At 63.6% G+C, this 52,959-nt stretch carries 63 protein-coding genes and 3 pseudogenes (1 of these 66 only partly in view); 36 read left to right on the top strand and 30 right to left on the bottom strand.

Translation table 11 applies throughout. From position 1 onward, the window contains the following. Positions 1 to 952 carry the 3' portion of a FecCD family ABC transporter permease gene (locus tag ACIGGF_RS06235; protein ID WP_397520520.1) on the top strand. 74 nt of this gene lie to the left of the window's left edge, so the window shows 952 of its 1,026 coding nt (coding positions 75–1,026); its start codon lies off the left edge, out of view; its stop codon occupies positions 950 to 952. Beyond that, on the top strand, positions 949 to 1,737 hold the full coding sequence (locus ACIGGF_RS06230) for an ABC transporter ATP-binding protein (RefSeq protein ID WP_397520519.1): 789 nt from the start codon (positions 949 to 951) through the stop codon (positions 1,735 to 1,737). Before ACIGGF_RS06235 ends, ACIGGF_RS06230 begins: the two co-directional genes overlap by 4 nt. Before the next feature lie 79 nt (positions 1,738 to 1,816). Here ACIGGF_RS06230 and ACIGGF_RS06225 read toward each other — a convergent pair whose 3' ends face one another. Beyond that, positions 1,817 to 2,287, bottom strand: a complete 471-nt coding sequence (locus ACIGGF_RS06225) for a nuclear transport factor 2 family protein (RefSeq protein ID WP_397520518.1) — start codon at positions 2,285 to 2,287, stop codon at positions 1,817 to 1,819. Positions 2,288 to 2,347: 60 nt separating this feature from the next. Here ACIGGF_RS06225 and ACIGGF_RS06220 point away from each other — a divergent pair, with 60 nt between their 5' ends. The 3 genes from ACIGGF_RS06220 to ACIGGF_RS06210 all read left to right on the top strand — a co-directional run bounded on the left by ACIGGF_RS06220 (position 2,348) and on the right by ACIGGF_RS06210 (position 3,910). Then, entirely contained in the window at positions 2,348 to 2,716 is a 369-nt protein-coding gene (locus tag ACIGGF_RS06220; protein WP_397520517.1) for a glyoxalase, read from the top strand. A 286-nt stretch (positions 2,717 to 3,002) separates the two neighbouring features. Continuing rightward, complete coding sequence (locus tag ACIGGF_RS06215; RefSeq protein ID WP_397520516.1) at positions 3,003 to 3,482, top strand: tetratricopeptide repeat protein; 480 nt, start codon at positions 3,003 to 3,005, stop codon at positions 3,480 to 3,482. Beyond that, positions 3,479 to 3,910 carry a PPOX class F420-dependent oxidoreductase gene (locus tag ACIGGF_RS06210; protein WP_397520515.1) on the top strand — a complete coding sequence of 144 codons (432 nt, stop codon included), beginning with the start codon at positions 3,479 to 3,481 and terminating at the stop codon, positions 3,908 to 3,910. Before ACIGGF_RS06215 ends, ACIGGF_RS06210 begins: the two co-directional genes overlap by 4 nt. A gap of 79 nt (positions 3,911 to 3,989) precedes the next feature. On the opposite strand, the gene ACIGGF_RS06205 is transcribed toward ACIGGF_RS06210, so the two are convergent. Beyond that, positions 3,990 to 4,445 carry a DUF3237 domain-containing protein gene (locus ACIGGF_RS06205; protein ID WP_397520514.1) on the bottom strand — a complete coding sequence of 152 codons (456 nt, stop codon included), beginning with the start codon at positions 4,443 to 4,445 and terminating at the stop codon, positions 3,990 to 3,992. A 1-nt stretch (position 4,446) separates the two neighbouring features. Continuing rightward, positions 4,447 to 4,974, bottom strand: a complete 528-nt coding sequence (locus ACIGGF_RS06200) for a phenolic acid decarboxylase (RefSeq protein ID WP_397520513.1) — start codon at positions 4,972 to 4,974, stop codon at positions 4,447 to 4,449. 59 nt (positions 4,975 to 5,033) lie between these two features. On the opposite strand from ACIGGF_RS06200, the gene ACIGGF_RS06195 reads away from it, so the two are divergent. After that, positions 5,034 to 5,477 carry a MarR family winged helix-turn-helix transcriptional regulator gene (locus ACIGGF_RS06195; RefSeq protein ID WP_397520512.1) on the top strand — a complete coding sequence of 148 codons (444 nt, stop codon included), beginning with the start codon at positions 5,034 to 5,036 and terminating at the stop codon, positions 5,475 to 5,477. 103 nt (positions 5,478 to 5,580) lie between these two features. On the opposite strand, the gene ACIGGF_RS06190 is transcribed toward ACIGGF_RS06195, so the two are convergent. The 3 genes from ACIGGF_RS06190 to ACIGGF_RS06180 form a co-directional block, all read right to left on the bottom strand. Then, complete coding sequence (locus ACIGGF_RS06190; RefSeq protein WP_397520511.1) at positions 5,581 to 6,075, bottom strand: hypothetical protein; 495 nt, start codon at positions 6,073 to 6,075, stop codon at positions 5,581 to 5,583. 159 nt (positions 6,076 to 6,234) lie between these two features. After that, positions 6,235 to 7,104 (bottom strand): helix-turn-helix domain-containing protein, encoded by an 870-nt coding sequence (locus tag ACIGGF_RS06185; RefSeq protein WP_397520510.1) that lies wholly within the window; start codon positions 7,102 to 7,104, stop codon positions 6,235 to 6,237. A gap of 204 nt (positions 7,105 to 7,308) precedes the next feature. Continuing rightward, positions 7,309 to 7,770 (bottom strand): GNAT family N-acetyltransferase, encoded by a 462-nt coding sequence (locus ACIGGF_RS06180; RefSeq protein WP_397520509.1) that lies wholly within the window; start codon positions 7,768 to 7,770, stop codon positions 7,309 to 7,311. A gap of 174 nt (positions 7,771 to 7,944) precedes the next feature. On the opposite strand from ACIGGF_RS06180, the gene ACIGGF_RS06175 reads away from it, so the two are divergent. Further along, complete coding sequence (locus ACIGGF_RS06175) at positions 7,945 to 8,670, top strand: haloacid dehalogenase type II (protein WP_397520508.1); 726 nt, start codon at positions 7,945 to 7,947, stop codon at positions 8,668 to 8,670. Further along, entirely contained in the window at positions 8,663 to 8,905 is a 243-nt protein-coding gene (locus ACIGGF_RS06170) for a hypothetical protein (RefSeq protein WP_397520507.1), read from the top strand. Before ACIGGF_RS06175 ends, ACIGGF_RS06170 begins: the two co-directional genes overlap by 8 nt. A gap of 8 nt (positions 8,906 to 8,913) precedes the next feature. Here ACIGGF_RS06170 and ACIGGF_RS06165 read toward each other — a convergent pair whose 3' ends face one another. From ACIGGF_RS06165 to ACIGGF_RS06145, 5 genes and pseudogenes are all read right to left on the bottom strand, one after another. Then, positions 8,914 to 9,363: a MarR family winged helix-turn-helix transcriptional regulator gene (locus ACIGGF_RS06165; protein ID WP_397520506.1), complete on the bottom strand. Its 450-nt coding sequence runs from the start codon at positions 9,361 to 9,363 to the stop codon at positions 8,914 to 8,916. Positions 9,364 to 9,406: 43 nt separating this feature from the next. Then, positions 9,407 to 9,619, bottom strand: a complete 213-nt coding sequence (locus ACIGGF_RS06160) for an oxidoreductase (RefSeq protein WP_397520505.1) — start codon at positions 9,617 to 9,619, stop codon at positions 9,407 to 9,409. 16 nt (positions 9,620 to 9,635) lie between these two features. Next, on the bottom strand, positions 9,636 to 10,706 hold the full coding sequence (gene mraY / locus ACIGGF_RS06155; protein WP_397520504.1) for a phospho-N-acetylmuramoyl-pentapeptide-transferase: 1,071 nt from the start codon (positions 10,704 to 10,706) through the stop codon (positions 9,636 to 9,638). A gap of 115 nt (positions 10,707 to 10,821) precedes the next feature. Then, a pseudogene (locus ACIGGF_RS06150) lies at positions 10,822 to 10,992 on the bottom strand (helix-turn-helix domain-containing protein); the annotation flags it as partial. Between the two features lie 15 nt (positions 10,993 to 11,007). Further along, complete coding sequence (locus ACIGGF_RS06145) at positions 11,008 to 11,646, bottom strand: DUF6597 domain-containing transcriptional factor (protein WP_397520503.1); 639 nt, start codon at positions 11,644 to 11,646, stop codon at positions 11,008 to 11,010. 51 nt (positions 11,647 to 11,697) lie between these two features. Here ACIGGF_RS06145 and ACIGGF_RS06140 point away from each other — a divergent pair, with 51 nt between their 5' ends. Further along, positions 11,698 to 12,075, top strand: coding sequence for a VOC family protein (locus tag ACIGGF_RS06140; protein ID WP_397520502.1), 378 nt, complete (start codon positions 11,698 to 11,700; stop codon positions 12,073 to 12,075). Between the two features lie 7 nt (positions 12,076 to 12,082). On the opposite strand, the gene ACIGGF_RS06135 is transcribed toward ACIGGF_RS06140, so the two are convergent. The 3 genes and pseudogenes from ACIGGF_RS06135 to ACIGGF_RS06125 all read right to left on the bottom strand — a co-directional run bounded on the left by ACIGGF_RS06135 (position 12,083) and on the right by ACIGGF_RS06125 (position 13,562). Next, positions 12,083 to 12,475, bottom strand: coding sequence for a VOC family protein (locus ACIGGF_RS06135; protein ID WP_397520501.1), 393 nt, complete (start codon positions 12,473 to 12,475; stop codon positions 12,083 to 12,085). A gap of 133 nt (positions 12,476 to 12,608) precedes the next feature. Further along, positions 12,609 to 12,800 (bottom strand): annotated as a pseudogene (locus tag ACIGGF_RS06130) (Mini-circle protein); the annotation flags it as partial. Positions 12,801 to 12,944: 144 nt separating this feature from the next. Continuing rightward, entirely contained in the window at positions 12,945 to 13,562 is a 618-nt protein-coding gene (locus ACIGGF_RS06125) for a LysE/ArgO family amino acid transporter (RefSeq protein WP_397520500.1), read from the bottom strand. 72 nt (positions 13,563 to 13,634) lie between these two features. On the opposite strand from ACIGGF_RS06125, the gene ACIGGF_RS06120 reads away from it, so the two are divergent. After that, positions 13,635 to 14,492 (top strand): LysR family transcriptional regulator ArgP, encoded by an 858-nt coding sequence (locus ACIGGF_RS06120; RefSeq protein ID WP_397520499.1) that lies wholly within the window; start codon positions 13,635 to 13,637, stop codon positions 14,490 to 14,492. Between the two features lies 1 nt (position 14,493). Here ACIGGF_RS06120 and ACIGGF_RS06115 read toward each other — a convergent pair whose 3' ends face one another. Beyond that, positions 14,494 to 14,898 carry a hypothetical protein gene (locus tag ACIGGF_RS06115; RefSeq protein ID WP_397520498.1) on the bottom strand — a complete coding sequence of 135 codons (405 nt, stop codon included), beginning with the start codon at positions 14,896 to 14,898 and terminating at the stop codon, positions 14,494 to 14,496. A gap of 67 nt (positions 14,899 to 14,965) precedes the next feature. Further along, complete coding sequence (gene lat / locus ACIGGF_RS06110; RefSeq protein ID WP_397520497.1) at positions 14,966 to 16,294, bottom strand: L-lysine 6-transaminase; 1,329 nt, start codon at positions 16,292 to 16,294, stop codon at positions 14,966 to 14,968. A gap of 123 nt (positions 16,295 to 16,417) precedes the next feature. On the opposite strand from lat, the gene ACIGGF_RS06105 reads away from it, so the two are divergent. Continuing rightward, positions 16,418 to 17,953 carry an aldehyde dehydrogenase family protein gene (locus tag ACIGGF_RS06105; protein WP_397520496.1) on the top strand — a complete coding sequence of 512 codons (1,536 nt, stop codon included), beginning with the start codon at positions 16,418 to 16,420 and terminating at the stop codon, positions 17,951 to 17,953. A 16-nt stretch (positions 17,954 to 17,969) separates the two neighbouring features. Next, positions 17,970 to 19,178, top strand: a complete 1,209-nt coding sequence (locus ACIGGF_RS06100) for a hypothetical protein (RefSeq protein WP_397520495.1) — start codon at positions 17,970 to 17,972, stop codon at positions 19,176 to 19,178. Between the two features lie 78 nt (positions 19,179 to 19,256). On the opposite strand, the gene ACIGGF_RS06095 is transcribed toward ACIGGF_RS06100, so the two are convergent. Continuing rightward, positions 19,257 to 20,969, bottom strand: coding sequence for a cutinase family protein (locus ACIGGF_RS06095; RefSeq protein ID WP_397520705.1), 1,713 nt, complete (start codon positions 20,967 to 20,969; stop codon positions 19,257 to 19,259). 224 nt (positions 20,970 to 21,193) lie between these two features. On the opposite strand from ACIGGF_RS06095, the gene ACIGGF_RS06090 reads away from it, so the two are divergent. Genes ACIGGF_RS06090 through ACIGGF_RS06065 form a run of 6 tightly spaced genes read left to right on the top strand, consistent with a single transcriptional unit; the run spans position 21,194 to position 27,271 of the window. After that, positions 21,194 to 22,096 carry a hypothetical protein gene (locus ACIGGF_RS06090; protein WP_397520494.1) on the top strand — a complete coding sequence of 301 codons (903 nt, stop codon included), beginning with the start codon at positions 21,194 to 21,196 and terminating at the stop codon, positions 22,094 to 22,096. Further along, positions 22,093 to 24,282, top strand: a complete 2,190-nt coding sequence (locus ACIGGF_RS06085; RefSeq protein WP_397520493.1) for a heavy metal translocating P-type ATPase — start codon at positions 22,093 to 22,095, stop codon at positions 24,280 to 24,282. Before ACIGGF_RS06090 ends, ACIGGF_RS06085 begins: the two co-directional genes overlap by 4 nt. Before the next feature lie 43 nt (positions 24,283 to 24,325). Beyond that, a complete protein-coding gene (locus ACIGGF_RS06080; protein ID WP_032397061.1) occupies positions 24,326 to 24,559 on the top strand; it encodes an RNA-binding S4 domain-containing protein in 234 nt (77 codons plus the stop codon). Further along, positions 24,556 to 25,293 (top strand): class I SAM-dependent methyltransferase, encoded by a 738-nt coding sequence (locus ACIGGF_RS06075; RefSeq protein WP_222091365.1) that lies wholly within the window; start codon positions 24,556 to 24,558, stop codon positions 25,291 to 25,293. The genes ACIGGF_RS06080 and ACIGGF_RS06075 overlap by 4 nt, the downstream gene beginning before the upstream one ends. Further along, positions 25,290 to 26,807, top strand: a complete 1,518-nt coding sequence (locus ACIGGF_RS06070) for an FAD-dependent oxidoreductase (RefSeq protein ID WP_397520492.1) — start codon at positions 25,290 to 25,292, stop codon at positions 26,805 to 26,807. Before ACIGGF_RS06075 ends, ACIGGF_RS06070 begins: the two co-directional genes overlap by 4 nt. Before the next feature lie 8 nt (positions 26,808 to 26,815). Beyond that, on the top strand, positions 26,816 to 27,271 hold the full coding sequence (locus tag ACIGGF_RS06065) for a GNAT family N-acetyltransferase (protein WP_397520491.1): 456 nt from the start codon (positions 26,816 to 26,818) through the stop codon (positions 27,269 to 27,271). Positions 27,272 to 27,334: 63 nt separating this feature from the next. Here the strand turns inward: ACIGGF_RS06065 and ACIGGF_RS06060 are convergent, their stop codons facing one another. Beyond that, entirely contained in the window at positions 27,335 to 27,517 is a 183-nt protein-coding gene (locus ACIGGF_RS06060) for a hypothetical protein (protein ID WP_397520490.1), read from the bottom strand. Between the two features lie 34 nt (positions 27,518 to 27,551). Then, the gene (locus ACIGGF_RS06055) at positions 27,552 to 28,001 is read right to left on the bottom strand and encodes an Hsp20/alpha crystallin family protein (protein ID WP_397520489.1); all 450 of its coding nucleotides are present in this window, start codon (positions 27,999 to 28,001) and stop codon (positions 27,552 to 27,554) included. Positions 28,002 to 28,228: 227 nt separating this feature from the next. Between ACIGGF_RS06055 and ACIGGF_RS06050 the strand changes: the two genes are divergently transcribed. Both ACIGGF_RS06050 and ACIGGF_RS06045 read left to right on the top strand, forming a co-directional pair. Beyond that, positions 28,229 to 28,567: an ArsR/SmtB family transcription factor gene (locus ACIGGF_RS06050; protein ID WP_397520488.1), complete on the top strand. Its 339-nt coding sequence runs from the start codon at positions 28,229 to 28,231 to the stop codon at positions 28,565 to 28,567. Then, complete coding sequence (locus ACIGGF_RS06045; protein ID WP_397520487.1) at positions 28,564 to 29,058, top strand: SRPBCC family protein; 495 nt, start codon at positions 28,564 to 28,566, stop codon at positions 29,056 to 29,058. The genes ACIGGF_RS06050 and ACIGGF_RS06045 overlap by 4 nt, the downstream gene beginning before the upstream one ends. Here the strand turns inward: ACIGGF_RS06045 and ACIGGF_RS06040 are convergent. From ACIGGF_RS06040 to ACIGGF_RS06030, 3 genes are all read right to left on the bottom strand, one after another. Beyond that, the gene (locus tag ACIGGF_RS06040; protein WP_397520486.1) at positions 29,028 to 30,047 is read right to left on the bottom strand and encodes a DUF5914 domain-containing protein; all 1,020 of its coding nucleotides are present in this window, start codon (positions 30,045 to 30,047) and stop codon (positions 29,028 to 29,030) included. The genes ACIGGF_RS06045 and ACIGGF_RS06040 overlap by 31 nt on opposite strands. A gap of 441 nt (positions 30,048 to 30,488) precedes the next feature. Beyond that, the gene (locus ACIGGF_RS06035) at positions 30,489 to 30,800 is read right to left on the bottom strand and encodes an AzlD domain-containing protein (RefSeq protein ID WP_397520485.1); all 312 of its coding nucleotides are present in this window, start codon (positions 30,798 to 30,800) and stop codon (positions 30,489 to 30,491) included. After that, entirely contained in the window at positions 30,797 to 31,495 is a 699-nt protein-coding gene (locus ACIGGF_RS06030) for an AzlC family ABC transporter permease (protein ID WP_397520484.1), read from the bottom strand. The genes ACIGGF_RS06035 and ACIGGF_RS06030 overlap by 4 nt, the downstream gene beginning before the upstream one ends. Before the next feature lie 66 nt (positions 31,496 to 31,561). Between ACIGGF_RS06030 and ACIGGF_RS06025 the strand changes: the two genes are divergently transcribed. Continuing rightward, positions 31,562 to 32,119 carry a helix-turn-helix domain-containing protein gene (locus ACIGGF_RS06025; protein WP_397520483.1) on the top strand — a complete coding sequence of 186 codons (558 nt, stop codon included), beginning with the start codon at positions 31,562 to 31,564 and terminating at the stop codon, positions 32,117 to 32,119. Positions 32,120 to 32,310: 191 nt separating this feature from the next. Then, the gene (locus ACIGGF_RS06020; RefSeq protein WP_397520482.1) at positions 32,311 to 33,138 is read left to right on the top strand and encodes an SDR family oxidoreductase; all 828 of its coding nucleotides are present in this window, start codon (positions 32,311 to 32,313) and stop codon (positions 33,136 to 33,138) included. Between the two features lie 232 nt (positions 33,139 to 33,370). Here the strand turns inward: ACIGGF_RS06020 and ACIGGF_RS06015 are convergent, their stop codons facing one another. Continuing rightward, positions 33,371 to 33,757, bottom strand: coding sequence for a hypothetical protein (locus ACIGGF_RS06015; protein ID WP_397520481.1), 387 nt, complete (start codon positions 33,755 to 33,757; stop codon positions 33,371 to 33,373). A 29-nt stretch (positions 33,758 to 33,786) separates the two neighbouring features. Then, positions 33,787 to 34,350, bottom strand: coding sequence for a DUF3558 family protein (locus ACIGGF_RS06010; protein ID WP_397520480.1), 564 nt, complete (start codon positions 34,348 to 34,350; stop codon positions 33,787 to 33,789). Between the two features lie 106 nt (positions 34,351 to 34,456). Here ACIGGF_RS06010 and ACIGGF_RS06005 point away from each other — a divergent pair, with 106 nt between their 5' ends. The 6 genes from ACIGGF_RS06005 to galK all read left to right on the top strand — a co-directional run bounded on the left by ACIGGF_RS06005 (position 34,457) and on the right by galK (position 40,150). Continuing rightward, the gene (locus tag ACIGGF_RS06005; protein ID WP_397520479.1) at positions 34,457 to 35,035 is read left to right on the top strand and encodes a hypothetical protein; all 579 of its coding nucleotides are present in this window, start codon (positions 34,457 to 34,459) and stop codon (positions 35,033 to 35,035) included. 264 nt (positions 35,036 to 35,299) lie between these two features. After that, the gene (locus tag ACIGGF_RS06000) at positions 35,300 to 36,562 is read left to right on the top strand and encodes a reverse transcriptase family protein (protein ID WP_397520478.1); all 1,263 of its coding nucleotides are present in this window, start codon (positions 35,300 to 35,302) and stop codon (positions 36,560 to 36,562) included. 49 nt (positions 36,563 to 36,611) lie between these two features. Then, on the top strand, positions 36,612 to 36,884 hold the full coding sequence (locus ACIGGF_RS05995) for a YrhK family protein (protein ID WP_397520477.1): 273 nt from the start codon (positions 36,612 to 36,614) through the stop codon (positions 36,882 to 36,884). Between the two features lie 152 nt (positions 36,885 to 37,036). Beyond that, entirely contained in the window at positions 37,037 to 37,855 is an 819-nt protein-coding gene (locus ACIGGF_RS05990; protein ID WP_397520476.1) for a DeoR/GlpR family DNA-binding transcription regulator, read from the top strand. Between the two features lie 16 nt (positions 37,856 to 37,871). After that, the gene (gene galT, locus ACIGGF_RS05985) at positions 37,872 to 38,987 is read left to right on the top strand and encodes a galactose-1-phosphate uridylyltransferase (protein ID WP_397520704.1); all 1,116 of its coding nucleotides are present in this window, start codon (positions 37,872 to 37,874) and stop codon (positions 38,985 to 38,987) included. Then, a complete protein-coding gene (gene galK / locus ACIGGF_RS05980) occupies positions 38,984 to 40,150 on the top strand; it encodes a galactokinase (protein ID WP_397520475.1) in 1,167 nt (388 codons plus the stop codon). Before galT ends, galK begins: the two co-directional genes overlap by 4 nt. Before the next feature lie 173 nt (positions 40,151 to 40,323). Here galK and ACIGGF_RS05975 read toward each other — a convergent pair whose 3' ends face one another. After that, a complete protein-coding gene (locus ACIGGF_RS05975) occupies positions 40,324 to 40,974 on the bottom strand; it encodes a cutinase family protein (protein WP_397520474.1) in 651 nt (216 codons plus the stop codon). A gap of 213 nt (positions 40,975 to 41,187) precedes the next feature. Here ACIGGF_RS05975 and ACIGGF_RS05970 point away from each other — a divergent pair, with 213 nt between their 5' ends. From ACIGGF_RS05970 to ACIGGF_RS05960, 3 genes are all read left to right on the top strand, one after another. Further along, positions 41,188 to 42,312 carry a hypothetical protein gene (locus ACIGGF_RS05970; RefSeq protein WP_397520473.1) on the top strand — a complete coding sequence of 375 codons (1,125 nt, stop codon included), beginning with the start codon at positions 41,188 to 41,190 and terminating at the stop codon, positions 42,310 to 42,312. Further along, entirely contained in the window at positions 42,309 to 43,394 is a 1,086-nt protein-coding gene (locus ACIGGF_RS05965; protein WP_397520472.1) for an SMP-30/gluconolactonase/LRE family protein, read from the top strand. Before ACIGGF_RS05970 ends, ACIGGF_RS05965 begins: the two co-directional genes overlap by 4 nt. Positions 43,395 to 43,513: 119 nt before the next feature. Further along, on the top strand, positions 43,514 to 44,344 hold the full coding sequence (locus ACIGGF_RS05960; RefSeq protein ID WP_397520471.1) for a MerR family transcriptional regulator: 831 nt from the start codon (positions 43,514 to 43,516) through the stop codon (positions 44,342 to 44,344). Here ACIGGF_RS05960 and ACIGGF_RS05955 read toward each other — a convergent pair. Both ACIGGF_RS05955 and ACIGGF_RS05950 read right to left on the bottom strand, forming a co-directional pair. Then, a complete protein-coding gene (locus ACIGGF_RS05955; RefSeq protein ID WP_230592311.1) occupies positions 44,332 to 44,514 on the bottom strand; it encodes a hypothetical protein in 183 nt (60 codons plus the stop codon). The two genes, ACIGGF_RS05960 and ACIGGF_RS05955, sit on opposite strands and share 13 nt — an antisense overlap. Positions 44,515 to 44,552: 38 nt before the next feature. Next, a complete protein-coding gene (locus tag ACIGGF_RS05950; RefSeq protein WP_397520470.1) occupies positions 44,553 to 45,185 on the bottom strand; it encodes a DedA family protein in 633 nt (210 codons plus the stop codon). 135 nt (positions 45,186 to 45,320) lie between these two features. Between ACIGGF_RS05950 and ACIGGF_RS05945 the strand changes: the two genes are divergently transcribed. The 3 genes from ACIGGF_RS05945 to ACIGGF_RS05935 are packed head-to-tail and all read left to right on the top strand — an operon-like array spanning position 45,321 to position 48,012. Further along, the gene (locus ACIGGF_RS05945; RefSeq protein WP_397520469.1) at positions 45,321 to 46,595 is read left to right on the top strand and encodes a histidine kinase; all 1,275 of its coding nucleotides are present in this window, start codon (positions 45,321 to 45,323) and stop codon (positions 46,593 to 46,595) included. After that, positions 46,586 to 47,242: a response regulator gene (locus tag ACIGGF_RS05940; protein WP_397520468.1), complete on the top strand. Its 657-nt coding sequence runs from the start codon at positions 46,586 to 46,588 to the stop codon at positions 47,240 to 47,242. The genes ACIGGF_RS05945 and ACIGGF_RS05940 overlap by 10 nt, the downstream gene beginning before the upstream one ends. Further along, complete coding sequence (locus ACIGGF_RS05935; RefSeq protein ID WP_397520467.1) at positions 47,239 to 48,012, top strand: DUF4097 family beta strand repeat-containing protein; 774 nt, start codon at positions 47,239 to 47,241, stop codon at positions 48,010 to 48,012. Before ACIGGF_RS05940 ends, ACIGGF_RS05935 begins: the two co-directional genes overlap by 4 nt. A 20-nt stretch (positions 48,013 to 48,032) precedes the next feature. Here the strand turns inward: ACIGGF_RS05935 and ACIGGF_RS05930 are convergent, their stop codons facing one another. Both ACIGGF_RS05930 and ACIGGF_RS05925 read right to left on the bottom strand, forming a co-directional pair. Further along, positions 48,033 to 49,253: an FAD-binding domain-containing protein gene (locus tag ACIGGF_RS05930; protein ID WP_397520466.1), complete on the bottom strand. Its 1,221-nt coding sequence runs from the start codon at positions 49,251 to 49,253 to the stop codon at positions 48,033 to 48,035. 43 nt (positions 49,254 to 49,296) lie between these two features. Next, positions 49,297 to 49,584: an FmdB family zinc ribbon protein gene (locus ACIGGF_RS05925; RefSeq protein ID WP_397520465.1), complete on the bottom strand. Its 288-nt coding sequence runs from the start codon at positions 49,582 to 49,584 to the stop codon at positions 49,297 to 49,299. Positions 49,585 to 49,725: 141 nt separating this feature from the next. On the opposite strand from ACIGGF_RS05925, the pseudogene fmdA reads away from it, so the two are divergent. Together fmdA and ACIGGF_RS05915 are read left to right on the top strand one after the other, a co-directional pair. Continuing rightward, positions 49,726 to 50,979 (top strand): annotated as a pseudogene (fmdA, locus tag ACIGGF_RS05920) (formamidase). Between the two features lie 42 nt (positions 50,980 to 51,021). Continuing rightward, on the top strand, positions 51,022 to 51,492 hold the full coding sequence (locus tag ACIGGF_RS05915; protein ID WP_397520464.1) for a hypothetical protein: 471 nt from the start codon (positions 51,022 to 51,024) through the stop codon (positions 51,490 to 51,492). A 570-nt stretch (positions 51,493 to 52,062) separates the two neighbouring features. On the opposite strand, the gene ACIGGF_RS05910 is transcribed toward ACIGGF_RS05915, so the two are convergent. Beyond that, a complete protein-coding gene (locus ACIGGF_RS05910) occupies positions 52,063 to 52,647 on the bottom strand; it encodes a hypothetical protein (protein WP_397520463.1) in 585 nt (194 codons plus the stop codon). Between the last annotated feature and the right edge of the window lie 312 nt (positions 52,648 to 52,959).

Raw genomic sequence — 52,959 nt, 5'->3', positions numbered from 1 at the left:
CGTGGCCGTGACGATCGGTCCGGCCAGTGTGTCGGTAGCCGACGTGTATCGAGTCATTCTGGGGCACATCGGAATCGGATCGGCAGGTGTGAGCCGCATCGACGACGGCATCGTCTGGCAGTTGCGGTTGCCCCGAACGCTGCTCGCTGCCGTCTGCGGTGCAGGCCTCGCACTGTGCGGAGCCATCATGCAGTCGCTGTTGCGTAACCCCCTCGCCGACCCGTTCGTATTGGGAATCTCGTCGGGCGCATCCACGGGCGCGGTCGTCGTTGCAGTACTCGGCGTCGGCGGCGGCGCACTGTCGCTGTCGACCGGAGCATTCGCAGGAGCGCTGCTGTCGTTCGTCCTGGTGATGCTGCTCGCCGCTGGAGCGGGTGGTGGAAACGACCGAGTCGTACTGGCGGGAGTGGCTGGTACTCAATTGTTCTCGGCTCTGACGTCGTTCATCGTCATCTCGTCCGCCGATGCCGAACAAACGCGGGGCGTGTTGTTCTGGCTGCTCGGCTCCTTGAGCGGTGCCGACTGGATGGACGTCGCGCTGTGCGGTGCGGTCACGCTGTTGGGAGTGACAGTGTGTCTGTTCAACACCTCCGCCCTCGATGCATTCACCTTCGGGCACGACGCGGCCGCATCCCTCGGCATTGCGGTGAAATGGGTGCGAATCCTCCTGCTGATCATCACCGCATTGATCACTGCCGCGCTCGTCAGCGCCGCAGGGGCGATCGGATTCGTGGGGCTGGTTCTCCCACATGCTGCTCGCTTTCTCGTCGGGGCGCGGCACCGCCGACTGCTACCGACGACGGTGGTCATCGGAGCCATCTTCATGGTGTGGGTCGACACCATTGCGCGAACAGTGTTCGCACCTCAGGAAATACCCGTGGGAGTGGTCACGGCACTGATCGGAGTCCCGGCCTTCGCGCTCATTCTCTTCCGGCTCAGGAGATCCAGATGACACTGCACGCCAGAGACATTCGCTGGACACGCGGCGGTCACCCCATTCTCGACGGCATCAGCTTCGAGCCGGAGCCCGGGGAGACCATCGGCTTGATCGGCCCCAACGGATCGGGCAAGTCTTCCCTGCTGCGAATCCTTGCCGGCATCGTCGCGCCCGACAGTGGCGACGTGCTGCTCGACGGAGACAGCCTCCGCACGGTGCGTCGACGGCGGGTCGCCCGGCGCGTGGCCTTGGTCGACCAACACTCCCACACCGACGTCGACATCAGCGTCCGCGACGTCGTCCGACTCGGGCGAATACCGCACCACGGAATACTCGGCGGAGAAGCAGCGGAAGACGACATCGCAATAGCCCGGGCCCTCGACGACACCGCCATGGCGTCCAAAGCCAGCCGGCGTTGGCACACTCTCTCCGGCGGCGAGCGCCAACGCGTCCAAATCGCGCGCGCTCTGGCTCAACAGCCCACGGAACTACTGCTCGACGAGCCGACCAACCACCTCGACATCCAGCATCAACTCGACATCCTCACCCTCGTCGCTGGCTTACCCCTCAGCAGCTACATCGCCCTGCACGACCTCAACCTCGCTGCGATGTTCTGCGACCGCATCATCGTGCTGAACAACGGCACCATCGTGGCATCGGGAACTCCGACACACGTGATCACCGAGCACCTGGTTCGCACGGTCTACAACGTGCAGGCCAGCGTGACGAATGCCGACAACTATCCACAGGTGACCTATCGCCGTCCCACACCTACCCACCCCGGAGTCCACTCGATGTGACATCGACCCCCGAAAAGGCCACCAGATGTCACATCGAGTGCCGGCAGAAGTGGCGCAGCGGAGGACCGGGCCTGCGATTTCAGAGTTGGCGCAGCTTCTTCTCGAATGCATCGATGCGTGTGGTGTCCTCGAAGAAGTCTTCCTGCGAGACGATTTTTCCCCAGCTGGTACGCACCAGCAGCACCGTGCGATTGCTGTAGTACTCGGTGCCGTCGGCCGAGTGTGCGTGATCGTCGAAGCGCACGAGCAGCGTCATTCGCCAGGGTGCGCCGCCGCTGAAGATTTCGGTGATCTGACCTTTGATGCCGGCGGCGACGAAGTCCTGGAAGAACTTCTCGATGGCAGGGCGGCCACGATGGGTGCCCGACCAGCGGCTGTCACCGTCGGCGAATTTGAGTACGGCGTCTCGGTGGAACGACGCCAGCAGGGGACGGTAATCGCCGTTGTTCAGAGCCTCGATATTTCGTTGCAACTGGACTGTCAGAGCTCGCATCACCAAGAGCTTGATTGCGAAGGCCGTCGAGACGCCGGCCAGAAATCTCAGTTGCATACCCATACGTTTGCCTACCGTTCACCGGCGTGTCAATCGAGATGGCGGTACGTTCGTTCGATGATTCACCACGTGCAGGTCGCATGTCCGGCGGGCGGCGAAGACCGAGAGCGTGAGTTCTACGCGGGTGCGCTGGGCTGGCAGGAGATCGCGAAGCCGCCGATGTTGGCTGTGCGTGGGGGTTGTTGGTTTCGGGTGCCGGGTGTGGGTGGTCCTGATGGTGAGGTCCACATCGGCATCGAGGACGACTTCCGACCGGCACGGAAGGCTCACCCGGCCTTCGTCGTCGATGTCGATGCGACCGCTGCAGCGTTGACGTCTGCCGGCTACCCGGTTGCGTGGGCGGACTCGAATGAAATTCCTGGGCGACGACGGTTCCACACGCGCGACGGAGTGGGTAATCGAATCGAATTTGTTGCAGCACAATAGTTTAAAGGACTACGGAGATGGGTCCGGTCGATATTGGGAAGACCACGTACATCAGTGACGCAAACAGTACTCACAGGAAAGCAAAACGCTGAGAGTCGCCCCGTGACGCGCGGACCAAGCCGAAGAGAACCTACAGCGGTGCCGACGCCGACAGCTCGAACAGGGACGGCTCCACACCCTTCTGTCGAGATCAAGCCGTGTCTGCGACGATGGAGCGCGTGACGATGTCACCCGAGCGAGTAACGTCATCGAGCTCGACGATCGGGCTACGGCAGGCGGAGGCGTCGTGGATACGGTAGCGGCATTCTGGCGCGACGCGGATGACTCCGACCCCGCTCGAATGCGAGTCGAGTTGGAACAGTTGCTCTCTGCTGCATCGCTTCCGGTTGCCCATGCACTGTTCGAGCGTGCGTCGCTCGAGGACTTTCTGGACAATCCAGCGGCTGCTGTGCCGTTGTACGAAGCGTCCCTGTCCGGCGGGCTCGACGATGACCGAGAGAATCGGGCCCGAATTCAGTTGGCGAGTTCATTGCCGAACCTCGGGCGACCGACAGAAGCGCTGCACGTGCTCAAGGATTTCGAATGCGCGAACGAATACATACCCGCACGAGACGCATTCGTGGCGCTGATCCTCTGGGATATCGGGGATGCGGAGCAGGCTCTGCGGCGTGCCCTCGGAGCAGCCGGCCCGGCGCTCGGAAGATACAGGCGGGCGGTCGGTGCTTACGCAGCCGAGTTGTCGACACGACCTGAGGAGAATCCATGACCGGCAGTGCATTCGATCCACACGTCCTTCTCGAGCAGAGTCGAATCGGCGTGTTGGCCACCATCAAGTCCAGCGGCCTTCCGCAGCTGTCTCCGGTGACGCCGTTCTACGATCGCGCCGCCGGGACAATCCAAATATCGGTCACGGAGGGACGGGCGAAAACGGCCAACTTGCGCAGAGATCCGCGCGCCGCTCTCGAAGTGACCAGCGGCGACGGCACGGCATGGGCAACGGCGGAGGGAACCGTCACCCTCACCGGCCCGGGTACGTCCCCGAACAGCCCCGAAACCGAGGCGTTGGTCGACTACTACCGCGCCGCGGCCGGTGAGCACCCTGATTGGGGCGAATACCGAGCAGCCATGGTCGCCGACCGACGAGTGTTGGTGACCATCGCTGTGACCCATGTCTACGGTCAGTCCCTCACCTGACGCCCCTCGTGTCCACCAAATGTGACATCGACTATCGAAAGGGCCACCGAATGTGACATCGAGTGCACGCACCGGTGCCTCAGGTGAGCTGATACACGTCCAGCTCTACGGAGCTCGGCAATCGATGGCCGGATCCGACGAACAGTCTTTCGTTCATCCAGGCCAGGCGACCGGCGGCGGAGGACAGGCGTGGTTGGCTTCGGAAATAGATGCGATCGGGGGGCACCTGTTCACCACGGAGGAGTGCGGCGATGTCATCGTCGGCGCCACTTCGTATGCCCATGTTGTGTACGGCGATTCGCTCGCCTTCGTCGGTCTCGAGCGCGTATCTGGCGTCCAACTCGGTGAGTGTGGCCGTGCGGAGAATCTGGTGATCCGCTCCACCGGGTAGGACTCGGCCACGCAATAGTGGACCCTCGACGGTCCCTCCGAGGATCGGGATCAGGCGACGGTGCCCATCGACCACCTCGCCCAGGTCGATCGGTTCGCCCACGGTCACCGACAGATGTGCGATGAAGATCAGCTCGGGGCCCATGTCAGTTCGTCCGGTCGGCGAAACCGTCGGGCAGATCGGTGGGTGCAACCGACACGACCGACTCGTCGTCGATACCGACGTGCTCGAACAGAGTGATTCGGGCGAATTCGGGAACCACGTAAATGGGGTAGGTAGGCCCGGCATCACGGTAGGCGCGCATCTCGTCGAGATGGTCATTTTGGTACAGAACGGTTTTCGTACCGTCCAGCTCGATCCACTGAGGGAAGAAGATTGTGCCGTGCAGACGTCGCTTGCCGGGTATTACGTTGACGACGACGGATGTTCCGGTGGGCTCGTTCCAGGAGATCTTGTAGACATCGTCGTCGAGTTGGACGAGGTCGACTTCTTGATTCTTGACCCATCGGCCGCCGACCATGCCGGTGTGGATGCGGTAGTCGATGGTGGTCGCGTTCTTGACGTACATCTCGTACTGCCAGCCGTTGGCGTAGGTGTAGATGAAGCGGTAACCGACGATGCCGCTGAGGTCTTGAGTCGGAACAGGATTCTGGACGGTCGTGTCTGCGCTCATGAATCCATGTTGTCACCAAACTATGTTTGCCGCAAAACTAATTGTGAGACCATCGAACCATGCACTCCACCGCGATCGAACTCGGTCGGCTACTGGGACCGCTGCGACGGTCGCTGCTTCGTGCGACGCGAGAAGCCGCCCGTTTACCGGACCTCCCCGACTCGCACGTCGAGGTCATGCGAGCCCTCGTTGCTGAGCCGAAGATGAGCCCGGGGAGCCTCGCCGAACACCTGAACCTTGCTCGATCCACCGTGAGCAATCTGATCAAGGCAATGGTCGACGCCGAACTCGTCGAAAGATCGGCTGCCTCGGACGACCTACGTGGAGCGGCCCTCACCGCATCACCGAAGGCAATTTGCTTATTGGTGGAGTACGACGCGGTGAGCTCTCAGGTGCTCTCCGATGCGCTCGACGAACTGACCCCGGCCGGTCGTCGAGCACTGGCTGAGGCCACGCCAGCTCTGGCCGACCTCACGAGGATTTTGGCTCGCCGTGTTTCCTGATTTCGATGTCCGAGATCCTGCAGTCCACTCGATGTGCCATTGACCCTCGAAAAGGCCACCGGATGTCACATCGAGTGCACGACGCGTCCGTGCACCGAGGGGGTCAGCTGCTGGCGTTCAGATCTCTGACCAGGCGAGGTGTGCGCAACTGGCTGACGGTCGTCAGCCAGAGGCGCGGGGGATACGACAGTCGAATCAGGAAGTAGTTGACGTACTCGATAGCGCCGAAAAGCCAGACGGAAACCACTGCAATACCGGTACCGAGTTCGTGGGGACACCACACGATCACTCCGCATGCCCCACCGACCAGCAGCGCAACGTTCATGAAGCGGAGGGTGCGGTACACCGTGCGGATCAGGGGCGGCATGGGATGTCGCTCCACCCAGGACCGCGCGAGCAGCCAGTACACACCCGCTTGCGCGAGCACGACCAGCAGTGGAATCAGTGCGGACCACAAGGCCAGGCGGTCGTGCCGGTTGTCGATCTTCGGCAGCACTATGAGCAGGGCAATAGTCAGAAACACAGCTGCCGCGGCCAGTTCACCGAGTCCCAGCGACAGATATCGCCGACGCAATTCCTCGCGCCGAGCCCTTCCCATGACGCCACACTATCGGGCGAGGGGCACCGGAATTGCTCTCCTCGGTCCACTCGATGTGACATTGACCCCCGAAAAGGCCACTGAACGTCACATTGAGTGTCGATGGGAGGCGGCGATGGGAGGCGGCGATGGGAGGCGGCAATGGGTGGCCGGAGATGACTATCGACTGCGTTGGATGGGAAGCCAAAGTTCGCCGGTTCCCGATGACCAGTCTGGGGAGGCATCGGTGACAGTGAGGATTTCCGGTCCCGGGATGATTTCGTAGGGGTTGGAGGGGAACCATTCGCTGAAGGCGTCGGCCCAGAGTTGTTGGAGTGCGGGGGCGAGTGCGGTGTCGCTTCGCGCTTCGAATACCGCCCAGGTCGATGCGGGCACGGTCAGGGTGTCCCATTCGGGTGGCGCGGGTGAGGTGGTGGCGACGGCGAAGTAGTAGTCGAACAGACTGCCGTCTTCGCGTTCGGGCTCGAAGCCGTCGCTGACGAAGAGGATGTCGGACAATTCCGGAAGGTCGGCGAGTCCCCTCAGCCTCTCCCCGGTTCCGGGGTCGAGGCTTCGGTGGAAGTCGGTCATGGCGGTGTTTTCTCCGTGAAACTTCAGTGGGATCCGGGTGGATTTGCCGACGACGTGGAATGCGGGCAGTTCGGTGATGCGGTATCGCATGGTGCTTCGTCCTTCGATGGTGAGGTGAAATGTCACTGCTTGTCTGGAACGGAGGATGGCTCCGGGCCGGCGTGCTCGAGATGGTGTGATGCCGTGCAGGTCTCGGAAGGCGCGGGTGAATGCGTCCGCGGTGTAGCCGTATTTGCTCGCAACGTCGAGTACACCCCGTCCATCGAGAATGTCTGCTGCTGCCAGTGTCATTCGGCGTTCTCGGATGTAGTGCGACAGTGGTAACCCGGCGAGTGCCGAGAAGACGCGCCGAAAGTGATACTCCGAGGTGAGTGTGATTCGAGCGAGCTCGCTCGCATCGATCTCGCGGCCCAGATTGTTCTCGATGTAGTCGAGTGCTGCGTTCCATCGTTCGAGCATGTGCCGGTGACCTTCCTTCGTTCTGTTCGAAACGATAGGAGCACTGCCGCGATGGAGTCTCGACTTTCCGTGCCGCGAAAGGTCGGATCGAGTTGCCGGTGGTGTCGATCGGAACGCAACGTAATTGATGCCCGTGGTGCGCAGCGTCACGACCGGCCGCACCACGGATTTACCCCGTCCCACCAGGGCCTGGTGAACGGACAACTATTTCGGGGGACAGCGATAAACGAAGAGATCGCCGACGTCGACGAGCGTGAACCCGGCACGCTCGAGCACTCGACGCGAGGCGACGTTCGCCCGGTCCACCTGAGCGACCATCGGAAACCCGTCCGTGTGATCCCCTGCAAGGGTGATCAGTTCGCCGGCGTAGCCACGACCCCACCGGGACGGATGCACCCAGTATCCGATCTCCGTGTGGTCGGATCGTCGAATCAGACTGAGCAAGCCGACGGCGTGGCCGTCCTCTTCGGTGCCGATGAACCATCTCGGCACGTCCGGCGTCGACGTGTCCTTCGCATTCAGGGTGCGCGAAAACCGACTGTCGAATTTCCCCTTACTCCAGGGCTTTCCATCACCGACCCACTGCACGATTTCGGGGTCCGAGGCCATCGAGAACAGAAAATGGCCGTCGGAAAGAACAGCGGGGCGCAACAGGATTCGCGTCATAACTGTCGGATCTTCCCAGTCACCATAGACGAACTGTAGCCCCGGACCGGAGCGATCATTGCGCGTAAGATCCTGTCACGCAGTAAGACACAGGGTAATAGGCTCGAAAAGACCCGAACACGGTAACGACGCACACAGTCGGCCGCCACAATGCCCGCAAGGAGACCCGGCCACATGAATCTCACCGATTACGACGTCCTGAGCTTCGATTGCTACGGGACGCTGATCGATTGGGAAGCCGGCATTCTCGAGGTGCTCGAAGCGTGGGCACAGCACGCCGGTTCGCCGCTGTCCGGCGACGAGCTTCTCGAGGTGTATTCGGTCAACGAAGCTCAGGCACAGCGAGATTCGCCCAGTGCTCAGTACCCTCGAATACTCGCCGACGCCTTCGTGCGGACCGGTGACTCGCTCGGCATACCTGTCTCGGCAGAGTGGGCGGACAAGCTCGGGGCTTCCGTCCCGGACTGGCCGGCTTTCGAGGACTCGGCCGACGCGTTGTCGTCCCTCGGCGAGAGCTACAAACTTGTCATCCTGTCCAATGTGGATCACAACGGCTTCGCAGGGAGCAATCGCCGGCTCGGGGTGCAGTTCGACGCCATCGTCACCGCCGAGGACGTCGGGGCCTACAAACCGGCCGACAACCACTTCGACGCACTCGACGGAGTTCTCGAAGAGCTGGGTGTTCCACGATCACGTCTGCTCCATGTTGCGCAGAGCTTGTTTCACGATCATGTGCCGGCGAAGCGTCACGGCATCGCGTCGGTGTGGATCGATCGGCGGCACGATCGCCCCGGCTGGGGAGCGACGCCGGAGCCGTCCGAGGATTACAGCTTCGGTATGAAGTTCCCGAGCATGGCCGCATTCGCAGCAGCTGCCCGCGAGGCGCGCACCGATGCGTAAGGTCTCGACGCTGATCGGTTTCTCGATCGGGCTCATGGTGTCCATCGGCATAGTCCTGTGGGTAGGCGCGCCGCGTCGAGTGAATTTTGCCTTTGTTGCCGGCCGTTCACCGTCCTGGGAAGTCCTGGGTATGCCCGGTCCGATGGCCGCCCTCGTGATCGGTTCACCTGTTCTCGGCGCAGTCCTGGGAGTTGTTGTCGGCGTGCTGATCGCGAGAACACGTGGCCGGTCCTGAATCGAAGGTCACCAATGCCAGGCGTCGCCTCCGACGTTCTCGATCGTTCGTTGCAGAACTTCGATGGTGGTGACGAAGTCGGCCTCGCTGATGCCCTTCATGCGTTCGTCCTGCAGCATCTGTTGGAGATCTGCGGCCCGTCGGAACGTCGCGCGTCCCTCCGGCGTGAACGTCAGACGCTCGTTCGATTCCTGGATCCAACCTGTGGAACGCGCAGACTCGATGGCCTCGACGATGGCTCCCGGAGTGTCGTTGTGCCCGATTCTTTCGATCGTCTCGGCGCGGTCGGCTCCTGCGGGATGCAGTGAGATCTGATGCAGCAGCCACCATTCGGGCTGTGTGACGCCGATGTCGTGGAGTGCTCCGCGAGTTCTGGTTCGGATGGCCTCGCCGGCGCGGGCGGTCCAGAACCCGATCGGCTGACGCTGGGGTGGCTGCATGGGTGCTCGAGTATTCATGAAAGCGACCGTAGAACCTCGACCACGCTTCAGGTCAAGAGAACTATTCGTCGGTTCGCAGTTCGTCGACCAGTGCGAAAAGCCGCCCGAGATAGTCGCTGTGGAAGATTTCCGTCGCACGGATTTTGGCATCTCCGTCGAGACCGAACTGAAGGTTGACCAGTTCTACACCGATGGCGACGCGTCGAGCATCGAGTTGTTCGAGTTCGGCGGCGAGAGCGTCGGCTTTGGCCAGCGGAGACAATTCGTCGGTCATTCGAGAAGCGTAGAGGTCAGCCGACGGCCGCGAGGAACTCGCTGTAGAACAACCCGAGCCCCAGCGCCGACGCGATCGCGGCGAAGAGCCACAGCCGAATGATGACCGTCGTCTCCGCCCAGCCGCCCAACTCGAAGTGGTGGTGGATCGGAGCCATCCGGAACGGCCGCTTGCCGGTGCTCTTGAACGAGGCGACCTGGATGACGACGGATGCACTCTCGGCCACGAAGAGAGCTCCGAAGACGACGGCGATCAGTTCGGTCTTGCTCACGATCGACAGGCCTGCGAGCAGTCCACCGAGGGCGAGGGAACCGGTGTCGCCCATGAAGATCTTGGCCGGAGCGGCGTTCCACCAGAGGAACCCGATGCAGGCGCCGGCAGCGGCGGCGCAGACGACGGCGAGGTCGAGCGGATCACGCACCTGGTAGCACCCGGCCACCGAATTGGTTGCGCACGACTGTCGGTACTGCCAGAACGTCATCACGGTGTACGCGCCGAGGACGAGAGTCATCGACCCTGCTGCCAAGCCGTCGAGCCCGTCGGTGAGATTGACGGCATTGGACCAGGCAACCACGAGGAAGACACAGAACAGCACGAAGACGATCGGGGCCATCGTGAAGAACGTCGATTGACGCACGAGCGAGAGTTCGACGTTGCCCGGCGTCAGCCCGTTCCCATTGCGAAACTGCAGTGCCAGTACTGCGAAGATCACCGCTGCACTGATCTGGCCGACGTACTTACCGGTTGCCTTGAGCCCGAGGCTCCGCTTCATGCGGAGCTTGATGTAGTCGTCGAGGAAACCGACGATGCCGAGAGCGGTCGCCAGACCGAGGATCAACAGGGCCGAGGCCGACGGTCCATCGCCGCCCATCGCCACGAGGTGAGAACCGAGATAACCGGCCCACAGACCCACGACGATCGCAACGCCGCCCATCGTCGGCGTTCCGCGCTTGGCATGGTGACTCGCCGGACCTTCGACGCGAATCTCCTGGCCGAAGCCCTGCCGGGTGAACAGCGCGATGAGAAACGGCGTCAACAGAATCGAGACCGCCAACGCGATACCGCCGGCAACGAGAATGTTGATCATGCGTTGAAGCCCACTCTTCCTCTGTTCTGCTGTTCACCGCTCGGTACTACCGAGCACCGCGAGATACTGTGCCAAACGAAGCGGCAAAAGTCCCAATGCGTGACGAAGGCGTTACTCACCCTTGGTACATACCGGGGGATATCCCGACCAGTTCGGTGAACTCGCGGGTGAAATGCGCCTGGTCGAACCAGCCGTATCGCGCCGCCAGGTCTGCCAGGGAACCGGTGTAGCCGTTGTCGAGATCACTGACAGCGTCGTGAATCCGATACCGACCCAGAACCCACTTCGGCGTCGCGCCGACCTAACGTTCGAACAGCCGCTGCAGCCGACGAGTCCCGACGCCGCATCTGTCCTCCACCTGAGCGACGCGAACGAGAGTCCTGTCACCGAGCATTGTGCCGATGATGTTCAGGACGATCTCGTACTCCCGGTCGATCTTCGGTGCGTAGGGCGCGAGAACCGCGTCGACGACGGTTCGGCAGCGGTCGGCGTTCAGATGTGGGCCCAGTTCCGCCAAGGCGTCGACGGTATCGGCCCGAAAGGGCGTGGGTGAGGCCACGCGGACATCGCGCAGGTATCGAGCCACTGTTCCTGTGAACGCCGCGTAACCGCCCGGCCGAAACTTGACGCCGAACACCCAACCCGATTCAGCGAGTTCGACGTCGAAGCGGCGCGTGAGCACTCCGGTCACCACCACGGGGTCGACGACGCCATCTCTGGTCCAGCCATGTTCGACGCTGAGTGTGCAGGCCGGGTGCGGCAGCGTCGAGCTGCGGTACGAGGTGCCCGGCGGCAGAGTCCACTGGAGTTGCCAGTAGTTCTCGACCCACGGTTCCAACGCCGCCGCACACGGTAGTCGCGCGAGGTCGACGTACTGCGCCAGCTGATCCGGCCGCAGCACGCCCGCTTGGGTGGCTGTCGCGTTTTTCCTATCCGGCACGGCCGTCAGTGTAGGAGTCTGGTCCGACACAGGCTCCAAAGGAGGAAAACCATGACCGACACACCCGTGGCCACGCTGAAGATGGTCACCCTGGACTGTGCTGATCCCGAGGTCAGCGCGGCGTTCTGGTCGTCGTTGCTGGGCTGGAGCGTCGTCCATGCAGAGAAGGAGTACGCGATGCTACAGGGCCCGAGCAGTGCGCTCGGGTTCGGACGCGTCGACGACTATCAGCCACCGACGTGGCCGAATGCAAACGGCAGCAAGCAGTTTCACTTCGACCTCGCTGTCGAGGATCTCGACGCTGCCGCCCGTGCTGCTGTGGAATTGGGTGCGACTCTGCCCGAGGACCAGCCGGGCGAGACATGGCGCGTGTTGCTCGACCCGGCCGGGCATCCGTTCTGCCTGACGAATGCCGCGAACTGGGGCTGACGCGGCCTCAGCTCGAGGGAGCGATGATCTGAATCAGGTTGCCGCAGGTGTCGTCGAGCACTGCGGAGATCACGGGGCCCATTTCGGTCGGCTCCTGGGTGAACCTGACACCCAGCCCGACGAGTCGATCATGCTCGGCTGCAAGGTCTTCGACGGCGAACTGGGTGAACGGAATGCCGTCGGAGTACAGCGCGGTCTTGAACGGACCGGTTGCTGGATGGCCACTGGGCTCGAGCAGCAACTCGGTGCCCTCCGGCTCCTGAGGGGATACGACGGTGAGCCAGCGATCGGTCCCACCCATGGGAATGTCGTGTTTGACCACGAATCCCAGTACCTCGGTGTAGAACTTCAGTGCCTTGTCCTGATCGTCCACGAACACACTGGTGATGTTGATTCTCATTGCGACCCTTCGCCTGTAGGCCCGCCGGCCAGTTCGACAGCGACATCGAGGTGGCCGAGATGGCGGGCGTATTCCTGGGTACATGAAAGCAGATCCAGATCAGCGTCGGTTGCTCCTCGGTGAATCGCCCACCGAGAGTCGCCAATTCGTTCATCCGATGTGAGCGCAGTACGTCGTCGGTGAGCCGGGCACCAGCGTCGAGCCTGATCAGTAAACTCTCGGCGTCGACGTCGGCACCTACATGCCAGGAACCGTCCTTCTCGTCACCGAAGGGCGCGTCGACGGCCCTGCCGAGAAATCCCCAGACGAACCAGCGCTGCTCCATGTGCACCGGATGGGTGAGCATCTCGAGGAGAGTCCACTCCGACGGCACAGTCGGCGGGGTCGGACAAGGAAGAATCGGGCTCCGGGAACGTCGTCAGCTGCGCCATGGGTCCTTCGTATCGGGTGGTGACCTCGGTGTCCATTCTCAGCCGAACACCAGCAGCGCCGCCAGGGTGAGCATCATGATGCCGTTTCCGAGGTCGAGTACTCGCCACGCCGCCGGCCTCGCGAACAGCGGACCGAGCACCCGCGATCCGTATCCCAGGGCGGTGAACCACAGCACGCTGCCCAGCATCGCGCCGATGGCGAACCACCACTTCAGGTCGCCCGCCTGACGGTTGCCGATCGAGCCCAGGAACACGACAGTGTCGAGGTAGACGTGCGGGTTGAGCCAGGTCAGAGCCAGGCACGTGGCGATTGCGGCGATCAGCGAACCACCGCCGTGCGCATCCGCGGTCATGGCGGACGGAGTGCGGGCGCGGTTCAACGCCAGCAAGCCGTAGACGAGGAGAAACAGAGCGCCGAGGACGGTCACGACCCGCAGAGCGACGGGAAACCGGTCGACGAGAACGCCGATGCCTGCCACCCCCGCCAGGATGAGAACCGCGTCGGACAGGGCGCACACCGCCACGACCGGCAGGACATGGGCGCGTTGCAGGCCCTTGCGCAGCACGAACGCGTTCTGCGCCCCGATGGCGACGATGAGGGAGAGTCCGACGCCCAACCCGGTGAGAGTCGATTGGGCGGCGGCAAGCGAGGTCATGATGGAAACGCTAGGAGAGCTGGCTGATTAGATCCAGCGAATGTATTTCAGGATCGATAAGCGTAGCTTCATATGATGGAGATCGAGCAGCTCAGAGCGCTGAAAGCGGTGGTCGACGGCGGGACGTTCGAGGCGGCCGCACGCGCGCTGTATGTGACGCCGTCGGCGGTGAGTCAGCGCATCAAGTCGCTGGAGCAGTCGCTCGGCCGGACGCTGGTTCAGCGGAGCAAGCCGGTCGTTGCCACCCAGTCCGGCGTTGCAGTGCTGCGCTTGGCGCGCCAGATCGACACTCTCACCGAGCAGACGCGAACCGAACTGAGTGACGACGGCGTCGCCGCGCCCATTTCGCTTGCCGTCAACGCTGATTCGATGGCGACCTGGGTTCTGCCTGCGCTCGCACCACTGGCGCACAGCACCACCTTCGATCTGCATCGACAGGATCAGGATCGGACGGCGCAGTTGCTGCACGACGGGATCGTCTCTGCTGCAATTACGTCCGTGGCCGATCCGGTTCGCGGCTGCACCGTGCGACGGCTCGGTGCGATGCGCTACCGGCCGTCGGCCACCCCCGAGTTCGTCGAACGGTGGTTCGCTGCGGGGGTGACCGCAGAGGCCCTTCGTTCCGCACCTGTGGTGGTGTTCGACGCCGACGATCGATTGCAGGACAATTACTTACGGCGATTCGATATCGGTCCGCACGAGCCGCCGCGGCACCTGGTACCGGCCTCTGCCGACTATGCGCGCGCAGTCGACCTGGGTTTCGGGTGGGGGATGATCCCCGATCTGCAGGCCCGCGACTCGCTGAAGTGCTTCGACGTCAATGGAATCGACGATGTGCTGCTGTACTGGCAACAATGGTCGCTGTCCTCGGCCGCACTTCAGCGAGCGGCCGACGCCGTGGCAGCGGGCGCAGCGCGGATGCTGCTGTAGCTCAGGTGGGACTGTCGTTCGGCACGATCTCGGGCAAGCCGTCGCCGACGGGATCGAGAACGGCCGCCGAACGGGCACCCCACCGCTCGTGGGCGGACTGCCGTGACATGCCGACAGCGGTGCCGATGGTCGCCCACGTTGCACCCGAAACCCGTAGTACAACAACGGTTTCGATGCCGTCCAGGCCCGCTGCCAGTTGAACGCGCAGGCTCAGTAGGTGCCATGCGATGCTCCGTCGTGCGGGCAGGTCGGTCGATTGCTCGGCCTCCCATTCCGGGGTGCCCGGCAGTGGGCCGGTGCCGATGATCTCGTCGGCGATGCGCCCGGCTTCGGTGGCTGCTGCCGTGACGACGGCCCGCGTCGCAGCGGTGATATCTGCCTCGGTTGCGAGGATGATGGGATCCATGGCGACCTCCTGTGTCAGGGAAAGCCTGACACTTGAAGCGGGTCGTGTCAAGGATTGCCTGACATTGCTACAGCATGCCCAGCACCCGGTCGATGGACTCGACTGCTTGTGTCAGCTCCGCTTCGGTGATCGTCAGTGCAGGTCGGAATCGCACCGCTGCATCACCGCAGCCCAGGGCGAGCACATGTTCCTCGGTACGCAACAGCTCGATCACTCGGTCGCGGGTGGCGGCGTCGGGCAGGGAGAAGGCGCACATCAGACCGCGTCCGCGGACCTCGGATACCACTGAGTGTCGAGTTGCCAACTCCTGCAGCATCGTCAGCAATACGTCTCCGAGCTGACCGGCACGAGAAATAAGCTTCTCGGACTCCACTACTTCCAGGATTCGACGCGATCGCACCATGTCGGTGAGGTTGCCGCCCCACGTCGAGTTGATGCGGGAGCTGACGGCGAAGACGTTGTCGTCGATGTCGTCGACGCGACCGCCGGCCATGACGCCGCACACCTGAACCTTCTTGCCGAAGGCGACGACGTCCGGGACGACGTCGAGTTGCTGGAAGGCCCATGCGGTACCGGTCATGCCGGCTCCGGTCTGTACTTCGTCCATGACGAACAGCGCATCGAACTCGTGACAGAGGACGCGCAACTTCCGTAGGAACCGCGGCCGGAAGTGGTGATCTCCGCCCTCACCCTGGATGGGTTCGATGATGGCGCAGGCGATGTCGTCTGGGTTCGCCTCGAAGGCCAGCCGTGCTGCCGCCAAGGAAGCGTCTTCGAGCTCGTCCATGTTCACGCCGGATCTGATGAACGGGGACGGAATCCGCGGCCAGTCGAACTTCGGAAAGCGCGCGACCTTGTTCGGGTCGGTGTTGGTCAGCGACATCGTGTAGCCCGAGCGTCCGTGGAAGGCGTGCTCGAAGTGCATCACCTGTGTGCCGAGCGATGGATCCAGCCCGTGCCCTTCGTTCCATCGCGACTTCCAGTCGAATGCGACCTTCAACGCATTCTCCACAGCGAGTGCGCCGCCCTCGACGAAGAAGAGGTGGGGGAGTCGATCGTCGCCGAGGACTCGGGCGAACGTGTCGACGAATCGGGCCATCGGCACGGTGTAGATGTCGGAGTTGCTGGGCTTGTTCATGGCCGCCTGCATCAGGTCGGCCCGAAACTCCGAGTCATCGACCAGGGCCGGATGGTTCATGCCCAGTGCGTTGGACGCGAAGAAGGTGAACAGGTCCAGATAGCGGGTGCCGTCCCTGGCGTCGACCAGGGTGGATCCGGTCGAGGCGTCGAGGTCGAGAACCAGCTCGAAGCCATCGGCCAGCAGGTGTCCACCGATCACCTCGCGGACGTTGGAGGCGTCGATGGTCACTCCGGTGCGCTGTAATACTTGCGTCATGACGTCGAAGATACGCGTTAATATTCCGTAAGCAAGCTCAATACGCAGGAAAATATACGGTTGTGACCCTCTCGGTAGGCTGATCTCCGACGGTTCGGTTCTCTTCACGGAAGGTGTACGCGCATGTCTGCATCCATCACCCACGACGAGTTGAGTGTGCGCACTCGCGCCATCCTCGACCGGCTGGGTGCGTCCATCGCGCTCGACGCCCCCGCGGGACCCGATTCGATCGTCGCGCGTTCGCCCATCACCGGTGGGAACCTGGCGTCGCTGGCATGTGCCTCGGCAGCCGACGTCGACGGCGCGATCGCCGACGCGCGCACCGCGTTCGTGTCGTGGTCGCAGGTGCCTGCCCCGGCGCGTGGTCAGGTGATCCGGGAGCTGGGTGAACTGCTGCGCGTACACAAGGAAGACCTTGGCGCGTTGGTGTCGATCGAAGCCGGGAAGATCGTCTCCGAGGGGCTCGGTGAGGTGCAGGAGATGATCGACATCTGCGACTTCGCCGTCGGACTCTCGCGACAGCTGTACGGCAACACGATCGCCACCGAACGGCCCGGGCATCGCATGATGGAACAGTGGCACCCGCTCGGTGTCGTCGGCGTCATCACTGCGTTCAATTTCCCTGTTGCAGTGTGGAGTTGGAATACCGCTCTCGCTCTGGTCGCGGGCGACACCGTCATCTGGAAGCCGTCCGAGAAGACGCCGTTGACTGCCGTCGGAGTGCAGGCTCTGTTCGAGCGTGCCGCCGCTGCGGCGGGCGTGGACCCCAAGATCGCTCAGCTGGTGACCGGCGACCGCGCGTCCGGCGAAGCGCTGGTGGATGATTCGCGGGTTGCGTTGGTCTCGGCAACCGGCTCGACCAGAATGGGCCGGACCGTCGCGCCGCGTGTCGCCGAGCGATTCGGCCGGGTGTTGCTCGAGCTCGGCGGAAACAACGCAGCGATCGTGACGCCGTCGGCCGATCTGGATCTCACGACGCGTGGGCTGGTGTTCTCCGCAGCGGGGACGGCGGGTCAGCGCTGCACCTCGCTGCGACGCGTCATCGTGCATTCCTCTGTTGCGGACGAATTGGTCGCGAAGTTGGTCGCGGCATACGAGACGCTCTCGATCGGATCTCCCCTGGCCAGTGACACTCTCGTGGGCCCGCTCATCGATGCCAGCGCGTTCGCGGGATACCAGAAGGCGCTCGAGGCAGCGGTGTCCGACGGCGGCACGGTCGTGGTCGGCGGGGAGCGGGTGAATGTGGTCGACGAGTACTCGTTCTACGTGCAGCCCGCGATCGTGACGATGCCCGCGCAGACCGACATCGTCAAGCACGAGACGTTCGCGCCCATCATGTACGTGCTGACGTACGACACTCTCGATGAAGCCATAGCACTGCACAACGATGTGCCGCAGGGTCTTTCGTCGTCGATCTTCACCACCGACCTGCGTGAAGCGGAGCGCTTCCTGTCCGCGGCCGGTTCGGATTGCGGTATCGCCAACGTCAACATCGGACCTTCCGGCGCCGAGATCGGCGGTGCCTTCGGCGGCGAGAAGGACACCGGCGGCGGACGCGAATCCGGTTCGGACGCATGGAAGGCCTACATGCGGCGGGCCACGAACACAGTCAACTACTCGAACGAATTGCCCCTGGCGCAGGGAGTGAAGTTCGGCTGACGGCATGATCGGCAGTATGAAAGTTCTGTCGATGCTCCTCGCCGGTCTGACCGTCGGCTATTCGATCAGTGTCATGGCACTGCGAGAGCCGCTTCTGTACAACGATTTCGGTTTCGGCGCGTCAGCAATTCTCGACGGTGTGGCGGTGCTCGCCGTCGCAGCAGCAGTCAGTGCGGTGATGCTGGCGCGCTCGGGAGGACGGGCGGGCTTCTGGATTGCGGTGGCAGCGCTGCTTGTCATCGTCTTCGAATCGCTCGGCATGGCTTCGGGATTGCTGGGCGATTGGGCAGCGGCGGTGAGCGCTGGGGTGCTGCTCGGGGCGTCGGCGATCCTGACCGCAGCTCATCGTGGGGCGCGGGCGGCGCTGGCAATCGGAATTCTCGCCGCCGCAGGCGTGGGAGCCGCGCTCGGGACGTTGCTGACGACCTCGGACGGCCCGCAGTTCGCGTGGGTGGTCGCGGGTCCCGAGGATGCGGTGGTGCCGGAGAGGGCCGCCATCGCGGTGGCCCTGGCCGTGCTCGCCGCCATATTTCTGGTGGCCGGGTATCGCAGATCCTCCGTTGCGGCGTCGCAGACCAGTAGTCGACTGCTCGCGGTCGGTATTGCTCTGCCCCTGGTGGCCGGCGGATTCGGCTGGTGGGCCACCGAATACCGAGACAGCAGCCTTGTATGGTTTCTCGCGCTCGCCGGGCTGACTGTCTCGGCGCTGGTTGCCGCGTGGCTCCTACCCCAGCGTGACGGCTCTCTCATCCTCGTGTTGTTCGCCTCGTGGGCGGCCGGGCTGGGCAGCCTCGATGTCGTCGACCGGTCCTATCCCTCACTCGGATTCACGGTGTTGCTGTTGGCCGCCGGCGGGCTGATCGCCTACCGCTTCCCGCAGATCTACCTGGGGCTTCTTGCGCTACTGGCGCTTGCGGCCGCAAATTTTGCGCAGATTTATCTCGGTGCGCTGCCCTTCTCGCTCGCACAGTGGGTGGTGCCGGTGGTTGCCGGTTACGTCGTGGTCTCCGCCCTGCCGACGGCTCCGAGCTCGTTGGCCATCGGCATGACCGTCCCGTTCACCATGGTGCTGACGATCACGATCTACGGCGGCAGCTATGGGCCGCTGGGGTCCGGGGCCGACTTCTTCGGCGGTTCTCAGCCGACCGAGATCGCCCTGTCCATCGGCGGCCTCGTCGTACTTTCGGTCTGCGCGGCCGGGGTGTGGGTGGTGCGGCGTAGATAGCGGCACGGCCTGAAACACCGGAGCCCGCCCACCGGATGTTGCGGTGGACGGGCTCGTGAGTGCCTTCGGTGCAGTGGGCTACGACGCGGGCATGACCTCGGTGGTTGTGGGAACGAAAGTGTCGGTTGCAGTCGGAGCAGCCGTCTCGGTCGGGGTCACGCAGACCGGCGGTGCGCCTTCTGCGGGGGTCTGACCTTCGACGGGGACGGTGCACTCGGGGGTCACGGCCGGCTCGGACACCGGTGCCGGTGCTTCGGCCGCGGGTGCAGGCACAACCGGAACCGTGGTGGTCACGACGGGTGCCGAGGCTGCCGGCGCGGTCGTCGTGGCCTTCGGAGTTGCGGTTGCCGAAGTGGTTGCAGGTGCCGAGGTGGTCGCGGGTGCCGCGATCGTCTGGATCGCTGCACGTCCCGCCTTCTCCTGTACCTCTTTGGTCTTCACCGGCTCGCCCCTGTTTGCTTCCTGCACCAGCTCGGTCAGCCACGCTGCGGCGTATTGAGCCGAGGTGAGCGGCTTGCCGTTGGCGGCATCGGCGTCGCGCCAGTAATCGAAGTGGTGTCCCGAACCCGGTCCCAGCGTCAGACCGTACGGATCGTTCATCACGACCGGGATGGTGTTCTGGTTGGACGAGATGAATCCGGTGATCTCGCGGAAGATCTTTTGTGGCAGGTAGACCATGTCGATCATCTGCCCGGTCTCGATCGGCTCCTGCTCGCCGTCCACCTGGGCGGCGACCGGTGTGACCGCTGCGCCGGGCTTGTAGGTGGGTTCGGACACCTTGATCAGCACGTCGAGGAACGTCTCGTCGCTCTGCATCCAATTGGGCTGCGATGCAATGTCGTTGAAGGCATTGACTGCGATGCGGCCCAAGGCGAGCGCCAGATCCGCGCCGGTGGCGGGCGTCAGCTTCTCTTTTTCCAGCGCATCGGCGTTGACCTGTCGGCCGATATTGGCAGCGAGGTGAATCAGCGATGTGTTCTCCGGGAGGGCGCAGGTGAGATCGCCCTCGGAGCAGAAGGATGCGACTCGGCCGTCGAGTGCGCCGAAGCCGCCCGAGGTTCCGGGCAACGCGCCCTGCCCGGAAATTGGGTTGTTGCCATTCTGGTACTTGGTGTCGAAGCCGTCGGGATTGCCGAACGGGTTCTCGGCACCCGGGAACGGTCCCTGTCCGGCCTCGCGGCCGGCGTCGGCGAGAATGACGACACCCACAACCTGGTTGGGGTCGATGATGCCGTACTTGCCGTCCGCGGGAACAGTTTGGTTGCCGATTTCCATGGCGGTCCGGCGGGCCACGTCTGCACCCTCGCTGTAACCGACGATGGCGAAGCGAGTCTGGGGGCAGGACGCCGTGATTTCCTTCATGATGGTCTGCGAGTTGGTGACGCCGGTCTGCACGGCGTTCTCGTAGCTCGCCATGTTCGCGGGGTACTCGACGTAGACGGCGGCGTAGGAGTCCGGAACGACGTTGCCGTTGTTGGGAGCTCGCACTACCTGGTCGATCCAGTCGCTCGAGTAGTCGCCGGACATCGCTGCGGGAAGGCGGGTGCCGTCGGGCTTCGTCAGCCATTTGACTCCCTCGCGAGGGGTGTCGTTGCGGCCGCCGATGGCGATGCTGACCATGTCGTAGCAGGTCGCTGTCGAGACCAGCTCGACGGACGCCTCGACACTCGTCTCGGATGCGGACCAGGGTGCTGCCACCACAACTCCGGCACCGAGGGCTCCGATCGCGAACGCGCTCAACGCGACGCGCACACGCTTCGACTTGCCACCATTCATGTTTTCGATCCCCATCATGTCCACCCGAACCGACCCCGACTGCAGTTGCCAGCGGGTTACCCGGGATTTCGTCGGTCGGGTCGTTTGCGTTACAAACCGCATCGGGCACCGCCATGGCCATTGTCATTGCGGCGAAATGACATCGACGGGATTTCAGCTGTCCCGACGACCCGATCGAGCAGGAGCAGCGCCCGCACCCCAGCTTCCATCTGGATACCCTGGGGGGGTAGGGTAGCGACATGCACTTCGGACGGCAGGAACTCGACGCCCCCACCAAGCTCGTGGGATTCGTCGTCGGAATCGCGTTTCTGTTCCTGGCGGCGCTGTTCGTCGGGGACAAGATCGGACCCGACGCCGGGGCGACCGCAGCAACGCCGCACACCGACCACGGCGCGCACGACGAGGGAGCCGCCGCCGTCGTGATGCCCGCCGGGCTGCAGGCCTCCCAGGGCGGCTACACGTTCTCGCTCGATCGGCCCGTCGTCGAGTCCGGCGCGGCAGTACCGATCGCCTTCACGATCCGAGGACCGGGCGGGGCTGCGCTGACCGACTACGACGTCATGCACACCAAGGAACTGCACCTCGTCGCCGTGAGGCGCGATCTGACGGACTTCCAGCACGTACATCCGACGCGAAATGCGTCGGGCACCTGGTCGACAACTCTCGACCTCACCCGGCCTGGGCCGTATCGTCTTTTTGCCGACTTCACCCCGGCCGGCGGGGAGAACATCACCTTGGGGGCGGAACTGAGCGTGCCGGGCGACTATCGGCCGCAGCCCCCGAGTCCGCAGCCCCCGAGTCCACCGAATGTGACATCGAGTACCGACGGCTACTCCGTGACACTCGCCGGTGCGGTCACCGCAGGTACGAGCTCGACCGTCGCATCGACGATCGAGCAGAACGGCCGCAAGGTCACCGACCTGGAGCCGTATCTCGGCGCGTATGGCCACCTGGTCGCGCTGCGAGCCGACGACCTGGCCTATCTGCACGTCCATCCCGAGGAGGGACCGCCCGGTCCGACGGTGGACTTCACCGTCGACGCGCCCACGGCGGGAATGTATGCGCTGTATCTGGACTTCCAGCACGAGGGCGTCGTGCACACAGCCGAATTCACCATCGAGGTACAGGAGGGGCAGGCATGAGCCAGGAAACCGAACTGATCCTCGGCGGCATGACCTGTGCGTCGTGCGCCAACCGCATCGAACGCAAGCTCAATAAGCTCGACGGGGTGTCGGCGACGGTCAACTACGCCACCGAGAAGGCGCGCGTCACCAGTGACGGCGTCGCCACCGACGAGCTGATCGCCGCAGTCGAAGCGGCCGGCTACACCGCGAGCCTTCCAGTTGCCGAGCCTGTTGAAGCCGACACGCCGTTCGATCCGCTGAAGCAGCGATTGATCGTCTCGGCGGTGCTCAGCATTCCGGTGATCGCAATGGCCATGATCCCGGCCCTTCAGTTCAACAACTGGCAGTGGCTCTCGCTGACGCTCGCCGCTCCCGTCGTCGTGTGGGGAGCACTACCGTTCCACCGTGCCGCATGGGTCAACCTGCGGCACGGCACCTCGACCATGGACACGCTCGTCAGTATGGGAACCCTCGCGGCGCTGGGTTGGTCGCTGTACGCACTGTTCTTCGGCACCGCGGGCACGCCCGGCATGACGCATCCGTTCGCGTTCACGATCGCGCGGATGGATGGCGCAAGCAACATCTACCTCGAAGCTGCGGCGGGCGTGACGACTTTCATCCTGGCCGGCCGGTGGTTCGAGAGTCGATCGAAACGGCAGGCCGGGGCGGCGTTGCGGGCGCTGATGGACCTCGGTGCCAAGACGGTCGCCGTACTGAAAGACGATCGTGAACAACAGATTCCGATCGAACAACTGGCCGTCGGCGATCTGTTCGTCGTCCGTCCCGGGGAGAAAATCGCCACCGACGGAACCGTCGAGACCGGTTCCTCGGCCGTCGACCGCTCGATGCTGACGGGTGAATCCGTGCCCGAGGAGGTCGGCGTCGGCGACGCTGTAATCGGTGCCACTGTGAACGTCGGTGGACGAATCACAGTGCGGGCAATCAGAATCGGCTCCGATACCCAGCTGGCGCAGATGGCGAAGGCGGTCGAAGACGCGCAGACGGGCAAGGCGCAGGCGCAGCGCTTGGCCGATCGGATTTCCGGCATCTTCGTCCCGATCGTCATCGCGATCTCGGTCGCCACGCTCGGGTTCTGGCTCGGTGCAGGCAGTTCCGCAGCGGGCGCGTTCACCGCTGCGGTCGCGGTGCTCATCATCGCTTGCCCCTGCGCGCTGGGATTGGCCACGCCCACAGCGTTGATGGTCGGTACCGGCCGGGCTGCGCAACTCGGCATTCTGATCAAGGGGCCGGAGATTCTCGAATCCACGCGGCGCGTCGACACCGTCGTGCTGGACAAGACCGGCACCGTCACGACCGGCGAGATCACACTGCACTCGGTGCACGTGGCCGACGGCGAGGACGAGGACGTGGTCCGTGCCGTGGCTGCGGCGTTGGAATCGGGTTCGGAGCACCCCATTGCCCGAGCCATCGCGACCTCCACCCAGTCCATGACGGTCGACGAATTCACCAGCCTCGATGGTCTCGGGGTGCAGGGCGTCGTGGATGGTCGCGCCGCGGTCATCGGTCGTCGGACACTGCTGGCCGATTGGTCGATGCCACTACCCGCAGACTTGGCCGAGGCATTCGAGACTGCCGAGCGTCAGGGGCGCACAGCCGTCGCGATCGGGTGGGACGGCAGGGCTCGCGGGGTACTGGTCGTGTCCGACTCGGTGAAGCCGACCTCGAGGCAGGCCGTCGCGGAATTGCGCGCGCTGGGGCTGACGCCGGTGATGTTGACCGGCGACAACGAGGCCGCCGCCGATGCCATTGCCGCCGAGGTGGGCATCGATCAGGTCATCGCCGGGGTGTTGCCGACGGGCAAGGTCGACGCTGTCCGAGAGCTGCAGGCGTCGGGCAGGGTCGTCGCGATGGTCGGCGACGGCATCAACGACGCGGCCGCGCTGGCCACGGCCGACCTGGGCCTTGCGATGGGAACCGGTACGGATGTGGCGATCGAGGCCAGTGATCTCACCCTGGTGCGAGGCGACCTTCGGGCCGTTGGCGACGCGATTCGGCTTTCGCGTCGCACGCTGAGCACCATCAAGGGCAACCTGTTCTGGGCCTTCGCGTACAACGTGGCCGCCATTCCGCTGGCCGCTGCGGGTCTGCTCAACCCCATGCTCGCCGGTGCTGCGATGGCGTTGTCCTCGGTGTTCGTGGTGAGCAACAGCCTGCGCTTGCGCACGTTCCGCTCCTCGATGTGACTCGTTGGTAGCAGTGAACGGCGCGCTAGTACAGGATGGAGACATGTCCGACGCACACGATGTCCCCATCCGCGACGAATCGATCAGATTGGGCCAGTTTCTCAAGCTCGCCAACCTCATCGAATCCGGAGCCGAGGCGAAGGGCGTGATCGCCGACGGTCTGGTCAGCGTCAACGGGGACGTCGATGTGCGGCGTGGACGGCAGTTGCAACACGGTGATGTCGTATCGGTCCAGGGTGGGCCCTCTGCCCGCGTGAGCAAGGAAGAGGCACTGTGAAGGTCGGTAAGAGCGGTCTGCCGCGAAACGAAGTACCCGGAGCATTCGACGTCGGCGCGAAGGCATACGACCGCCTCGTCGGTGCGAATCCCGGCTATCACGATCACCTGCTGAAGTCGGCTCAGCGTCTGCGCATCCCCGATCTCGGTGCGGGGCTGCGTTTGCTCGACATCGGTTGCGGCACCGGGGCATCCACAGCCGCACTGCTCGAAGCCGCGCCCCATGCCGAGATCGTCGCCGCCGACGCCTCTGCCGAGATGCTCGAGGTCGCCCGTAGCAAGGACTGGCCGTCGAATGTGACCTTCGTGCACTCGCGTGTGGAGGATCTGGCCGTCAACGGGGTCGACGGCCCGTTCGACGCGATCCTGGCCGCATACCTCATCAGAAACGTCGACGAGCCCGATACCGAACTGAAATCGCTTCTTGCACTACTGCGTCCTGGTTCGACGATCGCATTCCACGAATACTCGGTGCACGATTCGCTGCGGGCCAGGATCTCCTGGAATGTGGTCAGCTGGGGCATCATCATTCCGCTCGGGTGGCTGGCGACTCGCGACGCGACCTTGTACCGGCACCTGTGGCGAAGCGTCGTGACCTTCGACGGGGCGTCGGCCTTCATGCGGCGGATGCAACGCGCCGGCTACACCGGCGTCGCCCGCGAGACGATGACCGGATGGCAGAACGGCGTGGTGCACACGTTCCTCGGCTCCAGGCCCGCGGAGGAAGAGCGTTGACCGACTCCAAGAAGGTCACCCACGCTGCGTCCCAGGGATACTCGGACGCAAGCCAATTGGCCGATGTTCCGCATGTGGTGGTGGTCGGCGGCGGCATCGCGGGTTTGAGTGCCGCGACGGCGCTGGCCGAACGTGGTGTCAAGGTGCACCTGGTCGAGCGCGAGAGCTACCTCGGCGGCCGTGTCGGCGGATGGGACACCACGCTCGAGGACGGGTCTCCCGCGACGATGAGCCGCGGCTTCCACGCGTTCTTCAGGCAGTACTACAACCTTCGAAACCTGTTGCGACGCACTGATCCGGAGTTGGCACGGTTGCGTCCGGTCGACGACTATCCGCTGATCGACGGCGACGGCCGAATCGACGGATTCAAGGGCTTGCCCGAGACGCCGCCACTCAACGCGTTCGCGTTCGTCAAGCGCAGTCCGACGTTCCGTTGGAAAGATCTGACCGATCTCAACGGCATTGCGGCATTGCCGTTGATGACGGTGAGTGTGCCCAAGACGTTCGACGAGCTCGACACCACACCGGCCGCGGAGTTCCTACGCAACATCAACTTTCCCGAGGCCGCTCGTCACCTGGCGTTCGGAGTGTTCTCGCGCAGCTTCTTCGCCGATCCCGAGAAGATGTCGGCAGCCGAACTGGCGATGATGTTTCACATCTATTTCCTCGGCTCATCCGAGGGCCTGATCTTCGACGTGCCGCGCGACGCGTACCCGCAGGCACTGTGGAACCCGCTGGGCGAGTACCTCGGTGGTCTCGGTGTCGACATCAGAACCTCTACACCGTGCGGTGAGATCACCCGCGGCGGCCTGCGTAAGTTCCGCGTCGACGCGGGCGGCATCATCGACGCCGATGCCGTGGTCTTGGCCACCGATATCGCCGGCCTGCAGCGGGTGCTCGACCAGTCACCCGAATTCGGCACGTCCGCCTGGCGCAAACAGATTGCTGCGCTTCAGAATACGCCGCCGTTCATGGTGCATCGGGTGTGGCTGAGCAAGCCCGTCAATGCCGATCGCCCCGCATTCATCGGAACCGGTGGCATGCCCCCGATCGACAACATCAGTGTGCTCGAACGTTTCGAGGACGAGGCTGCGGAGTGGGCAGCCCGCACCGGCGGTTCCGTCGTCGAGCTTCATGCCTACGCCGCGGAGGAGTCCGAGGAAATCACGCGGCAGCAGCTCATGGACCGGATGCACGAGATCTATCCGGAGACTGCTGATGCAGAGGTGCTTGCAGAGCGGTCCGAGTGGCGCGACGATTGCCCCATGTTCGGCCTCGGTGCGTTCGCCGAGCGCCCGACGGTGCGCACCCCTGAACCCGCACTGGTACTCGCGGGCGACGGTATCCGCATCGATCTGCCGGTGGCACTGATGGAACGTGCTGCCACCACCGGTCTGCAGGCTGCGAACACATTGCTGTCCAGCTGGGGTATCGCCGGGCACGACATCGAAACAGTCCCGACGAGTGGACGATTCAAGATGTTCGACGCGATCGAGAGGCTTATCAACAGGTGACCTCAGAGATGCGGATCGAGGTCGATGACCTGGTGCGGCCCGCCGTACGGGCGTTGCTCACCGAGCATCTCGCAGACATGCACGCGACGTCGCCCGCCGAGAGCGTGCATGCCCTCGATCTGTCGGGTCTGCGGGGTCCGGAAGTCACCGTGTGGACTGCGTGGGACGCCGTCACACTGTTGTGTATCGCAGCGCTGAAGCAGCTTTCACCCGAACATGGCGAAGTGAAGTCCATGCGCACCTCGACGGCGTCGCGAGGACGCGGGGTGGCGTCGAGCATGCTTGTTCACGTGCTCGACGCGTCTCGTCGACGCGGGTACGAGAGAGTGAGCCTGGAAACGGGAAGTCAAAACTACTTCGCCGCTGCCCGGAGGTTGTATGTGCGCCACGGATTCATCGAGTGCCCGCCCTTCGGGGAGTACGTCTCGGATCCGTCGAGCACCTTCTATTCTTTGGTTCTTTAGGCCACGACGCAGGCCGGCACCGAAGGCTCGGTGCCGGCCTGTCGTGTCCGGTGTGTTGCCCCGTCAGGCCGCGACGGGTTCTCGGTTCGCGTGCGGGTAGAGGTCGTCGTCCATGGGTACGACCCGATGTTGATCCAGTGCGTCCACCGGCGAGCATTCCCTGATACCTGTCTCGACGCCGATCACCGACCGCCACCACTGCTCACGGTCGGCCGATTCCGTCCACACCACTGCATCGGAATCCACTGCGCATCACCCCAACTGCCGTGTCGTGGTCGGCTCAGGCCGGCTCTTGTTCGATGGACCTCTGCTCGTTGGTCGACTCCGTACGAGCGATGTCGATCTTTCGAGGTTTCGCCCGCTCGGCGAGTGGAATGGTCACCGACAGAACTCCGTTGTCGTACGACGCAGCGATGCGTTCGGTGTCGATGCCGTCACCGAGTGAGACTTGTCGACGATAGGTGCCGGCGAAACGTTCCGACGAAATCCACTGCACACCGGAGCTTTCCGGTACCGAACGGTGGGCGGTGAGCGTCAACGTGCCGCGATCGACATCGACGTCGATCGATCCCGGGTCGATGCCGGGCAGATCGGCACTGAGCACGTAGTGATCGTCGACCTTGTACAGATCCATCGGCATGAATCGCGGAGCGCGGTCCGAACCGGAAGAGACACCCAGCATCGCCGAGGCCAGTGAATCGACGTCACGGAACGGATCGAATCGAAGCACAGCAACCACCTCCTGTACGCAGATGCGCTCACCCCTGTGGTGAGTCGCTCCTCAACTGTGCAGAACAAAAATTAGCACTCTCATGCGGTGAGTGCCAAGAGGGTTCTCGAACTTTTTCAGAAATTTTCAGCACCAATAGTGCTGCGGTGCAGTAGGTGTCGCGCTTCTCTGGCCTGTGTCGATACTTTGCCCTTGCGCTAAGTGTGACCCTCTGGATAGTGTGCCTTATGGCACAGCATTCGGATGTCCTCGACGACGTGTTCCAGGCTCTGGCCGATCCGACAAGACGTGCAGTCCTGGGTCGGCTCGGGTCGGGATCGGCAACCGTGGGAGAGCTGGCCGAGCCGTTCGACATGACTTTGCCGTCGTTCATGAAGCACATCCGGCTGCTCGAACGCAGTGGCTGGATCAGCACCCGCAAGGTCGGCCGAGTGCGCGCGTGCACGATTGAACGATCCAACCTGGATGCGGCCGGCCACTGGCTGCAGCAACAGCGAGCCATCTGGGAATCTCGCACCGATCGCTTCGAAAAGTTCGTCACCTCGAAAGAAAGTGAAGCGCAATGACATCGTTCGATCCCGCTCTCGACCTGACCATCTCCCGGGTCATCAAGGCGCCCCGCGCAGCAGTCTGGAATGCCTGGACGGACCCGTCCCAGTTCGAGAAGTGGTGGATTCCAGCTCCTGTGCAATGTCGAGTCGCCGCGTGGGACCCGAAGCCCGGTGGCGCATTCCGCACACTGATGAGCGAATCCGGCGGTCCTTACGAGTCGCATATCGATGGTTGCTTCCTCGCCGTCGACGACGGGGAGCGCATCGTCTTCACGAATTCACTGGTCGAGGGCTGGCGGCCCGCACCGCAGTTGTTCATGACCGCGGTGATCACGTTCGCCGAACATCCCGACGGAACGGACTACCGCGCCCACGTGATGCACCGCAACGAAGAGGACCGAAAGATGCACGAGGAGTACGGCTTCTACGACGGTTGGGGAACCGTCATCGCACAACTCGCCGATTTCGTCGAGGGTCAGGCTCGGCCCGTGGAACGCAGTTCGTAGCGGCGTTCGGCGTAGTCCAGATCGTCCTTCCACAAGCGGGCGGCGGTGAAGTTCATCGCCGGACGCAGTAGGCCGGAGACCTTGCGTGCCATCTCGAATCCTGGGCGATCGGAACTGGCGATCGTGGCCTCGATGACGGCAGTGCGCGGTGTGCCGTCGGGCGCGGGGGCAAGTGGCGTCGCATGCGTTTCGACGACGCTGCCCGCACCTTCACCCTCGAGGATGCGCATGACTATGGTGCGGGGACCGGGGCAGACGAACTCGGCCCGCACCGGGACCCCCACGCCGCGACTGACTCGGAAGGTCACGTCGACCAGAAAGCGATCGTCCTCGTCGGGCACGTCGATCTCGGTGGGCGCGCTGACAACCTTCAATCTCGCGAACGAATACGGGTGGAACCACGCTCCATGCCACGGGTCGAGGCGATTGGCGATGATGTCGTCGGGCTCGCACTTGCCGACCAGGGTCACCACACCTTCGATGGCCGTCGACGCAGGCGGACGAATCGGAACCACGGGCACCGGCGTCGGCTCTTCGCCACCGAGCTCGTCGAGCCGCACCCACACCAAAATGCCGTCGTCGAACGCGGGAACCGGACGCCAGCCCGGCTTGCCCTTCGGTCCGAGCGCCAGACCGTGCCAGCGACAGACCAACGTGTCGCACTCGATCTTCGCGGTGTCCAGCGCAGCGCCGAGATGCGGACACGCGCCCGGTCCGATGTGAACCTTGCCCGCCGAATCACGCCAGGCAACGAGTTCGGTGGTGCCCACGTAGCGTCCGAACGGCTTGTCGGCCTTGACGTCGCGACTGGCGGCGAACACGAACCAGTTACCCGAGGTCCGCGTCTTCGCACGCTTGAGAGCAGACTCTATGACCTGGGGATTCGCACCCTTCCACGTGGGCTCCTGCTTGGCCCACGACTCCGACGGCAACGGCTGTAGAGGCATAGTCTTCGGCCACCGTCGTCGTACTGCATCCAGCGCGGTCATTGCTGCTCCCAAAGTCGACAGTCGTTTTCCCGTGTTCCTTCACCATTGTTCCCGTTCCTTAGTACTCAATGTGACATCTGGTGGCCTTTTCGGGGGTCAATGTCACATCGAGTGGACTCGAGGCGTCGGTGAACTGGTGGGAGGGCGGTGCGCGACGGCAGGTGGTCCATTGGGAGCCGGCGGTCTCGAGCTGCGCAAGTCAACTGATGTCAGCGCCCACTATTCGGCTTGGAAAGCGGAATCCCGTGGCTGTAGGGAAATAGTGGGCGCTCAGATCAGTATGCAAGTTCGACTGGTTCCCAATCGGTTGAGCGGGGTCAGCAGTCCGCAAAGGGTCGACGGTCGTCGGTGATGTTCCCAATCAGATGCACTCGATGTGACATTTGGTGGCCTTTTCGGCGGTCAATGTCACATCTAGTGGACTAACGGATCGGTGCAGGGTCAGGGGAGACCGAACCAGCGGAGGGCAGCAGTGGTTGCTGCGGCAGCGATCACGATGACGACAAAAGGTGCTTTATGCCAGGCGAGGATGCCGGCGACGGTGACGCCGATGGGGGCAGCGAAGCCTGCGAAGTCCTTGCCCACGAGCAGGGTGGAGGTGGCGATCAGGGCCACGAACACGACGGCAACCGAGGTATTCATGACTCTGTCGATGCGCGGCGAGATGGTCATTCGCGTGCGCAATGCCGGTCCTGCGAGGCGGAGCGCGTAGGTGCCGACGACGAGTGCGATCAGCGGGATCGTGAGGTTCATGCGGATTCCTGTCGCGTAACAGCAGTAGTGGACAGCATGGCCGGCACGACGGCGATCAGCGAGAGAAGCACCGGCAGTCCACTGGGTAGGAACATCGATGCGACCAGAGCAATACCAGCGCCGACGAGGGCAGCACTGCGCGTGCCCAGATCTCGGAGCGCAGGCATGATCAGTCCCAGGAGGATTGCGGGGAATGCCGCGTCGAGTCCGAGCGCGGCGGTATCGGTGATGACTCCGCCCCCGAGAGTGCCGATCACTACTCCGATGTTCCACGTGACGAACAGTCCGATTCCGCACAACCAGAAGGCTGTTCGACGGCTCCCTTCGTCTTTCTCGGCGACGCTGAATGCGACCGCTTCGTCGGTGATGAGGTGGGCGCCGAGAAGCCGCTTCAGTGGAGAGACGTTCTCGAACACGGATCCGATGGAGAAGCCGAGTGGTACAAGCCGGGTGTTGGCGAGCAGCGCGCTGGCAACAGCGGCAATGGGGTTGCCGCCGACAGCCAGGATGCCGACGAAAACGAATTGTGAGGATCCTGCGAAGACGACCAGCGACATCGCCACCGGTAACCACAACGGAAGGTCGGCCGCCACGGAGATCGCACCGAACGAGGCCCCGACGAGAGCGTCGGCCAGGCAGACCAACGCGATGTCTCTCATATTCACACCCTGAAGGGTTCGCCATGTCGAACGCATGGTCGTTATAGTGGACGATGTTAAGCTGTTCGTCAAATCAAACGAACGTACCGATGGAGTGAACGAATGGCGGATACCGGTCCACCGATAGCGGCCATCGCTGCTGCTCTCCAGCAGGAGCGACGACGCGTCGGGCTGTCCCTCGCGGAAGTGTCGCGCCGTGCCGGGATTGCGAAGTCGACTCTTTCGCAGTTGGAATCAGGTACCGGCAACCCAAGCCTCGAGACCCTGTGGGCTTTGAGTGTCACCTTGGACGTGCCTTTCTCCAGACTGGTCGAGCCCGCGAAACAGTCGGTCCGGCTGATCCGTGCGGGGGAGGGACCGAGATTCGCATCGGACAGAGCCGACTACTCCGCGACGCTGCTGGCGTCGTCTCCGCCGAACGCTCGACGAGACATCTACCTGGTCAGCGCAGACGTCGGCGAGCCGAGGCGATCGGACCCTCATTCCCCAGGTGTCGTCGAACATGTGGTCCTCAGCGCCGGACGAGCCCTGGTGGGGCCGGTGGGCGAAGCCGTCGAACTCTTCCCCGGCGATTACGTCGCTTACCCCGGCGACGTGCTGCACATCTTCGAAGCAATGGAGGCGAAAACGATGGCCGTGATGATCACCGAACACAGCTGAACCGGACCCAGCAAAATCGATCCCAGGGCGGGGAATAGTCCGCAGGGGTGCCTCGTTGGACTCTTCGACGGCGTTCGCTTGGCAAGCCCCGGGCCTCACCCCCATTTGTCGCTACGAGCGACCACTCGCCGAGAGGCGTTTGCAGCGGACGTCGTCCCTACTTTTGTCCGTAGAGCGAAGGGACGAGATCATTGGCAGCCAAGACGTGGTTCATCACCGGCACCTCCAAGGGATTCGGACGCGAATGGGCGATCGCAGCCCTCGACCGTGGCGATCGAGTCGCTGCTACTGCTCGCAACACTGCGACACTGCACGATCTCGTGAAAAAGTACGGTGACGCAATTCTGCCGATCGAGCTGGATGTGAACGATCGAGCTGCCGACTTCGCAGCAGTCGCGCTGGCACACAGGACCTTCGGATCGCTCGACATCGTTGTCAACAACGCTGGCTACGGCCAGTTCGGGATGATCGAAGAGATTTCCGAGGAAGACGCCCGCGCGCAGATCGAGACCAACGTCTTCGGTGCGCTGTGGGTGACGCAGGCAGCGCTGCCGTTCATGCGTGAGCAGGGGAGTGGCCACATTCTGCAGGTGTCGTCGATCGGCGGAATTTCCGCATTCCCCAATGTCGGTGCGTACCACGCTTCCAAGTGGGCCTTGGAAGGATTCAGTCAGGCCTTGGCCCAGGAGGTCGAGGACTTCGGCATTCACGTGACGCTGATCGAGCCGGGAGGGTTCTCCACCGACTGGTCCGGTCCGTCGGCCAAGAAGTCCAACGATATTGCTGCCTACGACCCGATTCGGGAGAAGGCCTCAAAACTCCGCAGTGCCCGCCAGGCGACGCCCGGCGATCCAGTTGCCACGCGGTCGGCACTGTTGAAGGTCGTCGACGCCGAAAAGCCACCGCTGCGGGTCTTTTTCGGCGACGCACCGCTGCAGATCGCGACGAAGGACTACGAGTCGCGACTGGCCAACTGGCGCGAATGGCAGCCCGTGGCGATCGAGGCACACGGAGGCTGACGCTTCAGCGGACCTGAGGGTTCACGATCGCATTCGATCCGCGGCTTCCCGCGTAACAGAGGCGATCGTGAACAATTAGGTGCGGCTGACGCCACCGGTTTCGGCGGGCGCGCGGATGGCTCGAGTCGAACGGTCGAGCCGAGTGTGGGATTGCACTGGGATATCAGTGGCGTCAGACCGACTCGGCGACGACGAGCGCGCAGTCGAGCTTCGACAAATGGATTTGTGCCTTTCAGTTTTGCGGACCGAGCGCCGTGATGTTCGACGACGTCAGATCATCGGTGCCGGCCGTTTCGTCGAAGTAGCGACGGAAGAGCATGCGCATGGATTCGATGACCTCGATGTGCTGCTGCAGAATGACGTCGAGCGACCGGTCGGTGCCGGTGACCAGGCGACCGAACCGGGCCTGCAGATCTTGCGCGGACTTTAGACTGCCCCATGGAGTTGTTATGTCGATGGCGAGAGCATTGCGTTGCATCCTCCCCAAGTGAGCAAGATATGCGACGCAGGCTGCGTCGCACTTCGCAGCAACATCGGTGGGAATGGTGATGATGCCAGCGTCGGCTTGGGCGTTGAGGTCTTGCCAGTGAGTAAGAATGTTCTGCTGGGGATCGGCCATGGGTTAGGTGTCCTTGGGTTTGCGGCGGTTTAGCTTGGAAGTTCGGAACCGAGCGTTGCGATCAAAGTGTTCAACTCGGTGCATGGGTCGTATTGCGGTGATTCGACAAGCACGTCGGAGATAATTGTCGCCATGATCAGTTCTCTACCGGCCGTGTATGCGACGCCGCAGCCGGGTGATTCACTCGCGGAAACCTGTTGAAACTGGGTAGCCTCGTGAGTCCCAACCTGGACAGGGCGCAGTCCCTTGAAACGACTGGTGTCGCTGATCCAGTCGATGGTTTGGAACCCTACGAAAATCCGCACGTAGTATTTACTGGTCGGCGTCCGGTTCTCCCATCCGCAGATCTTGAATCCGAATTGATCTCGCCCGAACACTCCCGACTCCTCCGTCTCCACGTTCAATCCCGCCTGCTCGATGGCCGCGTCGGGGATGGTGCAGGGGTCCCATGGAGTCGTCGGCACCGCGGTGGTGCTGGTGGCTGCTGCCCTCGTCTCGATACCCGGCGTCGCGGCACCCTCGGTCTCGCTAGAGCAGCCAGCGAGCAGCGCAAAAGCAGTTACAACGGGTATCCATCGACGTGCCCTGCGCATTGGTTTTGTCCATTCCTCGAGAACACCTACGTTCTTGGACGCAGCCCGACAGTCATCGGTTCCCCTGGTGTCTGTAATACGCAGAACATGTGACAGGCTGCCGAGCGTGCAGGATTGCGACGACGGCAACCCAGGCTTCACTACCGTGGTGGTCGAGACCGGCATTTATGGGGAACTGAATCTGATCTATCGGGACGACGAAATCTGCGGCTCGTATCGCGAGGGCACACCGATGCCCGTCACGATCACGCGCGTCGACGCGCGTATTTCGGACACAGTCCCGATCGGCACACGCACCGCCGCACACCTGAATGCGAGCATCGGTGGTCGCGAGATAGTTCTCACTCCCGGCCGCGCAAGGCTCGTCAAACGGTCCTACCGCGTCGGAATCCACTACGGGGAACGCACTCTGTCGCTGCGCGCAAAGAACCTGGAAGACAGTGTGCTGCTGGATGGTTCGTCGGATCGCGGTGACAACGAATTCGGAGTGCTGACTCGCGTCTTCGGTGGAGGTGTCGACGTGTTGTGGTCGCTGCCGTTCACGGCGATGAACAAGAGGGTCGAACCGCCGACGCCGTCCCGTGAAGACGCTCTGATCGGCATCGTGGTGGCCGCAGCGTTCGGAACTGGCGGGCTGTCATTGACGACGATCGTGATGGGCGCGCTGGAGTCGATCCTTCCGTAGCGGTGCCGCACCCAACGTGCTGACAGATCGGCATCGATTTGGCATGGTGGACGTATGCAGCGGTACGTGGGCGAGAGTTGGTCCGCGGGACCGGTCTCAGAAGTATGGATCGCTCCGCAGGCTCCGCTCAGGGGCAACCCCTGGGTACGTCACGAGAATCGATCACTGCGTCCGAAGCAGCTCCGCACGCTACGCGTGCCCGACTGCTCCGGGGACGAAAGATTTCGGTCGCCCCGTGCCGCTGCATGTTACTGAGAGCCGCCCATGACCGAACGTGAATTGACGCCCCGGGCCGCGGCGACCCTGGCGCGGTTGGCCGCCGATGCGGAGTGGACGCGATCGGGGCTCGAGCAGGCGTTCGCACGGCTGTTGCCCGAAAAAGCGTCGTGGCTCGCAGACCGAATCATCAATCTGTATCCCGACCCGCCCTTCGACGAAGCGTCGATTTTCGTTCTGCTACGCGATCTTCCGTTCATCTCGGAGCCCTCGGTGTCCTCGCAGCGGCCCGAGACGAACCCAGGAATCAAACCGTGGCGATTCGAGGTGCCACGCTACGAGACGACCGGCCAGCTCGCGCAATCGCTGGATTTGACGGTTCCCGAAATCGAATGGTTCGCCGATCTTCAGGGCAGGCTGCGCACTGCGCCGTTCCCATTGCAGCACTATCGATCAGCGCGGCTCGACAAGCGTCAGGGCGTGCGTCTGCTGGAGGTACCCAAACCTCGTCTGCGAGAGATTCAGCGAAAGATACTGCGCCGCATACTCGATCGAATTCCGGCCCATCCGGCTGCGCATGGCTTCCGGAAGGCGCGGAGCCCGCGTACCTTCGCGATACCGCATTCCGAACGCGACGTGGTGATCTCGGTCGATCTTCGACGCTTCTTCCCGTCCATCGGGTTCGATCGAGTGGTCGCCATTTTCGAGGCGGTCGGCTACCCCGGGAAGGTCGCTGCGAATCTGGCCGCGCTGTGCACGACGGTCACCCCGGCCGGTGAACTGGTCGGGATGGACCGTCCGACCGCGGCACGGCTGCGAACCACACATCTCCCGCAGGGTGCGCCGACATCACCGGCCCTGGCGAATCTGGCTGCACGACAACTGGATATACGTGCCACAGGCCTTGCCCGGTCCATGGGTGCTCGCTACAGCCGATACGCCGACGATCTGGCTTTCTCCGGCGATGCAGACATCGACGTCGACAGACTGTTATGGCTGATAGCCCAAATCGCCCACGACGAGGGTTTCACGATTCATCCCGACAAGACCCGGGTGCGACGCGCTCATCAGCGGCAACAGCTGACCGGCCTCGTCGTCAACTCGTGGCCGGCAGTGCCCCGAGAGGAGTACGACACTCTGAGAGCCCTGCTGCACAACTGCATCCACACAAGTGCTGTCGCGCAGAATCGCAACGATCACAACGACTTTCGAGCTCACGTCTACGGACGCATCGCCCGGATAGGCGAGACGAACGAGACGCGTCGCGCAAAGCTACTGTCCATGGCGTCCCGGGTCCAGTGGTTCGAGTAGCTCGATCGGGGTAGGCCACCTGAACCACTCATTCCTCCGAGGAGCCACTATGAACGACCTGACTTTCACCATCGGCCACGAGGAACTGGTGATCCGCCAGCGCTGGGAAGTTGTCAGCATCATCAACGACATCCTCATCGCAGTCTGGTTCATCATCGGAAGCATCCTGTTCTTTCAGGAGAGCACGACGATGGCCGGTACGTGGCTGTTCCTACTCGGAAGTCTCGAGCTGCTCGTTCGGCCCATGATCCGCCTGGCCCGGCGCGTCCACCTCACCAGGATCGGGCGCGGCAACGCATCGGACAGCGACGACGACTACTGACCTGCGTTGACTACTTTCCCACCGGTAAAGTGCGAAGTTGTTCGTTCGTGTTGACATCTGTGAGTTTTCCGATCATATTTGTGAATATGGACGCAGCGCCGTACCGAGAAACTTCCTAGTGGTTGCTCAGCAGTGATCGCCGAGAACCGCTGATGCTCGCTCACCAGCGTCAGCAGAAGATCCTGGACCAGGTGACGGCCGAGGGCGCGGTCAAGGTCGCAGATCTCGGCGCAGCACTGTCGGTGTCGGACATGACCATTCGACGCGACGTCAACGAGCTCGTCGCCCGCGGTCTGGTCGAGCGAGTGCATGGCGGCGTGACGCTGCCGCGGTCGGCCAGTGTGTTCGAGCCCGGGTTCTCGGCCAAGTCCGAACTCGATCGAGATGCCAAGGCCGCCATTGCCCGTGCCGCCGCGCGGTTCGTGCGACCCGGGACGTCCATCGGCATCTCCGGTGGCACCACGACGCACGCCCTGGCGGAGGAACTGCTCGACGTTCCGGACATCACCGTCGTCACCAACTCTCTGCCCGTCGCCGAGGTCTTTCACACCGGTGGCAGGTCGGATCAGACCGTGTTGCTCACCGGCGGACAGCGGACGCCGTCCTATGCGCTCGTCGGACCGCTGACGGTCGCTGCACTGCAGAGCATTCACCTGGACATGCTTTTTCTCGGCTCCCACGGAGTGGATGTCGAGTCCGGGCTCACCTGCCCCAATCTCATGGAAGCACAGACCAATCAAGCACTCGTAGCGTCGTCCCGACGCGTCATCGTGCTCGCCGACCACACCAAATGGGGCGTTCGCGCGCTCGCCAACACCATCCCGCTCGCCCGCGTCGACGTATTCGTCACCGATTCCGGACTCGACCCGGGAGCGCGTGAGGCGTTGTCCGAGGTGGTCGACGACGTGGTGATCGCAGGCGAGCAATCCCCCGACCCGAACGAGGAACGAGCAGTCGATGACCGCGCATGACTCCACGACGCATTCGATGCGCAAGACGTCGACCACCCTGGCCGACGGCCGCGAGCTGATCTACTACGACGACACCGAGCCCTATCTTTCCGGCGAGGCCACCCGCGACTTGGTCGATACCCGAGCACTCCTGCCGTCGATGTCGCAGTCGCAGATGCGCTTCGACGTACTCACCGGCGAATGGATCGTCATATCCGCGCAGCGGATGGACCGCACGTTCCTGCCGCCGGCCGACGCGTCGCCGCTGGCACCGAGCCGACCGGACCGTCCAGCCACCGAGATTCCGGCGGGCGACTACGACGTGGTGGTGTTCGAGAACCGCTTTCCGTCCTTGTCCGAAACTGCAGCGCAGCAATCACTTCCGACCGAAGTGGACGGGGAGTCGCTGTGGCCGCTGGCACCCGGCACCGGCCGGTGCGAGGTGATCTGCTTCGCCAGCAACCCCGAGGCGTCCTTCGTGTCGCTGGAGCTCTCTCGCGTCCGCACCATCATCGACGTCTGGGCGGACCGCACCACCGCGCTGTCCGCCATGCCTGGAGTTCAGCAAGTTTTCTGCTTCGAGAACCGCGGTAAGGAAATCGGCGTCACGCTGACCCACCCGCACGGTCAGATCTACGCGTACCCGTACCTGCCGCCGCGTACCGATGCGTTGATCAGACAGTCTCGCAAGCATTTCGAGAGCACCGGACGAGTGCTGCTGGCCGACGTGCTCGCTGCCGAACAACGTTCGGGCCGACGCATCGTCGTCGACGCCGAGCACTGGGTCGCGTATGTTCCCGCCGCGTCGCGCTGGCCTGTCGAGGTGCATCTCGCGCCGCGTCGCGACGTGGCAGACCTCGCCGAGTTGAGCGCCGGCGAGCGGGACGAGCTGGCCGTGGTCTATCGGGGGCTGTTGCGCGCAGTCGACGCGTTTTTCGACGGCGTCGACGAGGTGCCGTACATCGCAGCGTGGCACCAAGCCCCCGTCGGAGTAGATCGCGAACTGGGACGTCTGCATCTGCAACTGTTTTCGATGATGCGGTCACCGGGCCGGATGAAGTTCTTGGCCGGATCGGAATCTGCGATGGGAGCCTGGATAAACGACACCACGCCCGAACGCATCGCGGACCGGCTGCGCGAGGTACTGGCGTGAACTGGCTCGATGTGATCGCCGAGGTGGATCTCGCCGACGGTGCAGCCGAGTTGTTCCGCACTAAATTCGGCGGCGAGCCCGACGGCGTCTGGATCGCACCGGGTCGAGTCAATCTGATCGGCGAGCACATCGATTACGCAGGTGGACTGGTGTTGCCGTTCGCGCTGCCGTATGCCACCGCGGTCGCTGTGCGTCGACGCGAGGACTCGACCATGCGGGCCGTATCGACGCACACCGACGAGTCGTGGACCGGTGAGCTCGGCGAGATCGGTCCGGGTACCCCTTCGGGCTGGGCCGCATACGTGGCGGGTGTGTCCTGGGCGCTTCGGGAGCACGGCGTCGGCGGAGTCGATGTGGCCGTGCACTCGTCGGTGCCGGTGGGTTCTGGGTTGTCTAGCTCGGCGGCCCTGGAATGCTCGTTCGCCCTGGCGCTCAGCGAGTTGTTCGATCTGCAGGTCGATCGAAAAGTGCTGATTCAGGCCAGCATTCGCGCCGAGAACGAGATCGCCGGTGCATCGACGGGCGGTATGGATCAGAACATCGCGATGTCGGCTCAGGCGGGACATGCGCTGTTGCTCGACTGTCTCGACGGTTCGACTCGTCAGATTCCTCTCGATCTCGAGGCGTCGGGAACCGAGCTCTTGGTGATCGACACCAATGCGCCGCACCGACTGGTCGACGGCCAGTACGGCGCGCGTCGGCAGGCGCTCGATACCGCGTATGCCGAACTGGGGGTCACGACCCTGCGCGGGCTGGATGTCGAGCAGGCCGTCTCGGGCCTCGTCGACGACACTCTGGTCCGCCGAGTTCGCCACGTCGTCAGCGAGATCGGCCGGGTGGAGCAGGCCGCTGCTCTCTTGGATCGCGGTGCCGCAGGAACCGAGCTCGGTGAGTTGATGACCGCATCGCACAGGTCGTTGCGAGACGACTACGAGGTGAGCTCCCCCGAACTCGACAGTGCCGTGGACGCGGCGCTTCGAGCAGGTGCACACGGGGCCCGTATGACCGGCGGAGGATTCGGCGGTTCGGCGATCGCTCTGGTGCCGTCCGATCTGGTGCAGGCGGTCGCGAGTGAGATCGGCTCCAGTGCAACACGATACGACTTGCCCGTACCGACCTTCCTCACCGCTGAGCCCTCCGGCTCCGCACATCGATTCTTCTGACCCCACCGTCGAGGACGCGTCGAATTTCGGAGCTGTCGGTGCGCAGATCGTTGCTCGCATTCCCGACATCGCGACTCCTTCGCAGGGCGATGTACTCCGGATCGCGCCCCGCGCGGAGGCGGTCCACTACTTCTCGACCACGACGGGGTTGAATCTGCGCCCCTGAGCCGAAATCAGGTACGGACTCGAGTGGCAGCGAACTGTGCGCCCTGGGTGGTGGAGCCGTTCGTACCGTACTGGAGGTGCGCGAAGGCGTTGAAGCCGCCTATCCGGCATACCGGATCGCCGAAGTTGCAGAAGCTCATCGTGCGCGAACCATAAGTGCCGCTTGATGTTTCGATCTGTCGTCCGTACAGGCCGAACGGGTTGCCGAACACCACGACTGCCTCGATCCGGGAAGCTATCGCGGTGGGGATGACGGCACCGGTGACGCTGCTGGGCGTGCGCAGGCCGAGGGCGTTGGTCACGACGGTGGCTCCTTGCGAGTATCCACCGATCACGAAGGTGGTCGAGGGGCACGATGCAGCGACGGAACTGAGGTGTGCCACGAGGTCACGGGATCCCGGTCCTGCGCTTGCCTGGGTGAAGTCCGCGGCGTAGTCGACGGCGTAGGTGCTCACCGAGCGGTCCGACAACTGAGATCTCAAGCTGTCGACGAACGGTGTGCCGGTGATGCCGAGTCCCGGGAGTTCGCCGGTACCACGGGCGAAGGACACATCGACGTCCGAACATGGCGCAGCGGAGGCCACGCCGACGGGAAGTACCGTTGTAGAGGCGCTGACAGCCAAGGCTGCTGTGCAATATGCGAGCCAACGTCTTTTCATGGGTGCCCTTCTGGGGTCGAGCAAGAACTACCGGCGCGAACCATAGCCGCTGAAACGACTTTTGGGCAGGGTCGTCAAGAGTTCGATTGCCGTCCGGCATCGAATAGAAGGCAGGGCACCGAAAGCTGGTTTCTCAACGTCTGTTGCGCTACCGTCTCCGCTGGGGCCGGAGAGCGGGCACAAAGCCTGGTCCGTATTTTTGGGGGATATGACGTGAAGAGTCGTGGAGTACGTGTCGCTGTAGTGGCGGCGGCGATGGTGGCCATATGCCCGACGATGTCGGCGAACGCTGCGCCCACCCCGGCACCGGCACCCGCAACCATTCTCGGATCCATCGACGACGGTCCAGGCAATTTCAGCGTGTTCCGCACCGTCGACAGCGGCCAGCGTCCCACCGAGGCGGACAACGCTGCGTGCAACGACTACTTCGGCTCGCCCCGTTCGTTGACGGTGGTCGAGAGGCTCGACGCGCGGATGTACACCTTCACCAACGACCCGGCAACAGGATTCCTGCAGAACCCGACGGCTCAGAACGTCGGTCCGATCTACGTGTGCGATGGGCCTATCGTCGACGGCCAGGCGTTTCTCGACCAGTGGGGCGCATTGACGGCTCCCGGACTGGGCGAACTCTCGATGTACGGCCCGTGCGGGCTCGAATTCATGATCGGCTCCCCAGGTCGCGCGGCCGTCGATTGTGTTCTGCGAGTGAACCCCAACGATTCCGGCGTCATCGACGGTGTTGCCACCAGCAACTCGATCGCCAACCCGCTGCGGCTGCCGGACGGACGCACCGGCTCGCTGTGGACTCTGTACACGCTGGGCGAGGGTACTGCGCCGGTCGCAGAGCCGGTGCCCGGTACTCCGCAGCCGACCGGTTCGGTTAAGTACAGCGTTGGGCGCGAGGTGAACTCGGTCTCGACCGGCTCCACGCCGGCCTGCCCGGGCGGAGTGCGTACGACGGAAATCCACTCCGTCTCGGTGGATCCGGCCACCGGGGTGGCGTCGACCGAGCCGTCACAGGACGTCGCCGCACACGCGTCGATCTGCTACCAGAACCCGTCGTCCCCGGACTTCGGCGCATCGCTGAGCATCACGAACTTCGGTGTCACGCCCGCGCTCACGGCTACCTCCACCGGGCAGTGCCGTCGTACCGATCTGCCGATCGAGCCGGGGACCGTCCAGCAGTCCTGTGGCTTCACCCTGCCGCCGCAGCCCGCTCTCGGCCTCACCGGTGGCCAGGTGACGCTCAACGGTCTGGTTCCGACGAACGACGCTGCCGGATCGGCTAATTCGGCGATCTGGACGACGTCCTTCCTCGGTTCCATCACTCCTCGATGACGCGTGGTCGAACCTGGTTTTCCGTTCTTGCGGTGCTCACGATCGGCTTCACGGGCGTACCCGAGGCAGCTGCCGAGCCTGTCTCGGTGCCCCTCGGATACGGGCAGACCAGAGATATCGCTGTGGTTCCGCTGCCGGGGCAGCCCGAGGGGATCGCGGTCGATCCCGCGGACGGCAGTATCTGGTCCGGATCGAACCGGCCGAATTCCTCTGGTGACGTGTGGCATTGGGCCGCCGACGGTAGCTTGCTCGAGACGTACTCCCTGGTGGATCATGTCCCCGCTGTTCATGGCGTCAACGGACTTGCGCTCGATGGCGACGGTCGGGTCTACGCCCTCGACTATTCGGGAGCGCGGGCAGTCCGCATCGATCCATCGACCGGAACGCAGACCGTCTACGCGACATTCGCTGATCTGCCAGCCTGTTCCGGGGCCGCAGGCAAACCCTGCGAGCCGTCGCCCATCGACCGGCCGGCCTGGCCGAATTGGGCCACTTTCGCCCCCGACGGGTCCATGTATGTCAGCGACCTGAACCAGGCCACCATCTGGAAGGTGCCTGCCGGCGGCGGGGCGGCCGAGATCTGGTACCAAAACGCCGACTTCGCCTCGCTCTACAGTGTCAACGGCATGCAATTCGACGCCGCCGGACGGTTGAACTTCGTCGTGACGATGTCCCTCGTGCCTCGTGTCGAATCCTTCGGTCGTGGTGTCGTCCATCGACTTTCGGTGACGCCAGACGGTAGGCCGGGTGCTCTGGAGACAGTGGCCGTCGCAGCTCAGGGCGACGGTCTGGCCATCGGATCCAGTGGGCGCATCTACCTGCCGATCGCGAATCCTCTGTACAACGCTGTCGAGGTGGTCGATCCCGACACACGTTCGGTAGTGGCGTCTCTGCCCACTCCGGTCGACAGCATCACCCGGTCCATCCCGTACTCGACGCCCGCATCGGTCGCGTTCCGCGGAACGTCGCTCATCGTGTCCAACCACGGACTCCTGGCGATCGACCCACAGCAATGGGCGATCCTCGAACTCGGTGTGGGCGAGACCGGATTACCGCTGCACTATCCGGTGGGAGTTGTATAAGGCCGGTGCTACCGTGCCCTGAACAATCGGGTGCAGTTAGCCGCGCTCAGCGCGGTCAACTGCACCCGATTTTGCTTGCTTGACCCTCACACTGTGTGAGACGAGAACCTCGGTGGGTCATGTTCAACATTGGAGAGTTCGCATCGATCGGCCGGGTCTCGGTTCGCATGCTTCGGCACTACGACGAGATCGGGTTGTTGACGCCGGCACGGGTGGATCCGTTCACGGGCTATCGCTCGTACGACGGTTCCCAATTCGAGGTCCTGGGACGCATCCTCATGTTCAAGGACCTCGGGTTCAGGCTCGACGAGGTGACGCAGATCGTGCACGGTCAGGTCGATGGCGATAGGTTGCGCGACATGCTCGCCGCCAAGCGCGACGACGTCGCTCGTCGACTCGATCTCGACGCCGCTCGCCTGCGTCGCATCGATGCGCGGCTCTCTCACACCGAAGGGATTTCGATGATCACCGTGGACACCAAATCATTGCCGAGCGCACGCATTGCTGCCGTCACCGAGACTGCCACCGGGTTCGGGCCCCAGAACATCGGCCCGGTCATCGGGCCGATGTACGCCCGACTCGCCCAGACACTCGCTGGTGACGGCGTGAGGTTCGGGCCGTCATCGATCGCCATGTACGAGGCCGTCGATGACGGGGACGGCACCGGCATCACCGTGCACGCCGCGTTCGAGGTGGGGTCTGAGGTCGTGGCCGGCGAGGGATACGAGGTCCGGGAGCTACCGCCCGTCGAACTGGCGGCAACGACCGTTCACCACGGATCCATGGCCACGATCGGAGAGACCTGGGAAGAGTTCGTGGCGTGGATAGAGACCAACGGATACGAACTTTCGGGCGTCTGCCGCGAGTACTACCTGGTGTCCGAGCCGAAGCCGCAGGAGAACTGGGTTACCGAGCTGCAGCAGCCGGTGACCCGGCGTCAGGATGCCTGAGCAAGCTCCACGAGGGCGGTGCACTGGCAGCCGCCGGTGACCTCTTCGCATTCGAGCACCAGGAAGTGGCGTACGTACTCGAGGTCCACGCAGTCCGGCTCCGTGCACTCCGCACCGCCGACCGCGTGGATCACGAGTGTGCCGTGGCAAGTATCGAAACTGGTGGACACGCGATTTCCTTTCTGTCGTTTCTCTTACATCCTTGATATCACCGGGCTCCGACAACTTCGGGAGAAGACGAGCGTGTTCGACGCCTGAGCTGGGTGAAGACTACGATCGTCACGGCCGGGATCCAGGCGTATCCCAGCGCGGTTCGGATCGCAGCGTGATCGCCGAGCCAGGCACCCACACTTACCATTGCGGTTGCCCAGACCCCGGCCGCGCCGAGACTGATCACCGCATATTCACGCCGTCTCAGGTCGGAGGCAGCGACGAGTCGGGGTGCGACGGTGCGAATACCTCCGACGAGGTGCCCGGCGGCGGCGATGGTTCGTGGTCGTGATCGCACCTGGGTGGTCAGTCCCAGGAGGATCCGCATCACCGAAGACGGCAGCGCGGACTCCACTCGCCCGAGCCCTAGCACCGTGCCGGTGCGGCGACTGCGCCCGAGCGCCCACTGCGCCCCCATGCTCGACGCCACCGCCGCGGTGACGACAGCGGGCATCCACGGTACGACGCCTATCGACGTCAGTACTCCCAGCGTGATCGGCACACTGTTCCCGGGCGTGAAAAGCCCGAACAGAGAACCGGATTCGAAGGTCAGCAACACGACAACACCGACGAGGACAACCCAGACGGGCACGGTGGAGAGTCGATCGACGTCGAGCAGGTTGAGGTTCATACCCGTCGAATATTGTCCTCTGCCGCGGGACAATCACCACGATCGGCCCACCGATCGGTGGTAGGGCCCGCCCTACCATGACCCGTGGGTTCACAGTGGGGACATGTCGCCGACGGCCCACTTAGGCTGATTCGCATGAACGAGGCACTACCGATTCCCCTGAATCCGCTCAGGGCGTGGATATCGCCGCACTGGTGGCTGGCGGTGGCGTCGCTGCTGGCGTCGACGGTCGCAGGGCTGGGCGGTTGGATGATCCTGGGCCTGCTGGTGCTGGCCGTGTGCGCATTGCCGTTCGCGCTCAGCGGTGTACTCGTGTTCGCGCTGACGATAGTGGTGCTTCGCTGGATGGACATCGCTGCTCGGGCCGGGATCGGATTCACCAGCGGTGTGGTGGTCACGGGACCTACGGTGACCGTCTATCCCACCAGTTGGCGCAAATTCCTCTGGTGCCTCCGCGACGCCGGGTTGTGGAAGTCCCTGTGCTACTGGCTCACTCGGATCCCGATGTCTGCAGTCCTGTTGTTCCTGCTGCCGGCGCTGTTCGTGGCCCTGCCGGTTCTGGCGGCGGCGCCGGTCGCCTGGTTAGCGACGAACCCGGTCGGGAATCAGCTCGAAATCGGCGATCGGGTGGGCTATCCCTTCGTCGCGTTGGTCGGCTTTGCCTCGCTGGTGACCTTCGTTGCGGGAGTGCCCCTACTGCTCACGGCCCTGGCGAAACTCGACTGGTGGAGTGCTACAGCCCTTCTCGGGCGGTCCGAATCCAGTAGGCGGGTGGACGAATTGACGGTGAGCCGCGCTCGCGTCGTGGACGCCGCGGACGCCGAACGCCGCCGTATAGAACGAGATCTGCACGACGGGGCCCAGCAGCGTCTGGTGTCGGTGGCAATGTCACTGGGGCAGGCGAAGTCCCGCGTTTCGGCGGATGACGATGCGGTACTGAAGGAACTGCTCGACGACGCCCACCGGGAGGCCAAGAATGCGATCGGGGAGATTCGAACCCTCACTCGCGGACTGCACCCGCCGATTCTGACCGACCGCGGACTCGATGCCGCTTTGTCGTCTGTCGCGGCGTTGTGTTCGGTACCGGTGACGATCGAGGTGGACCCTGCTCTGTCGGGGCCGCGCCGACCGGACGCGACCGCCGAATCGACCGTCTACTTCGTAGTCTCGGAGGCTCTGACCAACGTGAGCAAACACGCACAGGCATGCCGCGTGCGAGTCGACGTCACGAGGAGTGGGTCCGCAGTGCAGGTGAAGGTGGTCGACGACGGCTGCGGCGGTGCGCATTTGGCCCCTCGAGGCGGCTTGGCGGGGCTCGCGGACAGGCTCAGCGGGGTCGACGGCACGCTGGCCCTCACCTCCCCGATCGGCGGTCCGACGACCTTGGAAGTGAGCATTCCGTGCGAGTGATCATTGCCGACGATTCGGTGCTGTTGCGAGAGGGCGTCGCTCGACTGCTGACCGATACCGGAGCCGACGTGATCGGCAAGGTGGGCGACGCTTCGGAACTGCTCGCGGCCATGTCCGCTGCGAATTCGCTTCCGGACGTCTGCGTGATCGACGTTCGGATGCCGCCTACCTTTCTGGACGAGGGTCTGCGGGCCGCGTTGGTCATTCGCCAACGATGGCCCTCTGTCGGTGTTCTGGTGCTGTCGCAGTACGTCGAGGAGCGCTACGCAGCCGAGCTGATCCGGCAGAGCACGGACGGCGTCGGTTACCTGCTGAAGGATCGCGTTGCCGACGTGGACGAATTCGCCGACGCCGTACGCACGGTCGCGGACGGAGGCACCGTCATCGACCCCGAAGTGGTACAGCAGATCCTGGCTCGGGCACCGCGATCGGATCCACTGGAATCATTGACGCCGCGAGAGCGAGAGGTGTTGACGGCCATGGCCGAAGGCAAGTCCAACGCCGGCATCGCGGCCGCGCTGGTGGTCGGTCAAGCAGCCGTCGAGAAGCACATCGGAAACATATTCGCCAAGCTCGGCCTGCTCGGCGACAGCGCTGATCACCGCCGCGTCATGGCCGTTCTACGATACCTGGGAGCAATTCAGTGACGAAGAAGACGTGGCGCAACACGGTTGCGGTGATCGTTGCCGTGGTGGTCGTGGGCACTGCAGGTGCAGCCACGGCCGCGGCACTGGTCGAAGGTTTCAGCGTGCCGAAGATGCAGTCCCTCGACTACCGCGAGGACCATGCCCTGACCGTTGAAAAACTATCGTTCACAACGGAAGCGGCCCACGTGACCGTAACCATGAGTCCCGATGCCGAGATGCACGTTCGCGCTGACGGCTTCTACCGGGGAGATACCCCGACAGTCGAGATCGGTGACGACGGATCGACGGTCGCAGTGGGTTGCTCGTACAACAAGCGCGGTAGCTGCGATATCGATGTCGAACTGTCCATCCCGTCCTTGTCGGTGCTCGACATCGTCGGATCGGCGGGTGATGTGGTACTCGCGAACGTGGACGCGCAGACGTCGGTGACCACCTCGTCGGGGGGCGTGGTCTCCCGCGGTTCCACCGGAACGGTGAGCGTGACAACCAGATACGGCGATGTGACGGTGTCGGATGCTGCGTTGTCGGTAATCGACGTCGACACGACATTCGGTCAGGTCGATCTGGACTGGCGCGTTCCACCGGAATCGGTGCGCGTGCAGAACACGATGGGCGACAGCGCGGTGCGCCTTCCCGGGGACGAGTCCTACGACGTCGACGCGTCGTCGGAGAAGGGTGACGTCGACACCGACGTGGTCGACGATCCCACTTCACCGCGATCGGTGTCGATCACCAGCGAGGAAGGCTCGATATCGTTGCAGCGAAGGTAGTTTCGGTCGATGATGTCTGGTCAATGGGTCCGCCGCCACGCGCTGAACGAACGGACCGAGGACGTGGTGGGACGCGTCAGCCAGGGCCACGGATGCAACTCGACCGGGGCGATCGCGTCGGCGATGCGGGAGAAGCCGGGAACAGGTGCCCAGGTGACCGCCAGAGAACGTCCGGAGATCTCATCGGAGACTTTACCGCGGCGCACTTCCAGCGGCCGGGTCGACGCGATCTCGCCGAGCGTTTCGGCGAGAAAGACCAGCCTCTTTCCCGAGAGCCGCAGCTTTCGCAGGAGCGGCTCGTCGAAGACGAACACCGTCGGCCGGTCGGGGTCGGCGGCAAGTGCTGGGTCCGCGGTGCCGAGTGACTCTGCGGTGATCCAGACCTGTTCTGCCCCAGCACCTTCCACGTGAGCAGGGCCCGCTGGAATCGGTGCCTTGTTCAGATCGGGACCGTCGACCGCCGGCCCGAGATCGTCGTCGGGCCAATTCTCGATGGGACAGGCATCTTTCAGTGCGCAGTTGCGGCACAGAGACGGTGCCCGCTTGTTCACCTGCCATCGACTGAAGCCGTAGACCTTCCCGCTTCCGGTCCCAACGGTCCACTGCCAGCCGAGTCGATTGGCGGCGCGAGAGCCGTCGAGCAGATGGGCGAACATCTCGTCTTCACCGTCGCGCCACGTAGCTCCGGCGCGGACTGCCCACTGGGAGGCGAGCCACATGCGAGTCTGATTGACGAGCCAACCGTCCTCGTGCAGTTCACCGACCACCGAAGACATGCAGTTCATCTCCTCGGCCCACGGCTGCGCAGTCCAGCCCTGCGGTCGCGGTTGCTCACGACGCAGCGAACGGCCAAGATCCGATCCAGTGCGGGCATACAGGTGGCGGGCATATTCCTGCCACATGAGCTCGTCGCGGTAACGGGAACGGTCACGTGCGGGAGCATCGGATACCGCGTCCCAGACCTCTCGCAACGTCAGCAGCCCGTGACGAATGTACGGAGACATGCGGCTTGCACCTCGGCGATTCACCGGGAGGACGGTGCTGCGGTCGCGCGCATACCCGGTGATGTCCAGACCGGCCAGGGCCATGTCGGCGGCCGATTGCCCGCCGCGAATACCACCCGCCGTGATGCCGTCCGGGCCCTCGCGCGTCAGATCCCCCAGATGCTCGGCAACCCAGTCGACGACGTCCTCTGTGGTGGAGCCGTCTGCAATCGACGGGGGAGCTGGAAGTTGGGGCATGGCGTCGGACTTCCCGTTCGGCACGAAAGGGAAACGCGGATCGTCAGGGGCGTGGCAGGCGGCGATGCAGCGGATTGGTAGTGGTTCTACTGCTGGAGCGGCCCTGTTGTGGGAGCGACGAGACCACGGCAGGCGTGTCCGCAGTGGCGCGCGAGGCGTCGTGTGCCTTCATCGCGGCGCTGTTGCCTCGTCCGAGGGCCGGAGAGGAGATTTGTCGTGTCGCCGTTCGTCCGCATTCCGGGCACGTCACCGCGGACGGCGCGTCGGCCATGGAGAATCTCTGCTCGACGGGGGCGCAACGCTGTGCGCAGCGAAAGCTGTAGGTGGGCACGCAATCGAGCGTAGTCCGAGATGTCGGATCAGCAACGTTCCGGCACAACGTCATACAAGATTTACACGCCAATTGGAGGCGCACGCGGGGCGACGGTGCAATGATCGAAGCAGGGAAGTCCGCGCAACCGGAGGTGCCGCCGTGCCCGAACTGCTGTTTCCGCTCGACTCGACGAAGAGTTTCACCGAACAGGAGATCGTCGGTCACAACCGATGGCATCCCGATATTCCGGCGGCGGTCACGGTCAAACCCGGCACGTCCTTCCGGGCGCATTGTCGCGAATGGTTCGACGGGGCCATCCACAACGACGATTCCGCCGAGGACATTCTGAATGCCCCGCTCAACAACGTGCACACACTGTCCGGACCTTTTCATATCGAGGGTGCCGAACCCGGTGACCTGCTGATCGTCGACATCCTCGACGTGGGTCCGATACCGCAGGAGGATTCGGGTCCGTTGGCCGGTCAGGGCTGGGGCTACACGGGAATCTTCGCCAAGCAGAACGGCGGCGGGTTCCTCACGGATCGATTCCCCGACGCGTACAAGGCAATCTGGGACTTTTCCGGGCAGACCACCACCTCTCGCCACGTCCCGCACGTGAAGTACACCGGCATCACCCATCCCGGGCTGATGGGAACCGCGCCGTCGGCTGCTCTGCTGGCCAAGTGAAATGCCCGGGAAGGCGCGCTCATCGCCACGGATCCCAATCGTGTTCCGCCACTGGCGCTCGCACCCGAGCTCGACGGTGCGATTCTTGGATCCTTGCAAGGAGACGAGTTCTCCCGCGTTGCAGGCGAAGCCGCGCGGACGGCACCGCCCCGCGAGAACGGTGGAAACCAGGACATCAAGAACCTGACCAAGGGCACCCGCGTCTTCTATCCGGTGTTCGTGCCAGGGGCCAAGCTGTCGTTCGGAGACTTGCACTTCTCCCAGGGAGACGGGGAGATCACGTTCTGCGGTGCCATCGAAATGGGCGGCTTCATGGACCTGCACGTCGACCTGATCAAGGGCGGCATGGAGACCTACGGGGTGAGTGAGAACGCGATCTTCATGCCCGGCAACACCGCACCGCAGTACTCGGAATGGATTGCCTTCTCGGGCATTTCGGTGACCGTCGACGGTGAACAGAAGTATCTGGACTCCGACCTGTCGTACCAGAATGCGTGCATGCATGCGATCGACTACCTCACGAAGTTCGGCTACAGCCCCGAGCAGGCATATCTGCTATTGGGATCGGCACCGATCGAAGGACGCCTGTCCGGGGTGGTGGACATCCCGAACTCCTGTGCCACCGTGTACATCCCCACGGCGATCTTCGATTTCCCGATAGCGCCCTCGCCCGGAGGACCGTTCCAGATCGACCCGGGAATGGGAGCGCCGAGGGCGCAATTCTGATCGACTTGGCTTGATATGTCGCAACTGTGGATGCTCGAACACATGGAGCCGTTTGCCGACGAGCCTGGCATCGGCGAGGTGTGTGCGCCCACGACCTACTGGGCGTCACCCGATCGGATGGACCTTCCCGCTGAGGTGTGTAGTGAGGTGCCGGCTCGGGTCGAGGCTGTTTCCACCGACGGCCGAACGGAATGGGTGGCGCACCTGGGCAACGGTTTCACCACGATGATGGGCGACGGTAGCCAGGTCGGTGATGTGGTGCTGCACGGTTGCCTGGTGTGGGACAGGTACTTGTGGTTGGACTACAGGACAAAACCGCAAGGAAGCGTTCGGGTGCTGGATCGCCCGGGGTTCCTCGCACGGCACGAGGAACATACTCCGACGCCACATCCGGGCATGTTCGCCGTGACGCCGTACGGTCCTACGGAGTATCGCGAACACGGCTCACTACCAACGAGTTTCGGTGTGCAGTGGAACGTGCTTCTGGTCGAGACCGTTGCATCGAGTGGTTGAGGCATCTCAGTCGTGCTGGTCGTAGTCCGCAGTGACAATCTGGTCGACGCGAACCTGAGTGGATTCGGCCTGGCGCGAAAGCGAGAATGTCCGCAACGGTGGCCGTGCTGCCGCCGAGATACGCGCAGGGGAAGTCGAAGTGCTGAGCCACGCACCATGTGTGATCGGTGGGCCACCACAGATTCGGTGACAACCCGTTGAGGGTGGCCGCTGCTCGTGAGACCGGTCCTTTCAGCAGGAAGTAGTTGTAGCCGGCGATGTCCGCTGTCGGTGCCGAATCGCGAATATCGTCGAGTGCGGTGTTGCCTTCCCAGATGGCGAACCAGCACTCGCCGGGTGTGTTCGTGCTTCGAGCGAGTACCTCGATGAGGGAATCCAGCTGAGCATGCCAGGCTGCAACGGGTTCGGTGTTGCGTAGCGGGGACTGGACGCAGGCATAGGCGTCGAACACAGTGGGGACCAGCGACCCCACCGTGGTTCGGGGAACGACCTTCAGGCCGTCGTTCACCCAGTCGGCCTGCGAGACATTCTGTTGTAGATCGGTCTTGGACCAATCTGCGCCATGGGTGCTCAATGGCTGTACCAGGGTTGTGGACGGTCAGGATCGTCGATGACGGTGTCGACTCGACGGTCGGCGAGAACTTCCTGTATTGCCGCAGAGCTGGCACCGATGGTGGCGAAGTGGGGGTCGACGTCGTTGGCGATGCACCAGGCGCGGTCGGCGGGCCAGACGAACGAGGGGATTGGCAGGCCCTCGGGGCCCGGGGGATCGAGCGCTTGCTCCCAGGTGAGTAGGTCGAGCGCAGGTCCTCGGAACAGAAACGCTTCCCGTTCCGGCAGCGTGATGCGCGCGGCACCTCGAACCACGAAACCGCCCCATCCCTCCCATACGCAGAAGTAGCAGTCCTCCGGTGTTGTCGTGTGTTTCGCGAGCGTCGCGACGACCGTCGCCAATTGCTCTGTCTCCGAACGTTCGTCGTACGGAGCGTCCGCCTCGGCCTCGCGTTGAGTCGGGTGTATCGGATCTGGGATGAACCGTAGCCGCGCATAGCGCTCGTACCCGAGCGGGCCCCTGGTGACAAGGTCCCACCAATCACGATCAGCGTGGACGAGCCAATCGGCGGCAGTTGGATCGCTGGACGGGCGCACGGTCATTGTGTGCCCTCCCTGTCTATACCGAGCTTTCTGATCCTGGGCGCGCTCTGATGCGTTGCCACGACGCTACCGATTCACGTGGCGGACCGGAAACACTTTTTCGGTGTACGACGTGGCAGTTCGCTCCTGCGGTCCGAAGGCATGCTAGGGAACGCGTGTTCGAAAACGTGTCGGTGGGTCGCGGTAGATTCTGTTCATGCTTTCGGGGGACGGCGGATCAGGGGTGGACGGCATCGAGACGGTGCCGCCTCCCCCTGTCGTGTCCGATCCAGAGCTGGCCGTGTTGGTGGATCGGGTGGAGTCCGCGGTCGC

The sequence above is a fragment of the Rhodococcus sp. NPDC078407 genome (genome assembly GCF_044542515.1).
Lineage (GTDB): Bacteria > Actinomycetota > Actinomycetes > Mycobacteriales > Mycobacteriaceae > Rhodococcoides.
The sequence above is the reverse complement of the archived record's forward strand: the minus strand, read 5'-3'. Positions and strand labels throughout refer to the sequence as shown.

Excerpts from the sequence above, each read along its gene's own strand:
- ACIGGF_RS05960 (WP_397520471.1), top strand. The coding sequence starts at position 43,514 with ATGTTCAACATTGGAGAGTTCGCATCGATCGGCCGGGTCTCGGTTCGC.
- ACIGGF_RS06160 (WP_397520505.1), bottom strand. The coding sequence starts at position 9,619 with ATGACCGACGAATTGTCTCCGCTGGCCAAAGCCGACGCTCTCGCCGCC.
- ACIGGF_RS06165 (WP_397520506.1), bottom strand. The coding sequence starts at position 9,363 with ATGAATACTCGAGCACCCATGCAGCCACCCCAGCGTCAGCCGATCGGG.
- ACIGGF_RS06190 (WP_397520511.1), bottom strand. The coding sequence starts at position 6,075 with ATGGGAAGGGCTCGGCGCGAGGAATTGCGTCGGCGATATCTGTCGCTG.
- ACIGGF_RS06090 (WP_397520494.1), top strand. The coding sequence starts at position 21,194 with ATGCACTTCGGACGGCAGGAACTCGACGCCCCCACCAAGCTCGTGGGA.
- ACIGGF_RS05910 (WP_397520463.1), bottom strand. The coding sequence starts at position 52,647 with ATGACCGTGCGCCCGTCCAGCGATCCAACTGCCGCCGATTGGCTCGTC.
- ACIGGF_RS06205 (WP_397520514.1), bottom strand. The coding sequence starts at position 4,445 with ATGGGCCCCGAGCTGATCTTCATCGCACATCTGTCGGTGACCGTGGGC.
- ACIGGF_RS06035 (WP_397520485.1), bottom strand. The coding sequence starts at position 30,800 with ATGAACCTCACGATCCCGCTGATCGCACTCGTCGTCGGCACCTACGCG.
- ACIGGF_RS06050 (WP_397520488.1), top strand. The coding sequence starts at position 28,229 with ATGGCACAGCATTCGGATGTCCTCGACGACGTGTTCCAGGCTCTGGCC.
- ACIGGF_RS06015 (WP_397520481.1), bottom strand. The coding sequence starts at position 33,757 with ATGGCCGATCCCCAGCAGAACATTCTTACTCACTGGCAAGACCTCAAC.
- lat (WP_397520497.1), bottom strand. The coding sequence starts at position 16,294 with ATGACGCAAGTATTACAGCGCACCGGAGTGACCATCGACGCCTCCAAC.
- ACIGGF_RS05930 (WP_397520466.1), bottom strand. The coding sequence starts at position 49,253 with ATGCCCCAACTTCCAGCTCCCCCGTCGATTGCAGACGGCTCCACCACA.
- galT (WP_397520704.1), top strand. The coding sequence starts at position 37,872 with ATGCGCAAGACGTCGACCACCCTGGCCGACGGCCGCGAGCTGATCTAC.
- ACIGGF_RS06095 (WP_397520705.1), bottom strand. The coding sequence starts at position 20,969 with ATGGGGATCGAAAACATGAATGGTGGCAAGTCGAAGCGTGTGCGCGTC.
- ACIGGF_RS06175 (WP_397520508.1), top strand. The coding sequence starts at position 7,945 with ATGAATCTCACCGATTACGACGTCCTGAGCTTCGATTGCTACGGGACG.
- ACIGGF_RS06085 (WP_397520493.1), top strand. The coding sequence starts at position 22,093 with ATGAGCCAGGAAACCGAACTGATCCTCGGCGGCATGACCTGTGCGTCG.
- ACIGGF_RS05950 (WP_397520470.1), bottom strand. The coding sequence starts at position 45,185 with ATGAACCTCAACCTGCTCGACGTCGATCGACTCTCCACCGTGCCCGTC.
- ACIGGF_RS06080 (WP_032397061.1), top strand. The coding sequence starts at position 24,326 with ATGTCCGACGCACACGATGTCCCCATCCGCGACGAATCGATCAGATTG.
- ACIGGF_RS06140 (WP_397520502.1), top strand. The coding sequence starts at position 11,698 with ATGACCGACACACCCGTGGCCACGCTGAAGATGGTCACCCTGGACTGT.
- ACIGGF_RS05995 (WP_397520477.1), top strand. The coding sequence starts at position 36,612 with ATGAACGACCTGACTTTCACCATCGGCCACGAGGAACTGGTGATCCGC.
- mraY (WP_397520504.1), bottom strand. The coding sequence starts at position 10,706 with ATGATCAACATTCTCGTTGCCGGCGGTATCGCGTTGGCGGTCTCGATT.
- ACIGGF_RS06000 (WP_397520478.1), top strand. The coding sequence starts at position 35,300 with ATGACCGAACGTGAATTGACGCCCCGGGCCGCGGCGACCCTGGCGCGG.
- ACIGGF_RS05990 (WP_397520476.1), top strand. The coding sequence starts at position 37,037 with ATGCTCGCTCACCAGCGTCAGCAGAAGATCCTGGACCAGGTGACGGCC.
- ACIGGF_RS06125 (WP_397520500.1), bottom strand. The coding sequence starts at position 13,562 with ATGACCTCGCTTGCCGCCGCCCAATCGACTCTCACCGGGTTGGGCGTC.
- ACIGGF_RS06040 (WP_397520486.1), bottom strand. The coding sequence starts at position 30,047 with ATGACCGCGCTGGATGCAGTACGACGACGGTGGCCGAAGACTATGCCT.
- ACIGGF_RS06135 (WP_397520501.1), bottom strand. The coding sequence starts at position 12,475 with ATGAGAATCAACATCACCAGTGTGTTCGTGGACGATCAGGACAAGGCA.
- ACIGGF_RS06010 (WP_397520480.1), bottom strand. The coding sequence starts at position 34,350 with ATGCGCAGGGCACGTCGATGGATACCCGTTGTAACTGCTTTTGCGCTG.
- ACIGGF_RS06045 (WP_397520487.1), top strand. The coding sequence starts at position 28,564 with ATGACATCGTTCGATCCCGCTCTCGACCTGACCATCTCCCGGGTCATC.
- ACIGGF_RS06025 (WP_397520483.1), top strand. The coding sequence starts at position 31,562 with ATGGCGGATACCGGTCCACCGATAGCGGCCATCGCTGCTGCTCTCCAG.
- ACIGGF_RS06225 (WP_397520518.1), bottom strand. The coding sequence starts at position 2,287 with ATGCAACTGAGATTTCTGGCCGGCGTCTCGACGGCCTTCGCAATCAAG.
- ACIGGF_RS06115 (WP_397520498.1), bottom strand. The coding sequence starts at position 14,898 with ATGGATCCCATCATCCTCGCAACCGAGGCAGATATCACCGCTGCGACG.
- ACIGGF_RS06185 (WP_397520510.1), bottom strand. The coding sequence starts at position 7,104 with ATGCTCGAACGATGGAACGCAGCACTCGACTACATCGAGAACAATCTG.
- ACIGGF_RS06170 (WP_397520507.1), top strand. The coding sequence starts at position 8,663 with ATGCGTAAGGTCTCGACGCTGATCGGTTTCTCGATCGGGCTCATGGTG.
- ACIGGF_RS06120 (WP_397520499.1), top strand. The coding sequence starts at position 13,635 with ATGATGGAGATCGAGCAGCTCAGAGCGCTGAAAGCGGTGGTCGACGGC.
- ACIGGF_RS06230 (WP_397520519.1), top strand. The coding sequence starts at position 949 with ATGACACTGCACGCCAGAGACATTCGCTGGACACGCGGCGGTCACCCC.
- ACIGGF_RS06200 (WP_397520513.1), bottom strand. The coding sequence starts at position 4,974 with ATGAGCGCAGACACGACCGTCCAGAATCCTGTTCCGACTCAAGACCTC.
- ACIGGF_RS06220 (WP_397520517.1), top strand. The coding sequence starts at position 2,348 with ATGATTCACCACGTGCAGGTCGCATGTCCGGCGGGCGGCGAAGACCGA.
- ACIGGF_RS05975 (WP_397520474.1), bottom strand. The coding sequence starts at position 40,974 with ATGAAAAGACGTTGGCTCGCATATTGCACAGCAGCCTTGGCTGTCAGC.
- ACIGGF_RS06065 (WP_397520491.1), top strand. The coding sequence starts at position 26,816 with ATGCGGATCGAGGTCGATGACCTGGTGCGGCCCGCCGTACGGGCGTTG.
- ACIGGF_RS06210 (WP_397520515.1), top strand. The coding sequence starts at position 3,479 with ATGACCGGCAGTGCATTCGATCCACACGTCCTTCTCGAGCAGAGTCGA.
- ACIGGF_RS06105 (WP_397520496.1), top strand. The coding sequence starts at position 16,418 with ATGTCTGCATCCATCACCCACGACGAGTTGAGTGTGCGCACTCGCGCC.
- ACIGGF_RS06100 (WP_397520495.1), top strand. The coding sequence starts at position 17,970 with ATGAAAGTTCTGTCGATGCTCCTCGCCGGTCTGACCGTCGGCTATTCG.
- ACIGGF_RS06180 (WP_397520509.1), bottom strand. The coding sequence starts at position 7,770 with ATGACGCGAATCCTGTTGCGCCCCGCTGTTCTTTCCGACGGCCATTTT.
- ACIGGF_RS05915 (WP_397520464.1), top strand. The coding sequence starts at position 51,022 with ATGGAGCCGTTTGCCGACGAGCCTGGCATCGGCGAGGTGTGTGCGCCC.
- ACIGGF_RS06030 (WP_397520484.1), bottom strand. The coding sequence starts at position 31,495 with ATGCGTTCGACATGGCGAACCCTTCAGGGTGTGAATATGAGAGACATC.
- ACIGGF_RS05965 (WP_397520472.1), top strand. The coding sequence starts at position 42,309 with ATGACGCGTGGTCGAACCTGGTTTTCCGTTCTTGCGGTGCTCACGATC.
- ACIGGF_RS05945 (WP_397520469.1), top strand. The coding sequence starts at position 45,321 with ATGAACGAGGCACTACCGATTCCCCTGAATCCGCTCAGGGCGTGGATA.
- ACIGGF_RS06195 (WP_397520512.1), top strand. The coding sequence starts at position 5,034 with ATGCACTCCACCGCGATCGAACTCGGTCGGCTACTGGGACCGCTGCGA.